Origin of the sequence: Nocardiopsis alborubida (assembly GCF_012396365.1) — a bacterium.
Taxonomy (GTDB): domain Bacteria; phylum Actinomycetota; class Actinomycetes; order Streptosporangiales; family Streptosporangiaceae; genus Nocardiopsis; species Nocardiopsis alborubida.
This window is the reverse complement of sequence record NZ_JAAXPG010000008.1, coordinates 112,944-170,614: the sequence shown is the minus strand read 5'-3', so window position 1 is coordinate 170,614 and position 57,671 is coordinate 112,944. Positions and strand designations below refer to the sequence as shown.

44 protein-coding genes (1 of these 44 only partly in view) are annotated in these 57,671 nt (G+C 71.9%); 23 read left to right on the top strand and 21 right to left on the bottom strand.

Annotated elements, in window-relative coordinates; all coding sequences use genetic code 11:
* A protein-coding gene (locus HGB44_RS10840; protein ID WP_061078892.1) for an ATP-dependent DNA helicase crosses the window boundary here: on the top strand, window positions 1-1,634 show its 3' portion. 508 nt of this gene lie to the left of the window's left edge; the window shows 1,634 of its 2,142 coding nt (coding positions 509-2,142); its start codon lies off the left edge, out of view; its stop codon occupies window positions 1,632-1,634.
* 67 nt (window positions 1,635-1,701) lie between these two features.
* Here HGB44_RS10840 and HGB44_RS10835 read toward each other — a convergent pair whose 3' ends face one another.
* Together HGB44_RS10835 and HGB44_RS10830 are read right to left on the bottom strand one after the other, a co-directional pair.
* On the bottom strand, window positions 1,702-2,229 hold the full coding sequence (locus HGB44_RS10835; RefSeq protein WP_013154357.1) for a DUF6315 family protein: 528 nt from the start codon (window positions 2,227-2,229) through the stop codon (window positions 1,702-1,704).
* Between the two features lie 183 nt (window positions 2,230-2,412).
* Window positions 2,413-2,760, bottom strand: a complete 348-nt coding sequence (locus tag HGB44_RS10830; RefSeq protein ID WP_061078893.1) for a hypothetical protein — start codon at window positions 2,758-2,760, stop codon at window positions 2,413-2,415.
* Between the two features lie 229 nt (window positions 2,761-2,989).
* Here HGB44_RS10830 and HGB44_RS10825 point away from each other — a divergent pair, with 229 nt between their 5' ends.
* On the top strand, window positions 2,990-4,507 hold the full coding sequence (locus HGB44_RS10825) for a hypothetical protein (protein ID WP_061079001.1): 1,518 nt from the start codon (window positions 2,990-2,992) through the stop codon (window positions 4,505-4,507).
* Between the two features lie 174 nt (window positions 4,508-4,681).
* On the opposite strand, the gene HGB44_RS10820 is transcribed toward HGB44_RS10825, so the two are convergent.
* The gene (locus tag HGB44_RS10820) at window positions 4,682-5,467 is read right to left on the bottom strand and encodes a glutamate racemase (RefSeq protein WP_231972263.1); all 786 of its coding nucleotides are present in this window, start codon (window positions 5,465-5,467) and stop codon (window positions 4,682-4,684) included.
* 253 nt (window positions 5,468-5,720) lie between these two features.
* Here HGB44_RS10820 and HGB44_RS10815 point away from each other — a divergent pair, with 253 nt between their 5' ends.
* The 5 genes from HGB44_RS10815 (at window position 5,721) to HGB44_RS10795 (ending at window position 11,703) form a co-directional block, all read left to right on the top strand.
* Complete coding sequence (locus tag HGB44_RS10815; RefSeq protein WP_061078895.1) at window positions 5,721-7,166, top strand: FAD-binding oxidoreductase; 1,446 nt, start codon at window positions 5,721-5,723, stop codon at window positions 7,164-7,166.
* An 85-nt stretch (window positions 7,167-7,251) separates the two neighbouring features.
* On the top strand, window positions 7,252-8,538 hold the full coding sequence (locus tag HGB44_RS10810) for an SAM-dependent methyltransferase (protein WP_061078896.1): 1,287 nt from the start codon (window positions 7,252-7,254) through the stop codon (window positions 8,536-8,538).
* Window positions 8,539-8,720: 182 nt separating this feature from the next.
* The gene (locus HGB44_RS10805; RefSeq protein WP_061078897.1) at window positions 8,721-9,206 is read left to right on the top strand and encodes a hypothetical protein; all 486 of its coding nucleotides are present in this window, start codon (window positions 8,721-8,723) and stop codon (window positions 9,204-9,206) included.
* Between the two features lie 195 nt (window positions 9,207-9,401).
* Window positions 9,402-10,685, top strand: a complete 1,284-nt coding sequence (locus HGB44_RS10800) for a sugar ABC transporter substrate-binding protein (protein WP_061078898.1) — start codon at window positions 9,402-9,404, stop codon at window positions 10,683-10,685.
* A 112-nt stretch (window positions 10,686-10,797) separates the two neighbouring features.
* On the top strand, window positions 10,798-11,703 hold the full coding sequence (locus HGB44_RS10795) for a carbohydrate ABC transporter permease (RefSeq protein WP_168444006.1): 906 nt from the start codon (window positions 10,798-10,800) through the stop codon (window positions 11,701-11,703).
* 23 nt (window positions 11,704-11,726) lie between these two features.
* Here HGB44_RS10795 and HGB44_RS10790 read toward each other — a convergent pair whose 3' ends face one another.
* Window positions 11,727-12,026, bottom strand: a complete 300-nt coding sequence (locus HGB44_RS10790; RefSeq protein WP_061078900.1) for a hypothetical protein — start codon at window positions 12,024-12,026, stop codon at window positions 11,727-11,729.
* 166 nt (window positions 12,027-12,192) lie between these two features.
* Between HGB44_RS10790 and HGB44_RS10785 the strand changes: the two genes are divergently transcribed.
* Entirely contained in the window at window positions 12,193-13,092 is a 900-nt protein-coding gene (locus tag HGB44_RS10785; RefSeq protein WP_061078901.1) for a carbohydrate ABC transporter permease, read from the top strand.
* A 329-nt stretch (window positions 13,093-13,421) separates the two neighbouring features.
* Here the strand turns inward: HGB44_RS10785 and HGB44_RS10780 are convergent, their stop codons facing one another.
* Window positions 13,422-14,981, bottom strand: a complete 1,560-nt coding sequence (locus HGB44_RS10780) for a long-chain-fatty-acid--CoA ligase (protein ID WP_061078902.1) — start codon at window positions 14,979-14,981, stop codon at window positions 13,422-13,424.
* Between the two features lie 364 nt (window positions 14,982-15,345).
* Between HGB44_RS10780 and leuS the strand changes: the two genes are divergently transcribed.
* From leuS to HGB44_RS10765, 3 genes are all read left to right on the top strand, one after another.
* Window positions 15,346-17,841: a leucine--tRNA ligase gene (leuS, locus tag HGB44_RS10775; RefSeq protein ID WP_061078903.1), complete on the top strand. Its 2,496-nt coding sequence runs from the start codon at window positions 15,346-15,348 to the stop codon at window positions 17,839-17,841.
* Window positions 17,842-17,927: 86 nt separating this feature from the next.
* The gene (locus HGB44_RS10770; protein ID WP_061078904.1) at window positions 17,928-18,518 is read left to right on the top strand and encodes a hypothetical protein; all 591 of its coding nucleotides are present in this window, start codon (window positions 17,928-17,930) and stop codon (window positions 18,516-18,518) included.
* A gap of 437 nt (window positions 18,519-18,955) precedes the next feature.
* Window positions 18,956-19,582: a lipase chaperone gene (locus tag HGB44_RS10765; RefSeq protein WP_061078905.1), complete on the top strand. Its 627-nt coding sequence runs from the start codon at window positions 18,956-18,958 to the stop codon at window positions 19,580-19,582.
* Window positions 19,583-19,595: 13 nt separating this feature from the next.
* Here the strand turns inward: HGB44_RS10765 and HGB44_RS10760 are convergent, their stop codons facing one another.
* Window positions 19,596-20,690: an alpha/beta hydrolase family protein gene (locus HGB44_RS10760; protein WP_061078906.1), complete on the bottom strand. Its 1,095-nt coding sequence runs from the start codon at window positions 20,688-20,690 to the stop codon at window positions 19,596-19,598.
* A 107-nt stretch (window positions 20,691-20,797) separates the two neighbouring features.
* Window positions 20,798-21,517 (bottom strand): transcriptional repressor LexA, encoded by a 720-nt coding sequence (gene lexA / locus HGB44_RS10755; protein WP_061078907.1) that lies wholly within the window; start codon window positions 21,515-21,517, stop codon window positions 20,798-20,800.
* A gap of 650 nt (window positions 21,518-22,167) precedes the next feature.
* Between lexA and nrdR the strand changes: the two genes are divergently transcribed.
* Window positions 22,168-22,671, top strand: a complete 504-nt coding sequence (gene nrdR, locus HGB44_RS10750; RefSeq protein WP_061078908.1) for a transcriptional regulator NrdR — start codon at window positions 22,168-22,170, stop codon at window positions 22,669-22,671.
* A gap of 109 nt (window positions 22,672-22,780) precedes the next feature.
* Window positions 22,781-25,624: a vitamin B12-dependent ribonucleotide reductase gene (locus HGB44_RS10745; RefSeq protein WP_061078909.1), complete on the top strand. Its 2,844-nt coding sequence runs from the start codon at window positions 22,781-22,783 to the stop codon at window positions 25,622-25,624.
* Between the two features lie 68 nt (window positions 25,625-25,692).
* Here the strand turns inward: HGB44_RS10745 and HGB44_RS10740 are convergent, their stop codons facing one another.
* Complete coding sequence (locus tag HGB44_RS10740; RefSeq protein WP_061078910.1) at window positions 25,693-25,998, bottom strand: hypothetical protein; 306 nt, start codon at window positions 25,996-25,998, stop codon at window positions 25,693-25,695.
* A 286-nt stretch (window positions 25,999-26,284) separates the two neighbouring features.
* Here HGB44_RS10740 and HGB44_RS10735 point away from each other — a divergent pair, with 286 nt between their 5' ends.
* Entirely contained in the window at window positions 26,285-28,099 is a 1,815-nt protein-coding gene (locus HGB44_RS10735; protein WP_061078911.1) for an SPFH domain-containing protein, read from the top strand.
* Window positions 28,100-29,575 (top strand): SPFH domain-containing protein, encoded by a 1,476-nt coding sequence (locus HGB44_RS10730; RefSeq protein WP_061078912.1) that lies wholly within the window; start codon window positions 28,100-28,102, stop codon window positions 29,573-29,575.
* A 317-nt stretch (window positions 29,576-29,892) separates the two neighbouring features.
* Here the strand turns inward: HGB44_RS10730 and HGB44_RS10725 are convergent, their stop codons facing one another.
* From HGB44_RS10725 to HGB44_RS10715, 3 genes are all read right to left on the bottom strand, one after another.
* The gene (locus HGB44_RS10725) at window positions 29,893-30,084 is read right to left on the bottom strand and encodes a hypothetical protein (RefSeq protein WP_013154335.1); all 192 of its coding nucleotides are present in this window, start codon (window positions 30,082-30,084) and stop codon (window positions 29,893-29,895) included.
* A 196-nt stretch (window positions 30,085-30,280) separates the two neighbouring features.
* On the bottom strand, window positions 30,281-30,937 hold the full coding sequence (locus HGB44_RS10720) for a hypothetical protein (RefSeq protein ID WP_061078913.1): 657 nt from the start codon (window positions 30,935-30,937) through the stop codon (window positions 30,281-30,283).
* 77 nt (window positions 30,938-31,014) lie between these two features.
* Window positions 31,015-31,587 carry a hypothetical protein gene (locus HGB44_RS10715; RefSeq protein ID WP_061078914.1) on the bottom strand — a complete coding sequence of 191 codons (573 nt, stop codon included), beginning with the start codon at window positions 31,585-31,587 and terminating at the stop codon, window positions 31,015-31,017.
* Window positions 31,588-31,886: 299 nt separating this feature from the next.
* Here HGB44_RS10715 and HGB44_RS10710 point away from each other — a divergent pair, with 299 nt between their 5' ends.
* The 4 genes from HGB44_RS10710 to HGB44_RS10695 all read left to right on the top strand — a co-directional run bounded on the left by HGB44_RS10710 (window position 31,887) and on the right by HGB44_RS10695 (window position 36,877).
* Window positions 31,887-32,585: a ribonuclease HII gene (locus HGB44_RS10710; protein WP_061078915.1), complete on the top strand. Its 699-nt coding sequence runs from the start codon at window positions 31,887-31,889 to the stop codon at window positions 32,583-32,585.
* A 192-nt stretch (window positions 32,586-32,777) separates the two neighbouring features.
* Window positions 32,778-35,249 (top strand): AAA family ATPase, encoded by a 2,472-nt coding sequence (locus HGB44_RS10705; RefSeq protein ID WP_061078916.1) that lies wholly within the window; start codon window positions 32,778-32,780, stop codon window positions 35,247-35,249.
* Window positions 35,250-35,291: 42 nt separating this feature from the next.
* Window positions 35,292-36,026, top strand: coding sequence for a nucleotidyltransferase family protein (locus HGB44_RS10700; RefSeq protein WP_061078917.1), 735 nt, complete (start codon window positions 35,292-35,294; stop codon window positions 36,024-36,026).
* A 53-nt stretch (window positions 36,027-36,079) separates the two neighbouring features.
* Window positions 36,080-36,877 (top strand): tyrosine-protein phosphatase, encoded by a 798-nt coding sequence (locus tag HGB44_RS10695; protein WP_061078918.1) that lies wholly within the window; start codon window positions 36,080-36,082, stop codon window positions 36,875-36,877.
* Window positions 36,878-36,932: 55 nt separating this feature from the next.
* On the opposite strand, the gene HGB44_RS10690 is transcribed toward HGB44_RS10695, so the two are convergent.
* A complete protein-coding gene (locus tag HGB44_RS10690) occupies window positions 36,933-38,549 on the bottom strand; it encodes a hypothetical protein (protein ID WP_061079002.1) in 1,617 nt (538 codons plus the stop codon).
* Between the two features lie 198 nt (window positions 38,550-38,747).
* Window positions 38,748-39,035 carry a hypothetical protein gene (locus HGB44_RS10685; protein ID WP_061078919.1) on the bottom strand — a complete coding sequence of 96 codons (288 nt, stop codon included), beginning with the start codon at window positions 39,033-39,035 and terminating at the stop codon, window positions 38,748-38,750.
* 568 nt (window positions 39,036-39,603) lie between these two features.
* Between HGB44_RS10685 and HGB44_RS10680 the strand changes: the two genes are divergently transcribed.
* Together HGB44_RS10680 and HGB44_RS10675 are read left to right on the top strand one after the other, a co-directional pair.
* Complete coding sequence (locus HGB44_RS10680; RefSeq protein ID WP_061078920.1) at window positions 39,604-41,685, top strand: SpoIIE family protein phosphatase; 2,082 nt, start codon at window positions 39,604-39,606, stop codon at window positions 41,683-41,685.
* A gap of 365 nt (window positions 41,686-42,050) precedes the next feature.
* Window positions 42,051-43,751: an RNA polymerase sigma factor gene (locus HGB44_RS10675; protein ID WP_082768213.1), complete on the top strand. Its 1,701-nt coding sequence runs from the start codon at window positions 42,051-42,053 to the stop codon at window positions 43,749-43,751.
* A gap of 451 nt (window positions 43,752-44,202) precedes the next feature.
* Here the strand turns inward: HGB44_RS10675 and yaaA are convergent, their stop codons facing one another.
* On the bottom strand, window positions 44,203-44,943 hold the full coding sequence (gene yaaA, locus HGB44_RS10670) for a peroxide stress protein YaaA (protein ID WP_061078923.1): 741 nt from the start codon (window positions 44,941-44,943) through the stop codon (window positions 44,203-44,205).
* Window positions 44,944-44,988: 45 nt separating this feature from the next.
* Entirely contained in the window at window positions 44,989-45,717 is a 729-nt protein-coding gene (locus HGB44_RS10665) for a hypothetical protein (protein WP_061078924.1), read from the bottom strand.
* A 174-nt stretch (window positions 45,718-45,891) separates the two neighbouring features.
* On the opposite strand from HGB44_RS10665, the gene HGB44_RS10660 reads away from it, so the two are divergent.
* Complete coding sequence (locus HGB44_RS10660; protein ID WP_061078925.1) at window positions 45,892-46,569, top strand: GNAT family N-acetyltransferase; 678 nt, start codon at window positions 45,892-45,894, stop codon at window positions 46,567-46,569.
* A gap of 46 nt (window positions 46,570-46,615) precedes the next feature.
* Here the strand turns inward: HGB44_RS10660 and HGB44_RS10655 are convergent, their stop codons facing one another.
* Window positions 46,616-46,834 carry a DUF7455 domain-containing protein gene (locus HGB44_RS10655; RefSeq protein WP_013154321.1) on the bottom strand — a complete coding sequence of 73 codons (219 nt, stop codon included), beginning with the start codon at window positions 46,832-46,834 and terminating at the stop codon, window positions 46,616-46,618.
* A 353-nt stretch (window positions 46,835-47,187) separates the two neighbouring features.
* Between HGB44_RS10655 and HGB44_RS10650 the strand changes: the two genes are divergently transcribed.
* A complete protein-coding gene (locus tag HGB44_RS10650; protein WP_061078926.1) occupies window positions 47,188-49,293 on the top strand; it encodes a DNA gyrase/topoisomerase IV subunit B in 2,106 nt (701 codons plus the stop codon).
* Between the two features lie 9 nt (window positions 49,294-49,302).
* Here the strand turns inward: HGB44_RS10650 and cds1 are convergent, their stop codons facing one another.
* The 5 genes from cds1 to HGB44_RS10625 all read right to left on the bottom strand — a co-directional run bounded on the left by cds1 (window position 49,303) and on the right by HGB44_RS10625 (window position 57,331).
* Window positions 49,303-50,445 (bottom strand): L-cysteine desulfhydrase Cds1, encoded by a 1,143-nt coding sequence (gene cds1 / locus HGB44_RS10645; protein ID WP_061079003.1) that lies wholly within the window; start codon window positions 50,443-50,445, stop codon window positions 49,303-49,305.
* 154 nt (window positions 50,446-50,599) lie between these two features.
* A complete protein-coding gene (locus HGB44_RS10640; protein WP_017565283.1) occupies window positions 50,600-50,926 on the bottom strand; it encodes a tetratricopeptide repeat protein in 327 nt (108 codons plus the stop codon).
* A gap of 201 nt (window positions 50,927-51,127) precedes the next feature.
* On the bottom strand, window positions 51,128-51,655 hold the full coding sequence (locus HGB44_RS10635; protein WP_061078927.1) for a beta-class carbonic anhydrase: 528 nt from the start codon (window positions 51,653-51,655) through the stop codon (window positions 51,128-51,130).
* A 90-nt stretch (window positions 51,656-51,745) separates the two neighbouring features.
* On the bottom strand, window positions 51,746-54,226 hold the full coding sequence (locus tag HGB44_RS10630) for a DNA gyrase/topoisomerase IV subunit A (protein ID WP_061078928.1): 2,481 nt from the start codon (window positions 54,224-54,226) through the stop codon (window positions 51,746-51,748).
* A 300-nt stretch (window positions 54,227-54,526) separates the two neighbouring features.
* Entirely contained in the window at window positions 54,527-57,331 is a 2,805-nt protein-coding gene (locus tag HGB44_RS10625) for a glycosyl hydrolase (RefSeq protein WP_061078929.1), read from the bottom strand.
* Window positions 57,332-57,671: the final 340 nt, after the last annotated feature.

Genomic DNA, 57,671 nt, shown 5'->3' with positions numbered 1-57,671 from the left:
GCGACCTGGCCTGGCGCCAGGTGTCGGTGGCCGCCAACGAGTGCATGGGCGCCCGCATCTGTCCCTTCGGCCAGGAGTGCTTCGCCGAGTTCGCCCGCGAGGCGACCCAGGGCGTGGACGTGGTGGTCACCAACCACGCCATGCTCTCCATCGACATGTCGCAGGGCTACCACATCCTGCCCGAGCACAACACGATCATGATCGACGAGGCGCACGAACTCGTCGACCGCGCCACCTCCGTGGCCACCGGCGTCCTGGGCGAGCGCACCGTCAACGCCGCGGCCAAGCGCGCCGCCCGCCTGGTCGAACCCGGGATCAGCGAACGCCTGACCGAGTGCGCCGACGGACTCGCCCTGATGTTCACCGAGTCACCCGACGGACGCCTGGACCACATCGACGACGCCCTGGCCAACGCGGTCGCCGCCACCCGCGACGCCGCCTCGGCCTGCGTCACCGCCATCGGTCCCTCACCCGGGGAGCTGGACCCGGACGGCGCCAGCGACCGCCGCCTGGCCCTGGCCGCGCTCGGGGATGTGCACGACACCGCCGTGCGCGTCCTGGAGTCCTTCGAACCCGTCCTGCGCGACCGCACCGAGGTCGTCTGGCTGACCAAGGCCCCCGGGCGCCAACCCGCGCTCCACGTCGCTCCGCTCGGCGTGGGCGGGCTGCTGCGCGAGAAGCTCTTCGGCGACCGCACCGTGGTCCTGACCTCCGCCACCCTCACCCTGGGCGGCTCCTTCACCTCCCTGGCCAACCAGTGGGGGCTGGGCCGGGAGGTGGCCCAGGAGGCCGCCGAACGCGCCGTGGCGGGACGCGGTCCGGAGCCGGACGGGTCCCGGGACGCGGCCGGTTCGGCGAACGCTGCCGGATCCCGGGCCGAGGACGGCCCCGACACCGGCTCCGGAGCCGACGACGACGAGGACGGCCCGCACCGCGCGGCCGGGGAGCCCCGCTGGCGTGCGCTGGACGTCGGCTCGCCCTTCGAGCACTCCCGCCGGGGCATCCTCTACGTGGCCACCCACCTGCCGCCGCCCGGACGCGACGGTCTCGCGCCCGCCTACCTGGACGAGATCAGCGAGCTCATCGAGGCCGCCGACGGCCGTGCGCTGGGTCTGTTCTCCTCCATGCGCGCCGCCCAGCAGGCGGCCGAGGAACTCCGCGAGCGCCTGGACCAGCCGATCCTGTGCCAGGGGGAGGACTCCACCGGTCAGCTGGTGCGCCGCTTCGCCGAGGACGAGCGGTCCTGCCTGTTCGGCACCCTGTCGCTGTGGCAGGGCGTGGACGTGCCCGGCCCCTCGCTGTCCCTGGTGATCGTGGACCGCATCCCCTTCCCCAGGCCCGACGACCCGCTGGCCTCCGCGCGCCAGCGCGCGGTCGCCGCGCACGGGGGCAACGGCTTCCTGTCGGTGGCCGCCACCCACGCCGCTCTGCTGCTCGCCCAGGGCACCGGGCGCCTGCTGCGCTCCACCGAGGACCGGGGGGTCATCGCCGTCCTGGACCCGCGCCTGGCCACGGCCCGCTACGGCGGCTTCCTGCGCGCCTCCCTGCCGCCCTACTGGGGGACCACCGATCCGGCGGTGGCCAGATCGGCACTGCGCCGCCTCGCCGGCCAGCCCGAACCCGCCGCCGGGTAGCGCCGGGGCCGTGCCCTCCCTCCGGCGCCCGCGTCGCGAAAGCGCGGTCCGGGAGCTCGGCCCGGCCTCAGCCGCGGGTGCGGTAGCCGAACAGCCGGACCGCGTACGCGGGGGACCCGTCGTCCTCCGCCTCCTGGATGAACCAGCGGTCGTCGTGCTCGCCCACCAGGAGTTCGTTCCACATCATGTCGATGAGCTTGAGCCGGGAGACCACGGACGCCTCGGGGTCCAGCACGATCGAGTAGGCGCGGTCGGTCAGCCGCTGGGTCACCATGCCCACGGACTGGCCGTCCCAGATGGCCGGGACGGGGGCGTGCCCGACCTCGACCCCGCACAGCCGCAGCTGCTCCACCTCCTCGTCGAGGGCCTCGGCCGCCAGGGCGCCGTCCAGCCGCAGGGCGTCCTCCAGTTCGTCGCGGTCCTCGTCGGCGCGCATGTAGGCGTGGTAGGTGCGGTAGCCACAGGTGCGGCACTTGCGCCAGACGACGCAGCGGGCCAGCCCGTAGGCGGACTGCGCCTCGCCCACACTCTGGTAGTCGCTCACCTCGCGAATCGTGCCGCAGTCGCAGCACAGGGCCGTGAGATCCTGCTTCATCAGAGTCCCCCCTCCGAGGCGAGTATGCGACGGATGAAGCCTGTTAGGGAACCCGTTCGGCGAGGAAGTCGCGGCAAGGACTCGTCATCAATGCCCAAAATGACCCGGTCGCGGGTTTCGGACCATCCCCAACGGCGTGTCGGTGTGGCGAGTCTTACCCTCGCCCAGTACGCCCGCGCGCCCTCACTCGTCCAGCGACAGGCCGCGCTTGTTGCGTGCGCTCCAGTCGCGCATCCGCTGCGGGTAGCCGACGATCTGCACGTCGTAGGCCGGGGCCGCCAGGTTCCTGGCCACCTTGCGGATCACGTCGGGCGAGCCGCACCGGCGGCGGATCCACTCGCCGTCCGTCGCGACCGCGACCGCCGTGGTCTGCGTGGCGAAGGTCTCCGGCTCGACGAAGAACTCCACCCCCACCCGGCTCTTGGCGAAGTCGATCAACGCCTTGATGTCCGAATCCTCGGCTGCCCGGTCGAAACGGGCCTTGCCCTTGCGGTTGGCCTTGCGGAGTCCGAAACGGTCTCGCCATCCCATCGGCGCTCATGTCCCCTTGGTGCAACACGGTGCGGCTCGGCGCGGCTGGATGCTCGGGACCTTGCGGCGGTCCCCGCCGGGCACCACGACCCCCGAGTCTAGCGGGCCGGGACCGCCCCGACAGGACGCGTGATCCCCCGTGCTCCACGGCTTTGCGCGTTTTCCGGACAGCCCTGTCACCGCGCTGCTACGTTCTGTTCTCACGTGGTGCTTACAGGGGGTGCAGACCATGCCGATGTGGACGTGGGCGGGGGAGACCGCACGACGACTCCGGGCGGCCGGGCAGCCGGAGCTGGCCGAGGCGGTCGCGAGCCTGCCCGTGCTCAGCGAGGCCGGGGACCCGGTGCGCGTGGAGGCCGTGGCCCGTTCGGCGCTGCGCACCGCGCGCCGACTGGTCGCGGAGGCGGGCGCGGTCGAGGCCGCGGTCCCGGGGGTCTTCGGACCGCCGACCCTGTTCTTCCTCGCGCACTGGCCCCTGGCCGTGCGTGTGGGGGCCCTGGCCGAGGGCGGGCGCGCGCTCGCCCAGGTGAGCGCGGCGGCCGACGACGAACCCGAGCCCCTGGCCCACGGCCCGCTGCCGGTGTCCCTGCTGGAGACCCTGGTGCGCTGCCACGCCAACGTCGACGCCCGCGGCACCGCCGAGCAGCGCCGCGAACTGCTCTCCACCCGGCGCCTGGTCGGCTGGGAGCGCACCCCCGCCTGGCCCGCCTTCACCCTCGCCCGGGTGAACCTGCTCATCGACGAGGACCTGGCCGACCGGGCCGAGAACGAGCTGCGGCGCTACGAGCACACCGCCACCGGCCCGGCCATGCTCGGTGCCGACGGGGTGTTCGCCCTCGTCAGAGCCCTGCGTCACCAGGACGAGCACGCCCAGGCCCTGGAGGTGCTGGACCGGATGGAGGCGGAGCTGGTCCTGGACGAGGCCAACCCGCGCCGGGCGGCCCTGCACCGCCGCATCCGCTTCGAGCGCGCTCGGCTGCTGTCCTGGCTGGCCCGTCTGGGCCACTGCCCGCCCCAGGAGGCCATCGTCCCGCTGCCCACCGTGGAGGAGGCCGAGGCGTACCCGAGCCTGCGGCCCGCGTGGGTGGAGGCGGTGGAGAACCTGGTGTGCCAGGGCGCGGTGCGCAACGACTGGCGGCTGGGGGTGCGGGTGACCACCTGGTCGCGCTACTTCGAGCGGGTGGGGGCGCCGCGCCGCGGCGCCGAGCTCGCCCTGTCCGCCGCCCGTCTGGCCTCGGTCCGCGGCGCCCGCTGGGTGGCGAGCTGCTCCGCGCAGCGGGCGGAACGGCTCATCGGGGAGCTGGGGCGCACCGGGGAGATCCTGGGCGACCTGGCCGAGGTGCGCGCCATGATCGCGACGATGCCTCCGGTCCGTCCGCTGGCGCCGCCCGAGGACGTGCTGGACTTCCTGCGGGCGCAGCCCGTGGAGGAGGTCGACCCCGAGCAGCAGGCCGAACAGGTCAACGCCGCCCTGGAGAGGATGCCGCACGACACCCCGCTGCTGACCGCGCTCGGCCAGGTCGGCCGGACCCTGATGCTCTCGGACGCGGCGACCGAGCCCCAGTGGCGCCACGTGCGCGAGCAGCCGGGGGACCAGCGCGCGGCGCTGTCGCTGCTGGAGACCCTCCTGCACGACAACGACACCGTCGGGGTGCGCACCCTCGTGAGCACCCTCGCCGCCGGTGCGCTGGACGGTCCCGTGCGGGTCGGACCGGCCGGGCAGGGGACCCTGGCGCCCCACCTCTGACGGGCGGGTCGCGGGCGACTCCGCCAGTGGACGGGCCGGAACCCTTGCCGGTGTGAAGTAGGGGTTCTGACCTGCGATGACCGTGTACCTGTAGTGAGATTCGACGGCCCAGACCCGCCGTAAGTACAAGAACACGGTGCGGGGGAGCGCGCTGGACCACGTCGGGGAGCGCCCTCACACGGTCGCCGCACCCACCCCGGACGCGAGGGAACGTCCCGCCGGGTAGGACAGCGCGGCGGCGGGCAGCCGGGAGGGTCGGCCGCTGGCCAGCACCCGTACCCGTCCCGGCGCGGCGCCCACGGGCGTCTCGCCGATCCGGCGAAGGGCCTGCGCCGCGACCGCTCCGGCGGCGGTGAACAGCTCCGCCCGCCCGCCCAGGGCCGCGGAGATCCGTCCGCCCACCAGGTCGTAGTGCGTGCACCCGAGCACCACGCCGTGCACGTCGCCGGGGGTCAACTCGGCGGCGTAGGCCACCGCGTCGTCGATCAGCCGCGGGTCGGCCGACTCCACCGCCTCGGCCAGCCCCGCGCAGGCCACCGCGGTCACCTCCACGCCGCGGGCGAAGGTCTCGATGAGCTGGCGCTGGTAGCCGCTGCGCGTGGTCGCGGCGGTGGACCACACCGCGATAGGCCCTCCGGCCGCGGCCGCGGGCTTGATGGCGGGTACCGTCCCGATCACCGGGACATCCGGCTCGAACTCGGCGCGCAGCTCGGCCAGCACGTGCACCGAGGCGGTGTTGCACGGCACCACCACGGCGTCCAGCGCCGCGTCCCCGGCGGCCTCCCTGGCGGCCCGGGCCCCGGCCAGGGCGCGCGCGATGATCTCGTCCGGGGTACGCGGACCCCAGGGCATGTGATCGGGGTCCATCGACAGGAACAGGTCGGCGTCCGGCCGTGCCACACGCAGGGCCGCCGCGGTCGAGAGCATGCCGATACCGGAGTCAACGAGAGCGATACGCACGAATCCCGATCCTACGACCACCTCCGCACCGCACCGGCGGGACACCGCCCGGCGGGGTCGTATCCGCCCGTGGCGACCGTGCCCCGGACACAACCCCAGGCAGGACAACTGAGGGGAAGACACGGAACAAATGGGGTGGCACAAGGTCGTTACCGGTAGGTAGAACTGAGTGGATCGGCCGTCCCAGCCGCCCGGCGGCCATGGCCGATCCGGCACGCGAGTGCGTGTCGCCGACACCGGAACGGGAACTGGGATGACTCCTCAACAGCAGGGCACGGGCAGCGCCACCTCCGCACGGACGGGGCTCGCCGAGCACATAGCGGCGGTCCAGAGACTGCGCCGCGACTACCGGGCCCTGCCCCCGGGAGCGCCGGTGCGCCTGGCCAAGCCCACATCCAACCTCTTCCGGTTCCGTGAGCCCACCGGCGCACCGGCCCTGGACGTGTCCGCCTTCACCGGCGTCATCGCCATCGACCCCGTCGAACGGCTCGCCGACGTCGGCGGCATGACCACCTACGAGGACCTCGTCGCCGCCACCCTGCCGCACGGCCTCATGCCGACGGTCGTCCCCCAGCTGCGCACCATCACCCTCGGCGGCGCCGTCACCGGCATGGGCATCGAGTCCTCCTCCTTCCGCAACGGCCTGCCGCACGAGGCCGTCCAGGAGATGGAGATCCTCACCGGAGACGGCGACGTCGTCACCGCCACCAGGGACAACGAGTACAGCGACCTCTTCCACGGCTTCCCCAACTCCTACGGGACCCTGGGCTACAGCCTGCGCCTGCGCGTGGAGCTCGAACCGGTCTCCCCGTACGTGCACCTGCGCCACCTGCGCTTCCACAAGGCCGCCGAGGCCATGGACGCCCTCGCCCTGATCTGCGCCGACCGCGAGCACGGGGGCCAGCCGGTCGACTTCGTGGACGGGGTCGCCTTCGGCCCCGACGAGCTGTACCTGACCCTGGCCCGCTTCACCGACCAGGCCCCCTGGACCAGCGACTACACCGGCCGGGAGGTCTACTACCAGTCCATCCAGCGCTACGCGGGCAGCGGACCCGGCGACTACCTCACCATCGCCGACTACCTGTGGCGCTGGGACACGGACTGGTTCTGGTGCTCCCGTGCCTTCGGCACCCAGCACCCGCTGGTGCGCCCCCTGTGGCCGCGCTCCCTCAAACGCTCCGACGTCTACCGCAGGCTGGTCGCCTGGGACCGGCGCACCGACTTCTCCCGCCTCCTCAACCACTACCGGGGCCGGCGGCCCCAGGAACCCCTCATCCAGGACATCGAGGTGGGCGTCGAACGCGGCGCGGAGTTCCTCGACACCTACCACGCCGAGATCGGCATGACCCCCGTGTGGATGTGCCCCCTCCGGCTCCGCGAGCCCCGGCGGCCCGGTCAGGGCGAGGACGAGCACGTGTGGCCGCTCTACCCCCTGGAGCACGACCGCCTCTACGTGAACTTCGGCTTCTGGGGTCTGGTCGACATGAAGCCGGGGCAGCGCCGGGCCCACCACAACCGCCTCGTCGAGGAGACGGTGGCCGACCTGGGCGGCCACAAGTCCCTGTACTCGGACTCCTTCTACGGCGAGGAGGAGTTCTGGCGCCTGTACAACGGCACCGCCTACGCCGGGCTCAAGGAGGCCTACGACCCCGAGGGACGGCTGCTCGACCTGTACGCCAAGTGCGTACGCAACCGCTGACGGCACGAGACCACCGGGACGCGACCCGAGGGGACGGGCACGCAACCGGCAAGAGGGCAAGAGGGCAAGAGGGAAGGACAGAGCAATGCGGCTCGCTGAGATCTTCGAACGCGTCGTCGGACCCGACGCACCCATCCGGTTCACCGCCTACGACGGCAGCGGCGCGGGGGACCCCGACAGCGACGTGGCCCTGCACGTGCGGACCCCGGTCGCGGTGAACTACCTGGCGCAGTCCCCCAACGCCGTCGGCCTGGCCCGGGCCTACGTCTCCGGCCACCTGGAGCTGGAGGGGGACATGTACACCGCCCTCAGACGCATGGCGGACTTCGTCTTCGCCGACGGGTTCAGGGTCTCGGTGCGCGACGCGGTCGAGATCGCGCGGTCGGTGGGCTGGGTCAAGTTCGTCAACCGGGTCGCCCCGCCCCCGCAGGAGATGCGCCAGGGCCGCCTCAGCGGGCTGGGCTGGCGCCACTCCAAGCAGCGCGACGCCGAGGTCATCCACCACCACTACGACGTCTCCAACGCCTTCTACGAGATGGTCCTGGGCCCGTCGATGACCTACACCTGCGCCGTCTTCGACGACGAGGACGGGGCCCGGGACCGGGTCGGCCGCTCCGACGGGGCCCTGGAGAGCGCCCAGTTCCGCAAGTACGAACTGATCTCGCGCAAGCTCGGTCTGGAACCCGGCATGCGTCTGCTCGACGTGGGCTGCGGCTGGGGCGGCATGGTCATGCACGCCGCCCGCGAACACGGGGTCCGCGCGCTCGGCGTCACCCTGTCCAAGGAGCAGGCCGAGTGGGCGGCCAAGAGGATCGCCCAGGAGGGGCTGTCCGAGCTGGCCGAGGTCCGCCACATGGACTACCGCGACGTCCCCGACGGCAGCTACGACCGGATCAGCTCCATCGGACTGACCGAGCACGTGGGGGCGGACAACCTGGACTCCTACTTCGCCTCGCTCAACGACAAGCTCGTGCCCGGCGGGCGGCTGCTCAACCACTGCATCACCCGGCCGCGCAACGACCTCCCGTCCCTGAACCGTGGGGGCGTCATCAACCGCTACGTCTTCCCCGACGGGGAGTTGGAGGGCCCCGGCCGGATCCAGACCGCCATGAACGACGCCGGTTTCGAGATCCGCCACCAGGAGAACCTGCGCGAGCACTACGCCCTGACCCTGCGCCACTGGGGCGCCAACCTGGACCGCAACTGGGACGAGGCCGTCGCCGAGGTCGGCCGGGGCACCGCCCGGGTCTGGCGGCTCTACATGGCCGGATGCGTGCTCGGCTTCGAGCGCGACGTGGTGCAGCTGCACCAGATCCTGGGCGTCAAATTGGACGGCACCGAGGCGCACGTGCCGCTGCGCCCCTGGTTCTGACCGGTCGACCCACCCCCTCCCTGTTCGCCGGGGGAGGAGCCTCGGCCTGTCAGGGGACCGGCGGGCCCGCTTCGCGGCATCATGGACCCGGGGCGTGTCCGCCGGACGTACGACCCGCCGCTTGATCGGCGGGGTCCAGACGGACACACCCCGGCCGCACACCCACCAGAAGGGACCACGACGTGTCCTCATCCTCCGACGGCAGCACCGACGGGACCACGCCCGCACCCGACGCGTCCGACCACGTCAAGCGGACCGCGATCGACCTGATCGCGGCCTACGCGGACCGCAACCGGCAGGAGCTCGACGCGGTCGTCCCGCGCGCCTCCGACGACGTCGAGGCCGTCACGTCCGAGCTCAAGGTCATCGCCGCCTTCCTCGGCCGCCGCGTGCAGCAGACCGGTGTGGTCTGGAAGCCCGCCGACTCCCGCGAGGCCGTCGCCCGCATGGTCGCCGAGATGCTCCCGCCCGAACTGGAGTTCGCCGTCTCCACCGCGTGGGAGGCCCACTCGGTCGGCGAGGAGGAGACCGCGGAGCGCTTCACCCGGGGCGACCCCATGGTCTACGTGCACATGCTCGCCGCCTTCGGCGCGGCCATCGGCCTGGCCGTGTACAAGCGCGCCGAACTCCTGTCCGTCCTGCGCCAGGTCACCGGACTGTCCGAGTAAGGGCATGTGACCAAGGGACACACGGGCCCGAAGGGGCCCGTGGGACACGCCGTGCCGGCCGCGACACTCCGGACATGCCCTGCCCCCTAACGGCTCAGACACAAAAGGCAGTGGTTTACTTCACTCCACGCGGTTCTTTACGTAGGTTTCCTACCAACCCTCAGGGGACCCTCGAAAGGAACGGGAGGCGTGCCGATGGCCCGCAGACGAACCCACAAGTACGTTCCGCTCCCCGCCGCTGTCACGGCGCTGGTCCTGGCCGCGACGGCGTGCGGGAGCGGAGGAGGCGGGGCCTCCGGCTCCGACGGCCTCCTGGTCTGGATCATGCAGGGCACCAACCCCGACGAGACGGGGTTCTTCGAGGCAGCCAACGCCGCGTTCACCGAGGAGACCGGCATCGAGGTCGACGTCGAGTTCGTGCCCTGGCAGGACGCCCAGAACAAGATCTCCACCGCCATCGCGGGCGGCACCATGCCCGACGTCGCCGAACTCGGCAACACCTTCACGCCCGGGTTCGCCGACGCCGGAGCCCTGCACGACCTGTCCGGCTACGACATCGACACCTCCCAGTACATCCCCGGCCTGATGGAGATGGGCCAACTCGGCGAGGGCGTCTACGGCGTCCCCTGGTACGCCTCCATCCGCTCCGTCGTCTACCGCAGCGACGTCTTCGAGGAGCACGGCCTGGAGGTCCCCGAGAACTGGGAGGAGCTGCGCGAGACCGCCCTGGCCCTGTCCGAGGCCGAGGAGGACATGATCGCCTTCCCCGTCCCGGGCGACGCCCAGTACTCGGTCATGCCGTGGATCTGGGGCGGCGGCGGGGAGATCGCCGTCGAGCAGTCCGACGGCACCTGGGTCTCGGAGATCGACAGCGAGGAGGCCCGCGCCGGGGTCGGCTTCTTCACCGACCTGGCCCTGGAGGACGGCACCTCCACCACCGGCGCCGTCAACTGGAACGAGATCGCCGTCATGGAGGCCGTCGCCGACGAGGAGGCGGCCATGGCCATCCTCGGCAGCGCCAACCCCAAGGCCATCCTGGAGGCCAACCCCGACCTGGAGGGCAGGCTCGGCTCCTTCACCCTGCCCGGCCAGGACGGCGGGTACATGCCCTCCTTCGCGGGCGGCTCCCTGCTGTCGGTCTTCGAGGGCACCGGCCAGGAGGAGGCCGCCTGGCAGTACGTCCAGCACCTGACCGGCGAGGAGTTCGCCATGCGCTGGTCCGAGGAGACCGGCTTCTTCCCGGGCGTGGTCGACCGGGTCGACGCCTTCTCCGCCTCCGCCGACCCCATCCTGGAGCCCTTCGCCGTCCAGCTCAACGAGGCCAGCCGGGGCGTGCCCGTCACCCCCGCGTGGACCCAGGTCGAGGCCGAGAAGGTCCTGGTCGGCATGCAGCAGGACATCCTCAACGGCGAGGCCACCGTGGAGGAGGCCACCGAGAACGCGGCCAACGAGATCGAGCGCATCCTCAACGGGGGGTAGAGACGTGCGAACACCGGTCGGGTTGGGCACCGCCAGCAGCGAGCCGGGGCCGAAGGCCCGCCGCTCCGCCGAGCCGTCACCGCGACGGCCCCGGCCGCGGCGGGCACCGCTCCTGGGCCAGCGCGGACGCAGGGCGCTCCTGCCCTGGGTGCTGCTCGCCCCCGCGCTGACGGTCATCGGGCTGCTGCTGTTGCTCCCGCTCGGCCGGATCGTGTGGCTGTCCTTCCGCGAGTACCAGCTGCGCAACCTCGTCTCGGGCGAGTCCGACTTCATCGGACTCGCCAACTACGCCGCCCTGCTCACCGACCCCTACCTGTGGCGGGTCGCCCTGCTCAACACGGTGGCCTTCGCGGTGGTCGCGGTGGTCACCACCATCGTCGTGGGCACGCTGGTGGCGCTGCTGCTGGCCACACTGCGCCCGGTGCCCCGGATCATCGTGGTCTCCTGCATCATGGTCGCCTGGGCCATGCCCGCGGTCAGCGGCACCTACGTGTGGATCTGGATCTTCGACGTCGACAGCGGCGTCGTCTCCCAGGCCCTGACCTCCCTGGGCCTGCTGGAGCCCTCCGGGTACAACTGGTTCTCCGACCGGCTGTTCTTCTACGCCATCGTCACGCTCAACGTGGTGCACGGGGGCTTCCCGTTCGTGGCGGTCACGGTCCTGGCCGGACTGCTCACGGTCCCCGGCGAGCTGCACGAGGCGGCGCGCATCGACGGCGCGGGCGCCTGGAAGCGCTTCTGGAACGTCACGTTCCCGGTGCTGCGCCCGGTGTTCGCCGTGGTCACCGTGCTCTCCACCATCTGGGACTTCAAGGTGTTCGCGCAGATCTACCTCATGCCCGGCGGTGACGTGGGCGGCTCGGAGATGCTCAACCTGGGCGTGTGGTCCTACGTGCGCTCCTTCGGCCACAACGACTACGGTCTGGGCTCGGCCATCGCCGTGCTGCTCACGCTGCTGCTCCTGGTGATCACCGTGTTCTACCTGCGCGCGCTCTTCCGAGAGGACGAGCTCCGATGAGCACGGCGGCCCTCGCGGTCCGCTCAGCCGGCGGGGCCGTGGACCCCCGCCACCAGCTTGTCGCGGACGCGGCGCCAGTCGACCGAGGCCAGGGAGCGCCGGTCGAGGTCCTCGCGCACCGCGCCCATGGTCCGCAGGTCGTACTCGTCCAGCGGACGCCCGTCGTCGTTGTCCCGGTTGACCAGGTTCTCGACGTAGGCGTGCAGCAGCCGCCCGCTGGAGTCGCGCAGGGCGTGCCGGACGGCGCGGTCGCGGAAGCGCGCGTCATGGGGGATCCAGCTGATGACGACCTCGGTGGGGGAGGGCCCGGCGGAAGAGCGCACGGTGCTACGCCACCGTCTCCGGCGACCCTGTCGACACGGCCATCACTCCTCCTCCGCCGGGGTGCGAAGGACGTCCCGCCCCGGACAGTCGAGCAGTCTAACGGCCCCGCCCGAGCCCGGAACAACCGGATTCGGACCTCCGGTCACCGCTGAGGAAGGAACGCCCGTGGTCACGCGCACAGAGGCACCCGCCGCCGACACCGACTGGGAGGGCCGCGTCCGCGACGCCCGCCGCAGGGGTGACGTCCGGCGGACGGGACGGTTCCTGGCCAAGTCCGCCGGGGTGGCCGTCCTGCTGCTGTTCACGCTCTTCCCCGTCTACTTCATGCTCATCAGCGCGTTCTCGGACCGGGCCACATCGGGGGCCGGGGCACTGCTGCCCGCCGGGCTGTCCCTGGACAACTTCGTCTACGTGCTCACCGAGGCCAGGTTCGGCCAGTACATGCTCAACTCGCTCACGGTCGCCTGCATCACCGTGGCCGGAGCGTGCGTGCTGTCTCTGCTGGCCGCCGTGGCGGTGGCCCGCTTCCGGTTCCGCTTCCGCACCGCGGTGCTGGTGATGATCCTCATCGTGCAGATGGTGCCGCTGGAGGCGCTGGTCATCCCGCTCTTCCTCCAGGTGCGCGACCTCCAGCTGCTCAACACCATGCTCGGCCTCGGCGTGGTCTACGTGGCGCTGTCCCTGCCGTTGGCGGTGTGGATGATGCGCGGCTTCGTGGCCGCCGTGCCCGTGGAGGTGGAGGAGGCCGCCTACATCGACGGGGCCTCCTGGGGCCAGATGTTCTGGAGGGTGCTGTTCCCGCTGGTGGCGCCCGGCCTGGTGGCCACGGCCATCTTCTCGTTCATCGTGGCGTGGAACGAGTTCGTGCTGGCGCTGACCTTCATGACCCAGAGCGAGAACTACACGGTGGCGGTCGGCCTGCGCCAGTTCTTCGGCCAGTACGCCAACGACTGGGGGCACGTGATGGCGGCCTCCACTCTCATCACCATCCCGGTCATGGTCTTCTTCGTCCTCGTGCAGCGCTTCCTGGTCTCCGGGCTCGTCCAGGGAGCCGTCAAGGGGTGAGGGCGGGCCGGTTACCCGGGGGCGGGCGTCCACGGGGTTCTGGATGCGCTGGAGGTGGGACCGCGAGCAGGACCGCTCCGTAGGCGTCGGTTGAGGGCGGCGGGGGCGACGGGTGGGCACGAGCCGTCTCACCGGAGGCACCGCTGTGCTTGCTCCAACCCGATTCCCGCACCGGAGGACGCCCGAACCGGGCGAGTACTGCGCGTAGCGTCCGTTGAGGGTGGTGGCCCGCCCCGTCGCGGAGCGCCCCGGCGGGCGGCGGCGGGCGACGGGCGGGCCGAAGCGGAGCGGAGGCCCCCAGGAACAGGACCGGCCCCGCCGCGCGGGGGTCAGGCGCGCAGCTCGCGCTTGAGGATCTTGCCGGTGGAGGTCATCGGCAGCTCGGTGCGGAACTCCACCTCGCGCGGGTACTTGTACCCGGCCAGGCGCTCCTTTGCCCACGCGACGAGCCCCTCGGGGGTGACCTCGGCGCCCTCCTTGGGGATCACGAACGCCTTGACCTCCTCGCCGTGGGTGTCGTGGGGCACGCCCACGACCGCGGCCAGGCTGACCGCCTCGTGGGTCATCAGGACCTCCTCGACCTCACGCGGGTAGACGTTGTAGCCACCGCGGATGATCATGTCCTTGGACCGGTCGACGATGAAGTAGAAGCCCTCCTCGTCGCGGCGGGCGATGTCCCCGGTGCGGAACCAGCCGTCGCGGATCACCTCCGCGTTGACCTCGGGGCGGTTGTGGTACCCCTTCATCACGCAGTGCCCGCGCACCGCGATCTCGCCCTCCTCCGCGACCTCGTTCCACTCGGGGTCGATGAGCTTCATCTCCACACCCCACACCGGCAGCCCGATGGAGCCGGTCTTGGCCTTGACCTTGGGGTTGTTGAACGACACCACCGGGGAGGTCTCGGACAGGCCGTAGCCCTCCTTGATGCCCACGCCGAAGGTCTTGGTGAAGTCCTCGGCGAGCTGGCCGGGCAGGGCGGCGCCGCCGGAGACCGCGTCCACCACGTTGCCCGCGATCGTCTCCAGGTCGTAGGTACCGGGCTCGGCGGCCTGGACGGCGCCCAGCAGCCCCCAGTACATGGTGGGCACGCCAGCGAAGGCGGTGACGCCCTCCTTCTCCATGAGCCTGAGCGCCTCGGCGCCGTCGAAGCGCGGCATGAGGACCATCGTGCCGTGCCGGTACAGGGCCGCGTTGAGCATGACCGTCTGGCCGAAGATGTGGAACAGCGGCAGGACCACGAGGGCGACGTCGCGGCCGTCGGGGTGGGGTTCGACCAGCCTGGCGGAGCCGACCGCGTTCAGCAGCAGGTTGTGGTGGCTCAGTTCGGCGCCCTTGGGCTTGCCGGTGGTGCCGCTGGTGTAGATGATGACCGCGGTGTCCTCGGAACCGGCCTGCACCGTCTCGAACTCGCCGGGCTGGCCCTCCAGCGCCTTCCAGAAGGTCTCGGCGCCGTCGATGGTCGACTCCGTGGCGCCCGGGGAGGCGGGCAGGTCCACGTAGAACTCGCAGGACTCCACCTGGCCGAAGGCCTCGAAGGCGCGCTCTCCCAGCGGGAGTTCCGGGGTCCCGGTGAAGGCGAAGAGCGCCCTGGCCCCGGAGTCCTCCAGGTGGTAGGCGATCTCGCGCGGGGTCAGCAGCACGTTCAGCGGCACGACCACCGCGCCCGCCTTGAGGGCGCCGAAGTACACGAAGGGGAAGTAGGGCACGTTGGGGCTGGCCAGTGCGATCCGGTCCCCCGGCCTGATTCCGCGCGCGACCAGCAGGTTGGCCACCTGGTTGGCGATCATGTTGGTGATCGCGTAGTTCAGGCGCAGGTCGCCGAAGACCAGGCACTCCTTCTCCGGAGTCGACCGGGCGCCGTCCTCCAGAAGCACGGACAGGTTGAGCATGGGGCCTCCCGCAGCCAGATGGGTCCAGTGAATGCACGCCGAATCAGGATGATGTGACCCGTATCGCGTGTTCTGCGCCACTTTGACGGAAGAGTAACAAACCGGCCGGTCGGTGTGGAGGGGGCGAGAGTCCGTAATCTCACCGATCTTCTCCTCCGCCCTCCGCGAGCCCGCCGCCGGGCGCGGGACGCGGCGGCAGCGGGCCCGTCCGCGCAGGGGAGCGGAGAGTGAGGCGCACCGCTCCGGGCCCGGGTCAGCGCCCCGGACGCACCCTCGCGGGGCGGGGAAAACCCGTCCGCGCCCCGACCCGCCAACCGCTAACCTGAGTCGTGTACACCCCGAACCGGCTAAGGAACACGTGGCGATGACAGCGGTAGACGGCGACCAGACGACGGGCGACACCTACGACGCCCGCGCCCTCCAGGACAAGTGGCAGGCGCGCTGGGCCGCCGAGCTTCCGTTCCAGGCCGACGAGGACCCCGCGGACACCCGTCCGCGCTCCTACATCGTCGACATGTTCGCCTACCCCTCCGGCGACCTGCACATGGGCCACGCGGAGGCCTACGCCATCGGCGACGTCATCAGCCGCTACCGCCTCCAGCGCGGTGACAACGTCCTGCACCCGGTGGGCTGGGACTCCTTCGGCCTGCCCGCCGAGAACGCGGCCATCAAGAACAACTCCCACCCCGCCGAGTGGACCTACGCCAACATCGAGACCCAGGCGGCCTCGTTCCGGCGCTACGGCATCAGCGTGGACTGGTCGCGCCGCCTGCACACCAGCGACCCCGAGTACTACCGCTGGAACCAGTGGCTGTTCACGCGCTTCTTCGAGCGCGGACTGGCCTACCGCAAGGACGGCCACGTCAACTGGTGCCCCCAGGACCAGACCGTGCTGGCCAACGAGCAGGTCGTGCAGGGCAGGTGCGAGCGCTGCGGATCCGACGTCGTGCGGCGCAGCCTGAACCAGTGGTACTTCCGCATCACCGACTACGCCCAGCGCCTGCTGGACGACATGGACCAGCTGGACGACGGCCGCTGGCCGGACGAGATCCTGGCCATGCAGCGCAACTGGATCGGCCGCTCCACCGGAGCCGACGTCCACTTCGCCATCGAGGGCCGCGACGAGCCCGTCACCGTCTTCACCACCCGGCCCGACACCCTCTACGGGGCCACCTTCTTCGTCGTGGCCGCCGACGCCGACCTGGCCGACGAGCTGTGCGCGCCCGAACAGCGCGAGGCCTTCGACGCCTACCGCGCCGACGTCGCCAAGCTCTCCGACATCGAGCGCCAGGCCACCGAGCGCCCCAAGACCGGCGTGTTCCTGGGCCGCTACGCCGTCAACCCCGTCAACGGCGAGCGCATGCCCGTGTGGGCGGCCGACTACGTCCTGGCCGACTACGGCCACGGCGCCATCATGGCCGTGCCCGCGCACGACCAGCGCGACCTGGACTTCGCCCTGGCCTTCGACCTGCCGGTCCGGGTCGTGGTGGAGACCGGCGAGCCCGACCCCGTCGAGACGGGCACGGCCACCGCGGGGGAGGGCGTCCTGCGCGACTCCGGCCCGCTGGACGGCCTGGCCAAGACCGAGGCCATCGCGCGCATCATCGAGATCCTGGCCGAGCGCGGAACCGGACAGGGCACGATCAACTACCGCCTGCGCGACTGGCTGCTCTCCCGCCAGCGCTACTGGGGCACCCCCATCCCGATCATCCACTGCCCCTCCTGCGGCGAGGTGCCCGTCCCCGACGAGCAGCTGCCCGTCACCCTGCCCGAACTCAAGGGCGCCGAGCTGGCCCCCAAGGGCGTCTCGCCCCTGGCCGCGGCCACCGAGTGGGTCAACGTCGACTGCCCCTCCTGCGGCGGCCCCGCCGAGCGCGACACCGACACCATGGACACCTTCGTGGACTCGTCCTGGTACTTCCTGCGCTACTGCTCGCCGCGCCTGGACACCGCCCCCTTCGACACCGAGGCCGTGGAGAAGTGGGGGCCGGTGGACCACTACATCGGCGGCAAGGAGCACGCCACGCTCCACCTGATGTACGCCCGGTTCTTCACCAAGGTCCTGCACGACATGGGCATGGTCTCCTTCACCGAGCCCTTCCGCCGCCTGACCAACCAGGGCCAGGTCATCAACCAGGGCCGCGCCATGTCCAAGTCCCTGGGCAACGGCGTGGACCTGGGCAAGGAGATCGACGCCTACGGCGTGGACGCGGTCCGGCTGACCATGCTCTTCGCCTCCCCGCCCGAGGAGGACGTGGACTGGGCCGACGTCTCCGTCGTCGCCGCGCAGAAGTTCCTCAACCGCGCCTACCGGGTGATGAGCGAGGCGGGCGCGGCCAGCGCGCCGGGCACCGACCCCGCCAAGGGCGACACCGGCCTGCGCCGCACCACCCACCGAACCGTCGACCAGATCACGTCCCTGGTCGAGTCCCGGCGGTTCAACGTGGCCATCGCCCGCACCATGGAGCTGGTCTCGGCCGCCCGCAAGGCCATCGACTCCGGCCCCGGCGCCGCCGACCCCGCGGTCCGCGAGGCCGCCGAGGCCGTGGCCGTCGTCCTGTCCCTGTTCGCGCCCTACGTGGCCGAGGAGGGCTGGGAGAAGCTCGGCCGCACCGGCAGCGTCGCCGTCGGCAACTGGCCCGAGGTCGATCCGGCCCTGCTGGTGCAGGAGTCCGTGACCTGCGTGGTGCAGGTGCAGAGCAAGGTCCGTGACAAGCTGTCCGTGGCGCCCGACATCGACCCGGCGGAGCTGGAGCGGCTGGCCCTGGCCTCGGAGAAGGCTCAGGGCTTCATCGGCGACAAGCAGATCCGCAAGGTGGTCGTGCGCGCGCCCAAGCTGGTGAACATCGTCGTCGGCTGACCAGGCACACCAGAGGCGGCGGCCGCGTGTGGCGGCCGCCGCCCGTGTGCGGTCGGCGCGGTGACCGACAGGGAGGCGGTGGCCGGGTGGGTCCCCTCGTGCGGGTGGCCGTGATCGGCGCGGGCACGGTGGTGCTGTCCGCGGTGGCGGTCGGCGGCGGACTGTGGCTGTCCGGGGACGACCCGGGCGTGCCCGAGAGCGGTGACGCCCACGCCGCCGCGCCCGGGTGCGCGGTGGTCTCGGACGCGCTCGTCACCGGTCTGGTGCCAGGCGCGGTCCTGGAGTCCTCCGAGCAGGGTCCCCTGGCGGACGGCGACAGCACCATGTGCTCGTGGTCCTCCGCCGGTCCGGCCGACGGGCCGCAGGGGGTGCTCCGGCTGGACCTGTCCGCCCGTTTCACCGACACCACGGGAGAGGAGCCGGTCACCGGCGCCCAGCGGGCGCGGGATGCCTACACCGCCCTGGTACCGGCGCGCGGCGAGACCGTGGAACTGGCCACCGGGGAGGGCCGGGTGTGGCGCGGTCAGGTGCCCGGCACCGCGGAACTGGCCTTCCCCACCGACAACCTGCTGGTGCGGGTGTCCTACGCCGGGACCTCCGGCACCGAGCCGGTCGGCTTCGGCGAGGCCCGGGACCTGGCAGTGGAGTTCGCCGTGCGGCTCGGAGAGGCTCTGTGAGCGACCAGCACCCCGATGCGCGGGACCCCGAACAGCCCCAGACACACCAGCCTCCGCAGGCACCTCAGCCTCAGCCCCTGCGGGAGCACGAGGCACCGCAGACGCAGGAGTCACAGGAACCTTCGCAGCCTCAGCAGCTGCAGGAGCACGAGGCACCGCAGCCGCACGAGGAACAGCAGCTGCCCCAGTCGCCCCAGGCGGCACAGTCACACGGGGAACAGCAACCACCGCAGCCTCACGGGGAGCAGCAGACTCCCCATGTGCCGCAGACGCATGAGCAGCCACAGGGGCGCCAGCAGCCTCCGCCACCGCCCCAGGCACCACAGCCCCACGGGCAACAGCAGGCCTATCGCCCCCACCAGACCCCGCGGGGGCAGTATCCGCCGCCGCCCAACCCCCCGTGGCAGCAGCCCCACCCCCAGCAGCCCGCGCCCGAGGTGGTGGCCTCCGTCCAACCGCAGAGCCGGGGATGTGCCACCGTCGCCGTGGTCGCCGCCGCCCTGGTGCTGGTCGTGCTCGCCGCCGGGGCGATCTGGTACGTGGTGGCGCGCGACAACCCGGAGACGGGCGCCTTCGGGGCGGCGCCCGAGTGCTCCGTCGCCGAGACCGGGACCCTGGAGGCGCTGGTGCCCGGCCACGAACTGGAGGTCGAGGAGCCGGTCGGCAGCGCGCAGGAGGCGTTCGGCTCGGGCTGGCAGTGCCGGTGGGCGACCCCCGGCGGCCCGGGCGAGCGGGTTCCGGCCACCGCGACGCTGGTGGCCGTGGCCGCCCCCGACCCGGGCGGTATCACGACGGCCGCCGACAACCTGCGCACCACCACCTCCCGGTACGAGACGCAGGAGCTGGAAGGCGTCGGCGAGGAGGCGGTCTCCTGGGTCCAGGAGGACCCGTACACGGTCGCCTGTGTCGGCGCACGGGTGTCCAACCTGTACCTGGAGACCTGTTACAGCGTGGCGGCCAGCTACGACGCGCAGAATCCGGGGGACCGGGAGCGCATGGCCGCGGGCGCCGAGGAGCTCGCACTGTCCGTGACGGAGGCGCTGCCGGACTCCATTCCCGAGTGAGGCCCCGGCGCGCCTACCAGGCCGTGCCCAGGAACTCCTCCAGCGCGGGCGCGACCTCCTCGGCGAAGGGGCGCTGCTCGTCCAGGACCGTGGCCCCGGGCTCGTCCCGGTATCGGCGGAAGACGTGGTCGGTGTCGGGGACGTCCACCCGCCGGGCGCCGTCCAGACCGGTCATCAGCCGGTCCACGTCCTCCCGGGAGACCTGCGTGTCCTCCTCCCCCCACAGGACCAGTACCGGGGTCCCCCCGGGCAGCTCCTCCGCCAGTTCGACGGGGTCGAAGGCGTCCATGTAGGCCAGGAAGTCCTCGTTGGCGAGTGTGTAGACGCCGAACACGCCCCCGCTGGGCATCTCCACGTCGCTGAGCGCACGCCCGGATCTGATCGCGGCCCGTCCGGCGCGGGCGTCGGAGAGCAGCTGGACCACCTGTCTCTCCTCCGTCTGGCCCGAGGCCTCGACGGTACGCACCTGTTCGGTGAGCTGGCGGTCGATCAGGTCGAGGTAGCGCGTTCCGGGAGGCGCGGCGAGTACGAGCGCGGGGGAGGGGTGCTCCGCACCGATGAGCTCGTGGGCGCGCAGCGCGTACAGGGCGCCCTCGCTGTGCCCGACGACGACCACCCGCCCGGGATCCACCTCGGGCTGGGCGACGAGCTCCTCGTAGGCGGCCGCGACCTGCTCGTCGAAGATCGCGGGGTCCACCGGCGCGACCTCGCCGCCGGGGTCCGGCGCCTCGAAGTCCGGACCGCTGCCGTACTTGTCGTAGCGCAGCGAGGCCACCCCGACGTCGGCGAGCACGCGGGACAGGTTCTGGTTGGTGCCGGCGTTGGGGCGCACGGAGCTGTTGCCGTCGCGGTCGGTGGGACCGCTGCCGGAGACGATGAGCGCGCCCGGGACGGTGCCGGAGACGCCCTCGGGCATCCGGAAGGTGCCCGCCACCTCGTGCCCGCCGCCCTCGAAGGCCACCTCGCGCTCGACGCCGCCGACCCCCGGCGCCTCGGCGGCACCGTCGTCGGCGGGGGCGCAGGCGGCGGTGGACAACAGGGCGGCGCTGACCGCACCGACCAGCGCGGTGCGCCAGCGGGCGGCGGGGGAGGAGGCACGTGTGAACACCTCCTCAGACTAGCGGCCCGCGCCCGTCGGCCCCGCGTCGTCCACAGGGGGAAGCGCCCCCGGTCCCTCCGAGGGGAGAGGGGCCGGGGACGCGGGCACACGGGCTCTCAGACGCGGCGCATGACCGCGACCACCTTGCCGAGGATGGTGGCGTCGTCGCCGTTGATCGGCTCGTAGGCCTCGTTGCGCGGCATCAGCCACACGTGGCCGCCCTCCTCGCGGCGCAGCACCTTGACGGTCGCCTCGTCGTCGAGCAGCGCCGCCACGATGTCGCCGTTGTTGGCGTCCTGCTGCTGGCGCACCACCACCATGTCGCCGTCGGTGATGGCGGCGTCGGTCATCGAGTCACCGACCACGGTGAGCATGAACAGGCGCCCCTCACCCACCAGCTGGCGCGGCAGGGCGAGCACGTCCTCCACCGACTCCTCGGCCAGGATCGGACCGCCGGCGGCGATCCGGCCGACCAGCGGCACGGCCGCGGCGCGGGAGAGGTCGATGTCCTCGGGTACCAGGGTCTGCCCCGAGGCGCGTCCGGGCGTGCGCAGTTCGACCGCGCGCGGCCGGTTCTGGTCGCGGTGCAGGTAGCCCTTGCGCTGGAGGACCTTGAGCTGGTGCGCCACGCTGGACGGGCTGGACAGGCCGACCGCTTCCCCGATTTCCCTTATCGAGGGGGGGAAACCCCGCTCCCGGACATAGCGCTGGATGCAGTTCAGCACGCTCTGCTGGCGTGCGGTGAGTTTGGGGGCTTCGGGCGTGGACCCGCCCGCGTTCTCCGCTGGTGCGAGAACGGTGGCGGTGTCTGCGGTTCCGGGATTCTCCTCCGGCACGGCCGGGCCTCCTCGGCATTCGGTTCGGTCAGGGCCTGCTTGTGTGACTGGCCACCCCCGGTCCGCGACCGTGCCGACCTGGGGGTCCACGTGATGGCGAAACCGGTGTGAAATCAAGGTCAACTTTAGTCGTTGCACACGGTGATATCAAACAAGCGTTCGAGGCCGGGGACAATTGTCGCCGCGCGTATTCGCGGTCAATTTCCGGCCTGCACTTACGTGTGTACACGCGTTCACGCGCTGTTGTCCCCGGAATGTGCGAACGCGTGCCCGCGACAGCGGTTCCGGCCAGGTGTGGGGGTCTTATCCTGGGGCGTCGGCTCGACCGAAAACCCGGTGCCACCGGGATTCCGGCGCCCGCCGTCGGGGCGCGGCGGCTCCGGTCGGCGACGCTATCCTTGACCGCGGTGCCGGGTCCCGGAGCAGTCCGGCCGCGCCGACTCCCCCCGCCCCACCCCGCCGCCGCGGGCCGAGATGCCGCGTGGCCGCTCGGCCGTGTCGGGACACACCCGCGCCAGGGTTGCGGCGGGTCAGGAAGAAGTCTAGGTTCGACCACAACATCTGGTGTTTCGGTAGGAGTGGTTGCCCAGAAGTTGTGGTTTAGTGGTACCTAGGCGTTGTCGTTCGGTGAGAGAAGCAGGTGAACCAGGGTGCACTGTCCGTTCTGTCGCCATCCGGACACCAGGGTGATCGACAGCAGGTCCACCGACGACGGCGCGGCCATCCGGCGCCGCCGGTCCTGCCCCGTCTGCGAGCGCAGGTTCACCACCCAGGAGACCGTCCTGCTGATGGTGGCCAAGCGCTCGGGGGTCACCGAGCCCTTCAGCCGGACCAAGATCATCGCCGGGGTGCGCCGGGCCTGCCAGGGGCGCCCCGTCTCCGAGGACGCCCTGGCCAAGCTCGGCCAGCAGGTCGAGGAGGAGATCCGCGGCCGCGGTGTGGCCGAGGTCCCGGCCCACGAGATCGGCCTGGCCATCCTCGGCCCGATGCGTGACCTGGACGAGGTCGCCTACCTGCACTTCGCCAGCGTCTACCGCGGCTTCGAGAGCCTCTCCGACTTCGAGGCCGAGATCGCCAGCCTGCGCCAGGACCGCGAGGCCGAGACCGGCGAGGGCGCCGGGGCCGGCGACCGGAGCGGCGCCACCACGGGATAGCGCACCCGGGGCCCGCACGCCGACCGCGCGCGGGGCCACACCACTCCCGGGACAGAGGGACGCCGGGCACGGTCGGTGACCGTGCCCACGAGTGAGGGGAGGCCCGGCGATGACGGAAACCGCCAGCGGCCAGGCCGGACGCAAGGGCAAGGGGAACCGCAAGGGGATCAGGGTGAAGCGCGTCTTCACCTCCCCGGGCACGCACCCCTACGACTCCCTGGAGTGGGAGCGCCGCGACGTCGTCATGACCAACTGGCGCGACGGCACGGTCAACTTCGAGCAGCGCGGAGTGGAGTTCCCCGCCTCCTGGTCGATGAACGCCACCCAGATCGTGGCGAGCAAGTACTTCCGCGGCGCGGTCGGCACCCCCGAGCGCGAGTGGAGCCTCAAGCAGCTCATCGACCGCGTCGTCGGCGTCTACACCGAGACCGGCCGCGAGCACGGCTACTTCGCCTCCGCCGAGGACGCCGAGGTCTTCGACCACGAGCTCAAGCACGCCCTCGCCCACCAGCTGTTCAGCTTCAACTCCCCGGTGTGGTTCAACGTCGGCACGAATGCAAAAGCCCAGGTCAGTGCGTGTTTCATCCTCTCCGTGGACGACACCATGGAGTCGATCCTGGACTGGTACAAGGAGGAGGGGATCATCTTCAAGGGCGGGTCCGGCGCGGGTGTGAACCTCTCGCGCATCCGCTCCAGCAAGGAGCTGCTCTCCTCCGGCGGGACCGCCTCCGGGCCCGTCTCCTTCATGCGCGGCGCCGACGCCTCGGCCGGGACCATCAAGTCCGGCGGCGCCACCCGCCGGGCCGCCAAGATGGTCGTGCTGGACGTGGACCACCCCGACATCGAGGACTTCGTCGAGACCAAGGCCCGCGAGGAGCACAAGATCCGTGCCCTGCGCGACGCCGGGTTCGACGTCGACCTCGGCGGCGGCGACATGTTCAGCGTCCAGTACCAGAACGCCAACAACTCCGTGCGGGTCTCCGACGCGTTCATGCGCGCCGTGGAGAGCGGCTCCGACTTCGGCCTGACCTCGCGCACCACCGGCGAGGTCGTCGCCACGGTGGACGCCAAGGAGCTGTTCCAGCGCATGGCCAGGGCCGCCTGGGAGTGCGCGGACCCGGGCATCCAGTACGACGGCACGATCCAGGACTGGCACACCACGCCCGAGAGCGGGCGCATCAGTGCGAGCAACCCGTGCAGTGAGTACCTCCATCTGGACGACTCGTCCTGCAACCTGGCCTCGATCAACCTGCTGAAGTTCCTGCGCGAGGACGACACCTTCGACGTGGAGCGCTTCACCGCGCTCACCGAGCTGGTCATCACGGCGATGGACGTCTCCATCACCTTCGCCGACTTCCCCACGGAGAAGATCGGCGAGACCACCCGCGCCTACCGGCAGCTCGGTATCGGCTACGCCAACCTGGGCGCCCTGCTCATGGCGACCGGCCACGCCTACGACTCCGAGGGCGGGCGCGCCGTCGCCGCCGCCGTGACCTCGCTGATGACCGGCACCGCCTACCGGCGCAGCGCCGAGCTGGCCGGGGTGGTCGGCCCCTACGACGGCTACCGGCGCAACGAGCGGGCCCACAAGAGGGTCATGCGCAAGCACGCCGCCGCCAACGACGACCTGCGCACCGTCGGAACCCTGGAGGAGCCGATCCACGCCGCGGCCACCCGCGAGTGGGCCGAGTGCCTCAGGATCGGCGAGCGCAACGGCTGGCGCAACGCCCAGGCGAGCCTTCTCGCGCCCACTGGGACCATCGGCTTCATGATGGACTGCGACACCACCGGCATCGAGCCGGACTTCTCGCTGGTCAAGTTCAAGAAGCTGGTCGGCGGCGGCTCCATGCAGATCGTCAACCAGGCCATCCCGCGCGCGCTGGGCAACCTCGGCTACCAGGACGAGCAGATCGAGGCCGTCGTCGAGTACGTCTCCGAGAACGGCCACGTCGTGGACGCGCCCGGCCTGCGCGCCGAGCACTACGAGGTGTTCGACTGCGCGATGGGGCTCCGCTACATCCGGCCCATGGGCCACGTGCGGATGATGGCCGCGGTGCAGCCCTTCCTGTCCGGCGCGATCTCCAAGACGGTGAACGTGCCGGAGGAGGCCTCGGTCGAGGACTTCGAGCACATCTACTTCGAGGGCTGGCGGATGGGCCTGAAGGCGCTCGCCGTCTACCGCGACAACTGCAAGGTGGGCCAGCCGCTGTCCACCGGCGGGACGCGGGAGAAGGAGGCCGAGCCCGAGGTGCGGACCGTCGAGGTGCACCGGCCGGTCCGACGCCGCCTGCCCAAGAAGCGCCCGAGCGAGACCACGTCGTTCTCCGTGGGCGGGGCCGAGGGCTACATCACCGCGGGCTCCTATCCTGACGACGGCCTGGGCGAGGTGTTCATGAAGCTCGGCAAGCAGGGGTCCACCCTGGCCGGGGTGATGGACGCCTTCTCCATCGCGATCTCCATCGCCCTCCAGTACGGGGTCCCGCTGGAGACCTACGTGGACAAGTTCACGAACATGCGGTTCGACCCGGCGGGCATGACCGACGACCCGGACATCCGCATGGCCCAGTCGGTGGTGGACTACATCTTCCGCCGCCTGGCCCTGGACCACCTGCCCTACGAGGAGCGCGCCGCGCTGGGGGTGCTGTCGGCCGCCGAGCGCCAGGCGCAGGTGGCGGGGGAGGATCCGGCCCAGGTCGCCGCGCAGGTGGAGTCCTACGCCCAGTCCGCGGCCACCCGCGGGGCGGACGCCGCCGAGGAGACCCCGGCGGCCCCGGTGGAGGAGCCGCACGCGGCGGCGGAGCGGCCGACCCGGGCGCACTCCACCGCGGAGCTGATGGAGGGCAAGGGCTTCGTGGCGGACGCTCCGCTGTGCGTGACCTGCGGTACCAAGATGCGCCCGTCGGGCAGCTGCTACGCCTGCGAGGGCTGCGGAGCCACCAGCGGCTGCAGCTGATCCGCGGCGGACGGACGGCTCGGGGAGGGGGCGGGTCCGCGCCCCCTCCCCGGCGCGCGGGTTCCGTGTCAGCCGCGGCCGCGGTCTCCCGAGACGGCCGCGACCGCGGCGGTCACGGCGGTCACCCCCAGCACGGCGGGCCAGGCGCCGACCCTCCTCGCCAGCGGGTGGGACAGCCCGAACGCGCCCACGTACACGCCGGTGAGCGCGACCGCCGTGCCCACCCCCGAGCGGCGGCGCCAGGTCTCGAATGCCGCGGCGCCGAACGCGGCCAGCACGGCCCCGCCCAGCGGGCGGCTGCCCGTCGCGCGGGCCACCGTGTAGCCGCCGATCAGGCCCGCGGTGGTCAGGACGGAACTGGGTACTGCGGGCATCGGTGGTGTCCCCTCTCGCTGCGGCCGGAGCCGGTGGCTGCGTGCGCCAACGACGTTATCCGCCGCCCGGCGGCGGTGCCGTCCGGCCCGCGCGGGCCGGACCCGCGGGGTGCGTTCCCGTCACGCTCCGGTACGCGGCTCTGGGTTCTGGACGCGTCCCATGACAGGCTTGGTGCTGTCCGCTACGGCCCCTCCGGTCACGAAACAGGCTCCCACCTGGAACCGGACCGCGATACGCGACGTCGTAGCCGATAGTTCCCGACCTCCGACCAAGGAGCCCATGCCTATGTCGTTCGCGCAGACCGTGCGCGGCGCGGCCGGTGCCGTCGCCCAGGGGGGCGATCCGCGCCAGGCGGTGTCCGACGCGCTGCAACAGGCCACCGAGGGCGGTGGCCTCGACCCCCGGGACTTCGTCGCCGCCCGTGAACAGGGTGACTCCGTCGGCACCCGCATCGAGCAGAAGAGCACGTCCCTCAACAACGCGGGCGAGGCGATCAACCGCAGCTACTACGAGCGCGGCGACGGCGGACCGATCCACGTCATCTGTCCCATGGTCATCCCCCGCGGGCGCACCTTCGTGACGATGCTCCCGGCCATCGCGCTGGTGGCCCTCGGTGTGGTGGGCGCCGTCCTCGTCCTGGCCCCCCAGGCCGTCAGCGGTGGAAACCCCCTGGTCAACCCCGTCTTCGGCATCCACTACTGGTTGATCACCATCGCGGTGGCCGTGTTCATGTGGTGGCGCCAGGGCATGGTGATGGTGCCGGAGGGCTGCGAGGCCATCGTCACCCGCTTCGGCAAGATGGAGAACGTCTTCAAGGCCGGGCGGGTCACGCTCTTCAACCCCTGGAAGCGCGTCTCCTACATCGTCAACACCACCCGCGAGTACCCCTTCAACGCGCCGATCCGCTCGGCGCCCACCAAGAGCGGTGTGCAGGCCTCCATAGACCTGTTCGTGCAGTTCCGGATCGTCAACGCCACCGACTTCGTCTACACGCTGGGCGGCGTGAACGGCTTCCAGGAGAAGCTGAACAACGCGATCAGCGAGACCACCCGCAGCCTCATCTACGAGCAGCAGGCCTCCGCCATCTACGACATGGTCGGCGACAACACCCAGAGCCTGGTGGAGCAGCTCAACCGCCAGTTCAGCGGGATCGTGGAGCTGACCAGCGCCAACATCACCCACGCCGAGCCCTCCAACCAGGAGTACCGGATGGACCTGGCGGCGCCGGAGATGGTCCGCGTCGCCAAGGACGCCTACACCTTCGAGTACGAGCTCCAGCTGCGCAAGGAGCAGAACGAGGGTGACCTGAACAAGGAGCTGGCGACCCTCAACGAGACCCTGTCCGCGATCCAGGCCGACATCGCCCAGTACCAGGCGCAGATGGACACCGCCCTGGAACGCGAGACCAACCGGGCCCGCTCCCTGGCCCACCAGCGCTTCGTCGAGGCCGAGTCCGAGGCCAACGCCAACGCGGCCCTGTTGCAGGCCCAGGCCCTGGACATCCGCGCGGTCAGCGCCGCCGACGCCCCCGAGATCCTCAACTACCGCTTCCGCGAGACCCTTCTGGACAAGCTGGAGGGTGTCGCCGACAGCCTCCCGCAGGTCCTGCGGATCGGGTCGGGCGACTCCGCCAGCGTCGACTACCTGCGCATCGCGCAGGAGATCATCGGTCAGGCCGACACCGCCCTGTTCTCGCAGGAGGACATGGAGGCCATCCGCTCCCGCCTCGGGGCCATCCGGGGCCGTATCGCCGAGCGCGAGCAGGAGATCAGCGCGCTGGTCCGGGACGCCGACGACCCCAGGGCCGAACGGGGCCGGGGCGAGGACCCGGGGGAGGAGCTGGTGGAGGAGATCCGCCAGTCCGTCTCCGAGCAGGCCATCGACGAGCGCATGTCCGAGGCGCCCAAGGGGCCTCAGGCAACACAAGAGTCCCAGGAGACGCACGGTCGGCACGAGGCCCCGCGGGAGCAGGACTCCGCCCGGCCGTCGGCCGACGCGCCGCCCTCCTCGGACGCACCCCGGCGGTTCCCCGAGGACCCGCCCCCGCCGCCGTGGTCGCGCGGCACCCAGGGCTTCGGCCCCGACGAGGGAGGTCAGTAGATGAGCCAGTCAGTGAACGCCGGCGGCGGCTCCAGCATCAAGGAGTCCCTCGCCTCCTGGGGCGACCTGGCGGGTCTGCTGCGCGGCGGCGACCAGGGCGCGATCGTTCCCGTGGTCATCCCGCGCGACAACCGCGGCCTGCGGTGGACCGTTCTGGTCTGGTTCGGCCTGTTCGCCCTGTGCTCGGCGCTGATGATGGCCCTCAACGCCTCGGCGGGCGGGTTCGGCTTCGGGGTCGCCTACGTCGTGCTGGCCGTGCCGACCCTGATCGTCGGCCTCCTCAGCATCGTCGTGGCGGGTCTGTGGTGGTGGCGCAGCTCGATCGTCGAGATCGAGGAGGGCACGCACGGCATCCTCACCAAGTACGGCGCGATCGTGAAGCCGATCGGCCCGGGCCGCCACTACCTGTGGCACCCGTGGTCGCGGGTGGACTTCGTGGTGGACACCCGCACGGAGATCCCCTACACGGCGCCGGTCCTGGCCTGCCCCACGCGGGAGAACGTGCCGCTGAAGTCGATCGAGTTCTTCCTCAAGTTCCAGATCACCGACCCGATCCGGTTCGTGACGATCATCGGCGCGAGCAACTTCGACCTCGTGCTCTCCAGCGCGGTGCAGGACGCCATCCGTCAGCGCAGCCGCCTGGTCAACACCGAGTCCGCCTACGACCTGCGCGGTTCCAACGTCGAGGACATGCGCCGCCTGCTCAACGGGCAGCTGGAGAAGTACGGCGTGCGGATCACCGGCTGCAACATCCCCGACGTGCAGCTGCCCAGCCAGTACCAGCAGCACCTGTCCACCCGGGAGCGGGTGGCCAAGGAGCTGGTGGCCTACGAGCAGGAGTGGGAGCTGACGCGCAAGCGCCGGATCGACACCCTGCTGATGGACATCGAGCGCTCCAAGAAGACCCGTGACGCCAAGATCGTCGAGGTCAACGCCTCCCTCAACAAGGCGCGCAAGGACGTGGCGCAGATGTTGGAGGAGCAGGAGACCGAGGCGCAGCGGGTGCGCTACGAGATCGAGACGCGCGGGCGCGCCGACCTGGTGGCCGCCGAGAACGAGGCGAAGGCGCAGGAGCGCCTGGCCACGGCCTACCGGGACAACCGGGCGGTGCTGGAGTACGAGCTGGCCCGCCGCCGCCTGGACGTGGGCGCCACCCTGGCCGGGCGCGCCCCGCGCCCGGTGGTGGTGCAGACCGAGGCCGGTGCGGGGGACGCCTCGGCGCTGTCGACGCTGCTGACCGCGCAGTTGCTGCCCCAGGTGATGGACGGCCGGGGTTCGCGGGCACCGCTGGGCGGAGCGGGCGGCTCCGGCGGCTCGGGTGGGGCCAGGGAGGTCCTGGACTCCGCGCAGGGCGCGCTCTCCGCGGCCGCCGAGCGCCAGCAGCAGATGGCCGACGAGTACCAGCGCCAGCAGGGCGCCGCGATGCGCGAGCAGTTCGAGCGCGGTGAGGGGTACGGCGGGCAGAGGCGCCGCTAGGTCGTGTTCCTCGGATCGTTTCGGTCCCGCCCGTCGCCCTCCACCACCCCCAAGGGAGAGCCTGCGGCTCCAGCTTCGCCGCGGGCACCGGGCTGCCTCTCGCCGCGCCGGTTTCGCCTGAAAAGCCGACCAGGCTGATCTGCGCGAACCGTGTTGCGAGAGGTCGCCCGGACGGCCGCTCGCTGATCCGGAAGCCTTCGCGGAACACTCCCCAGCCCCGACGGCTCAGCCCCGCGGCCGGGCCGCTGGGCGGGGCCGGAGACGGGGTGAGGGCCCGCGACCGGGAGCGGTCGCGGGCCCTTCCTCGTGTCCCGGGCTCAGGCGACGGGGGAGAGGGAGGAGTAGCCCCCGGCGATGTCGATCCCGTTCCGCGCGGCGATCTCGACCAGGTCCTCGACCTCGCCCGCCTGCGCGCTGGCCAGGTCGTCGTCGCCGAGCGCGTGGGCGCGGCGCAGCGCGGTGATCGAGTCGTGGATGCGCACGTGGAGGGTGAGCGCGAACTCGCGCATGGGGCCTCTTCTCAGGGTTGGCGGCGCTGCCGGAGGGGGGAGGGCCTGCGGCTCTCCCCTGGGGGGCGTGTCCCTGTGTACCCGGCGAGGTTGAGAGCGGGGTTGGAGGGGGACAAGGACCGGCAAGGTGAGGGTGAAAACGCGGCCGCCCGCCGCGCGGTGGCGCGGCGGGCGGGACACGGGTGCGTGGGCGCGGTCAGTGGTTGACCCAGACGTACCAGTCGCCCGACACGTGCTCGTAGATCCTGGAGCCCTGCCCGGGGACGAAGACGCCCTCGGGGATCTGCTCGGTGCTGTGGGCCAGGCCGGAGGGGCTGAACAGTCCCGATCCCTCCACCGCGTAGTGGGTGACGCCCTCGTACGCCGAGACGCTGCGCAGCGAGTACAGCCCCACCCGTTCGCCGTTGAGCGGGATGGAGGTGCGGCCGTCGGTGTCCTCGCTCAGCGAGAGCAGCTGGTCGGCGGAGGCGCTGATCCGGCTCTGGAGCGGGACGTCGGCCACTGCCAGGCCGATCGCGACGGCGGCGATCACCGGAGCGGACACCCAGCGCAGCCAGTAGTGGCGGATCATCGGGCGGGCCACCGCCAGGGCGATGCCCAGGCGCAGCGCACCCATCCCGGCGAGCAGCAGGCCGCCCACCAGAGCGGCGAAGAACGTGATCAGGTGTCCGCCGGGGACGCTGTCCTCGAAGAGCAGGACCAGACCGACCACGCCGCAGGCGGGGATGTAGAGCCGGCCGGGCGGACGGGAGGCCCAGCTGATCAGGCGCTGGCCGAGCGTCGGCTTCTCCGCGATCTCGATCAGCTTGGCCAGGGACCTGTCAGGGGCCGGGCCGGAAGCTGCGGCGGACATGGCGTTCCCCCCACCGAATCCGTGTCATGGGGACGCGGACCCGGAGCGAACGGGAAGAGGAGCCGCAGGGGGCCGCGTCACAGTCGATACGGCCGTCGAAGCACGGCCTGCTCCACAGGATAGAGCAGTGGCGGAGCGTGTTCGGGGAGACGCGGGGAAACGCCGCCGTCTTTCCCGCGGGTTCCGGACGGCTGTCGGCGGTGTTTCCGGTGCCGCACGTTGACGCGCGGCGAGAGGACGAGGTGGTCCCAGGACCAGCGGCCGCCGCTCACCGCCATCAGCACGCACACCGCCGTGACCAGTGACGTCGTGCCCCACGAGGAGAAGGGCGCCAGGTCGGGCGCGCCCGCCGTGAGGGCGCCGAGCACGGCCGCGGCGGCGAGCAGGGGGCCCGTCAGCCATGTGAGCAGGCCCACGGCGAAGGCGATCGAGAGCGCGACGAGCAGGGCGGGCAGCGCCCCCGCGGTCGGGGAGAGCGCGCCCAGGCCGGTCGCGGTGAGGTGATCGGCCACCGCGGTCTCCCGGTCGCGCAGCGCGAGCCCGTACTCGGTGAACATCCATCCGACGCCCACCCGGACGAGGGCGGCGGCGACGTCGTAGAGGCGTCCCCGGGAGATCCGCGGCCGCGGATACGGCCTGGCACGCTGCATGTCCATTCCTCCCGGGCGACCGGCGGTCCTGACAAGCGGAAACTACACAAGGTCATGGCCGTTAACCTCTTGTGGTGGTCGGCGAGTCGCGCAAAAGGGTGCGTTCGAGGTCCTCTCGTCCGGGTCGGCTCCGTGTGCGCGGGTTCCGGGGCCGCGGTCCGCGCCCTTCGCGTGCCGGGCCGTGTGCGGGTGCGCGGGCGGCCCCGACGGCGGCCCGGGCGGTCTGAGGCCTTCCCGGCGATGCCCCCGGTTCCCGGGCCCCGCACGGCGTCCGCGCGCCACGCCCTAAGGTGGATACTGTGCCGACCACATCCACGCCCGCCCCGCCGCCCGCCGCACCGACCTACGAGTTGGAGGACGAACTCCGCTCCTCCGGCGCGCGGGTGGTCGCCGGAGTGGACGAGGTGGGCCGCGGCGCCTGGGCCGGGCCGCTCCTGGTCTGCGCCGCCGTCCCCGGCGAGGGCGCCCCGCCCTCCGGGCTGACCGACTCCAAGCGCCTGACCCCCAAACGCCGCCGGGAGATCGCCGACCAGCTGCGCCCCTGGGTCGCCGACCACGCCTTCGGCTGGTCCTCCCCCGAGGAGATCGACGAGGTCGGTATGACCGAGGCACTGCACCGGGCCTCCCGACGCGCCCTGGACGCGCTCTCCCCGCGGCCCGACGCCGTCATCCTCGACGGCAGGCACGACTTCATCGGCCGCCCCTGGCGGGTGCGCACCTGCGTCAAGGGCGATCTGGCCTGCGTCAGCGTCGCCGCCGCCGCGATCCTGGCCAAGGTCCACCGCGACGCCCTCATGGCCGACCTGGCCGCCGACCATCCGGGCTACGGGTTCGAGCGGGCCGCCGGGTACCCCTCGCCCGCGCACCGAGCCGCCCTGGCCGAGTCCGGACCCACCCCGCACCACCGGATGAGCTGGGCCTACCTCGACGACCTGCCCCGATGGAAGCACCTGCGCAGGGTCCGCCCCGCTCCCGGCGGGCAGCTCCCCCTGCTGTGAGGACCGGACCCGCGGACCCCGGGCGGCCCCCGGCCAGGGGCCACGACACGCGGTCCCGTACTGGACATCCGCCCCACTTGGGGCAAGGCTGTGGCTGTGGACGTCGGCCCCCCGACGCCCCCCGCCCCCGACCCGACCCCCGCCGGTCAGGAGAGCCGACCGCCACGGACCCCCACGCAGGAAGGTGCATGGATGACGCGTGAGATGCGCTCCACCGCCGCCGCGGAGCCGGTACGCGCCTCGGGACTCGACCGCCTGCGCGCCCTCTACCACCGCGTCCCCCTCGGCCGACGGCTCGTGTCCGCCCTGGTCCTGCTGACCGTGGTCGCCGTCGTCGCGCTCGTCACGGGCGCGTCCGCCTTCGGCGCGGTCACCGCGGCCCTGGTCCTGCTGATGGTCCTGGCCGCCCTCATGCGCTCCGTCGACGCCTTCGCCACCGTCATGGTGTGCGTGCTCTGGCTCGCGGTGTCCGTCCCCCTCTTCCAGATCCCCCTCGCGGGCGAGCCCGTCACGCTGCTGGTCCTGCCCCTGCCTCTGCTCGTGGTCCTGGCCGCCGGGCGGGCGCGCGAGTTCCCCGTCTGGCACACCATCGTGCTCTCGTTGACCGCCGGGCTCATCGCCGGGTTCTCCCTGGCCCTGGTCGGACTGGTCGTCGAGCCCTTCCCCGCCTCCTGGGGGATCATCCTGCTCTACGCCGCCGCGGGCGCCTGCCTGCTGTGGCGGCTGTCGGCCTCCCGCCAGATCCACCGGGAGAGCGAGGCCAACCGGCGTGAGACCGCCAAGTCCATGCCCGTCTCGCGCCGCAACGGCGGCTCGGGCCCCGCGAACGCGTCCGGGGGCCAGGACGGCTCCGAGGGCCGCACCCGGCCGCTGCGAGGGCGCACCGGTACCGGCTCCCGCGGGGCCGCCGCCGCGGACTCCGACGACGAGCCCGTCCCCGTCGACCAGGCCCTGGCCGAACTGGAGGACATGGTCGGCCTCGACCCGGTCAAACAGCAGGTGCGCGGGATCGCCGCCTCCATCGAGGCGGCCCGCCTGCGCGCCGACGCGGGCTTCCCCGTGGAGCGGCCCCTGCGCCACCTGGTCTTCTCCGGTCCGCCCGGCACCGGCAAGACCAGCGTCGCCCGCACCCTGGCCACCATCTTCCACTCCTTCGGGCTGCTGCCCACCTCCCGTGTGGTCGAGGCCCAGCGCGCCGACCTCGTGGGGGAGTACCTGGGCGCGACCGCCATCAGGACCAACGAGCTCATCGACCGGGCGCTGGGCGGCGTGCTGTTCGTGGACGAGGCCTACTCCCTGGTCAACGAGGGCGACGGCCAGGCCGACCGGTTCGGCAACGAGGCGGTGCAGACCCTGCTCAAGCGCGCCGAGGACGACCGCGACCAGCTCGTCGTGGTCCTGGCCGGGTACGAGAAGGAGATGGACGCCTTCCTGGCCTCCAACCCTGGTCTGGCCTCGCGCTTCGCCACCCGCATCAGCTTTCCCAGCTACAGCGCCGACGAGTTGTTCCGCATCGCCGAGTCCCTCGTCCACCAGCGCGGCGACATCCTCGACGACGGAGCCGCCCAGGCGCTGCGGCGAAGGTTCGACCAGGTGGTCCAGCGCGAGGTGGTCGACGAGCTCGGCAACGGCCGCTTCGCCCGCTCGGTGGTCGAGAAGGCCGCCCAGGCCCGCGACGTGCGCGTGGTCACCGCCGGAGTGGACGGCGCGGAGCCCGCGCCCCGCCCCGAGGCCGAGGACCTCATCACCGTCCGGGCCTCGGACGTGGAGGCCGCCCACCGGGAGCTGACCTCCCGCCTGCCCGGTTTCGGCGAGGCGCCCGGCATCGGGGAGGCGCTGGCCGAACTGGACTCCATGATCGGTCTGGAGCCGGTCAAGGAGCAGGTCCGCTCCATCGTGGCCCAGCTGCGGGTGGCCAAGCTCCGTGAGGAGCAGGGGCTGCTCAACCAGGCGCCCATGCGGCACTTCGTGTTCTCCGGTCCGCCCGGCACCGGCAAGACCACCGTCGCCCGGGTGCTCGGCCGGGTCTTCGCGGCGCTGGGCCTGCTCGGCCGCGCCGACGTGGTCGAGGCCCAGCGCGCCGACCTGGTCGGCGAGCACCTGGGCGCCACGGCGGTCAAGACCAACCGGCTCGTGGACCGGGCGCTGGGCGGCGTGCTGTTCGTGGACGAGGCCTACTCCCTGGTCAACCCCGGCTACAGCGGCGGTGACGCCTTCGGCTCCGAGGCCATCCAGACCCTGCTCAAGCGGGCCGAGGACGACCGGTCCCGGCTCGTGGTCGTGCTCGCGGGCTACCCGGCGGAGATGGAGCGCTTCCTGGCCTCCAACGCGGGACTGTCCTCGCGGTTCAACGTGCGGGTGCGCTTCCCCTCCTACACCGCCGACGAGCTCACCGAGATCGCCGAGGCGGTGGCCGCCCGTACCGGCGACGCCTTCGACGACACCGCGCGCGAGGACCTGCGCAGCATCTTCGCGCACGTGTGCGAGGCCGGGTGGATCGACGAGCTCGGCAACGGCCGCTTCGCCCGCTCCCTGTTCGAGAAGGCGTGCTCCCACCGCGACCTGCGCGTGTCCCAGGAGCTGGGCGAGGCCGCGACCGCCGCCGAACTCACCGTGCTGACCAGCGTCGACGTCCGCAAGGCCTACGCCGAGGCGACGCAGTAGACCCGAGGGGACGCGCACAGGCGTGCTGCTAGTGTCCGGATCATGACCGCTGCACCCACTTCCTCCTCCGCGCCCCGCGTCACCCAGGCGCTCATCCTCGCCGGCGGCCAGGCCACCCGGCTGCGGCCCTACACCGACACCCGACCCAAGGCGATGGTGGAGGTGGCCGGACGGCCCATCATCGACTACCAGCTGGAGTGGCTCACGGGCCACGGCGTCGAACACGTCGTCGTCTCCTGCGGCTACAAGGCCGAGGTCCTGCGCGAGTACCTGGAGGGCCGCGAGGGCGGCCCGCGGGTCACGCTCCTGGTCGAGGACGAGCCGCTCGGCCGCGGCGGAGCCCTGCGCTTCGCCTCCACCGGTCTGCACGACCCGGACGCGCCCTACTTCGCGCTCAACGGCGACGTGCTCACCTGGTTCCCCCTGGACGAGATGACCGCCCACCACCGGGAGCGGGGCGGCCTGGCCACCCTGGCCCTGGCCCGGTTCCGCACGACCTGGGGCATCGTGGACGTGGACGACCAGGACCGGATCGAGGGGTTCACCCAGAGCCCGCTGCTGCCGGTGTGGATCAACGCCGGGGTGTACCTGTTCGAGCCGGGCATCACCCCGCTGCTGCCGACCAAGGGCGACCACGAGTCCTCCACCTTCCCCGACCTGGCCAAGGAGGGCCGCCTGGCCGCCTACCGCATCGACGGCTTCTGGCGCGGCGTGGACACCGCCAAGGACGTCAAGGAGGCGGGGGAGCAGATCACCGCCATGCGCGGGGGCGCCTGACCCCGGTTCCGGCCGGGGGAGGGCGGACGCCGACTGACGGGGCGCCGGGGCGGATGGGTATCGTCACCAAGGTGACGAACGACGGTTTCCTCCTCTCCAGCGCCCCCAACTTCCGCGACCTCGGCGGGCACCGCACGGCCTCGGGCCGCACGGTCCGCCGCGGACTCGTGTACCGCTCCGACGCCCTGCACGCGATCGCCGCGGACGAGCTGCCGGTCTACAACGGCCTGGGCATCCGCCAGCTCGTCGACCTGCGCACTCCGCACGAGCGCGAGACCCTGCCCGACGTCGTCCCCGAGGGCGCCGAGTACGCGGTCGTGGCCGTGCAGGACCCCGAGGCGGCCGGGGCCAACTTCTCCCTGGCCCTCGCCGACCCCGAGAAGGCCCGCCTCATGTTCGCCGACGGCGCCGCCGAGCGCTTCATGCACGGCGTCTACCGTGAGCTCGTGACCGACGCCGAGGCGCTCACCGGGTACCGCGAGCTGGTCGAGCGGGTGGCCCGGGGGCCGGCCTCCCTGGTCTTCCACTGCAGCGCGGGCAAGGACCGCACCGGCTGGGGCGCCGCCCTGCTGCTCGGCCTGCTGGGTGTGGACCGCGAGGCCGTGGTCGCCGACTACCTGGCCAGCAACGAGCGCCAGGCCAACACCGACGAGTGGATGCGCAGGCTCGCCCGGCACAGCGCCCTGACCTGGGAGGAGGTCGTCCCCATGACGCGGGTGCGCGCCGAGTACCTGGAGACCGCCTTCGCCCACGTGGACGAGGTCCACGGCTCCTTCGACGCCTACGTCACCGAGGGCCTCAAGCTCTCCGACGCCACCGTCGAGCAGTTGCGCGAGCGCATGCTGGAGTAGGGCGGTTCGGGAGTCGGGCGGCACAGGCGGCGCGCGGCCCCGGGACGGGCGCCGCCTACAGCGCGTCCAGGCGGCGGCGCAGGTCGCTCTCGCCCGAGGCGGAGTCCAGCACCTCGCCCAGCGCGGCCAGCACGCCGGGCCGGTCCACGCCCCGGTCCAGCATCCGGCGCGCCGCCGCCCACAGGTTCGCGGGCCTGCCGTGCCACAACCGCCGCGCCAGGCGCTCGTGCCGGTCCAGCTCCCGCTCCCGCTCGGGGTCGTCGCCGGTCACCGGCCGGTACCACCGGTCCTGCCCGCTGGAGTGGCGGCCGCTGTGCGGCGTGGCCGCCTCGTACTCGCCGTAGTGGTCCAACCGCAGCAGCGCCCTTCGGCCCCGCGCCGTGTCCGGGTCGAACTCCTCCGGAGCCCACGTCACCAGCTCGCTCGCCAGCAGCGGGAACGCGAACATCCGCCGCGCCAGCGACGCGAAGTCGCCGTCCGGCATCAGCCGCCGCACCGCCTCCTGGCGCAGCCCCAGCGGGCGCGCCGGATCGCGGTAGGTGCGGGTGAACTCCGAGGTGGACTCCCATACCGCGTCCAGCGCCGCGCCCACCGCCACCTCCGGCAGCCCGCCGCGTCCGCCGGCCCAGCGCACCCACGCCGCCAGCACGTGCGGCATGGCCTCCTGCTCCTCGGGCAGCAGCACCACCCGGCCGGGCAGCCAGTGCAGCAGGAAGGACTCCACCTTGCGCGGGCTGACGCGCATCGGCCGACCGCCGTCCACGTCGCAGCCGTGCGCGATGATGTGGTCGGCGCAGCGGCTCGCCGCGTAGGAGTCGGAGAGCTCGGCGGCCTCGTCCGAGGCCAGGAAGCGCGCGGCCAGCACCGCTCGCCGGTCGCGCCGCCACACCGGGGCCGGGAAGGGGTCCACCCCCGCGGGAGGCACGGGCAGGGACCGCACCCGCGCGTTGGCCAGCGCGAAGTGCGCGGCCAGCGACCCTCCGGTCAGGTCGGAGACCTTCAGGCCCACCGGCTCCACGAGCGCCCCCGAGGTGCGGTCGGCCGACGCGCCGGCCACCACCTGTTCGGTGCGCTCCAGGGCCCGCGTCAGCAGGGCGCGCGCCTCGGTCAGCTCCACCTGCGTGAACCGGGCGAACTCGTCCGTCTCGGCCCTGGCGCGGCAGCCCTCCAGCAGTTGCTCGACCTTGGTGGTCACCCAGGCGTCCCGCAGCACGCCGCCGCCGTTGTGGTCCAGGACCAGGATCAGCGCGTGTTCGGGCGGCAGCGACCCCGGGTGGCCGGGGTGGTCGTCGTCGCGGCTGAACACGCACACGAAGTCCTCGGTGTCGCCGAACTGGTCGGTGCTGACGTAGACGGCCACCGGTGTGACCACGCCGAGCTGGGAGGCCCACACCGGCACCTGGAGGCCGCGCTCGCGGAGCGCGATCATCCCCTGTTCGGCCAGGCTCCGCTGCTCGGACGAGGTGCCCAGGGCGGTGATCGCCGCGAGTACGCCCAGCCCCGCGGGCTTGCCGGAGGCGGTGGCGTGTGCGACCAGGCCCTCGCCGAGCAGCCTCTCCACGTCCACGCCGGGGACCCGCTCCCCCCACCACGTGCCGAGCAGCTCACTGAAGGCCAGCTCGGCGTCGAGGGGGTGGCGCATGGCCAGCAGCGCTCTGGCGGCGCGCAGCATCTCGTCGAAGACGGCGCGGGGAACCGGTTCGGAACCTGGGGACGGAGACATCGGGGAGGGCACCACCCGAGCGTATGCCAGCCCCGGGTGTGCGCTCTTCCGTTCCCGCGAACCGGCGGCAGCGCCCATGCGACGGCGGGCGCGACCGGGGCGCGGCTCCCGTCGGGGAGGCCGCGCGACTCTCGGCGACTGTCGGGTTCAGCGCGGTTTCGGTAGGCCCCGGTGGCCGCCGAACAGGCCCGCGGCCGACCTGCGCGCCGACTTCCTGGCCGGCGGGGAGGGCGGCACGGAGTTCACCATCGCCTCCAGGTGCTCGCGGGCGACCCGCTCGACCAGGTGTGGCGTGACCGTGATGCCCAGGTGTTCGACGCAGTTCCAGGTGTCGCTGACGCAGCGTTCGACGCATCGGTGGGACAGGGCACTGAACTCGTCGTGGAGCCGTGCCGAGATCCGACTGAGATCCTGGACCGGGAAGGTCTGGAGCATTCTCGCTCACACCCCTAGCTGAAGATGGCCTGGACGGTGACCTCCACCCATTTCACTTGTTCTGGACGGAGTGTCAACCCCTCTCCCGGCGCGCTGTTGATAAAACCTCTGGGAAGCATTGTTTACTCGAACACCACCATCACCGCAGCTCAACAAGGCGAAAAGGGTGTTCGGGCACATAACGTCCCTGGCCCCGAGTGGTGAACGCAAACCTCCCGCGAACGCCCATCGCCGGGAATTGGCGGAAAACACGCAGCCGAAACCCCTCGTCCGCTGTGACGCGGCTGTCGGGTGGCTTATTGTTTACCTTCCACGTCCGCGGGCGGCGTCCCTCCACGACGGCCGTTGCGTGTGGACGGCTGTGTCTTATGCTTGAGCCGTGACAGCGGCCGAGAGGAGTCATCGAGCGTGACTCCCGGGAGCCGCGGAGCCCCCCGATCCCCTTCGGCGCCGCGCGACTTCCGGCTTTCACGCCATGGGCAGCCGGTCGACAGGGGCCGCGCGGCCCAGGCAGCACCCCCCAACGAAACACGGCTGGGGAATCGACGGTTCCGGAGGTGTCGAGCAGTTGAGCGCCGAGACGTCCATTCCGCCACCCCGGGTCAGCAGGGCGGAACTCCCCGACGCGGTCAGGTCCCTCCTCGCCGACTCCCCGATCGGGTTCGCGCTGCTCGGTCCCGACGACCTCCTCGGCACGATCAACCAGCGCCTGGCCGCCGACGTCCTGGGACGCGCCCCCGCCGAGTGCCTGGGCCGCGACCCCGGCGACCTGCTGGAGGAGAGCGGTGACCGCGACGCGGCCGCCGACCACCGGACCCGCCTGGCCCAGGTACGCGAGAGGGGGCAGACCGTCCGCGGACGCCACCGCACCCCCGCGGGGCAGATGTGGGACCTGACCTGGTTCCCCGTCACCGAACCGGGCACGGACGAGGAGTACGTCGCCCTCATCGCGGTCCCCGGCGGTGACGGGGCCGAACCCGTCGACGACGGCGCCGCCGTGCGCCGCGACGAGCAGCGGCTGCGCGCCCTGCTCCAGGCGGGCAACCAGATCGTCTGGGCCGCCGGACCCGGCGGCGAGATCCGCGAGGACTGCCCCCAGTGGCGGGCCGTCACCGGCCAGGAACTGGAGCACTACCTGGGCCGGGGCTGGCTCGACGCCCTCCACCCCGAGGACCGTCCCCGCGTCGAGCGCGCCTGGGAGGACTCCGTCCTCGACGTCACCCCCTTCGACGCCATGTTCCGCGTGCGCACCCGCTCGGGCGGCTACGGCCACTACCGGGCCAGGGCCCACCCGGTCATGGAGGGGAAGCGGACCGCCGAGTGGGTCGGCACCCTCGCCGACATCACCAACGAGCGCGAGGCCGACGAACTCCGCCAGCGCCTCAACCAGCAGCTCAGCGAGGCGGCCATGCGCACCGCCCGCCTCCAGAAGGCCACCTCCGACCTGGCCGAGGCGCTCACCGCAGACGAGGTCGTCAACGCCATGTCCGAGATCGGCCGCTCCGGGGTGGGGGCCGACCACACCTGCGTCGTGCTGCTGGACCGCGACCGCCTGCGGCTGCGCACCATCGCCGCCGCGCACGCCCACCAGCTGCCCCGATCCTCCTTCCCCGCGGACCACCCCGACATCGCCGCCCTGGCGGTCGCCGACCGGCTGCCCCGCCTGGCCGCCAACCCGGCCGAGCTGGGCGCGCTGTTCGACGGAGCGCCCGAGGTCGACGAACTCGTCGGATCCACACCCGAGCGGGCCTGGATCGCGCTGCCGATGATGGCCGCGGGGCGCCCCATCGGCGCGCTGCGCTTCGCCTTCTCCACCCCGCGCGAGGTCTCCGACGACGAGCGCGTGTTCCTGGAGGCCCTGGCCGGGCAGTGCGCGCTGGCCATCGGCCGCGCGACCCTCTACGAGCAGGAGCACAGCACCGCCGAGGAGCTCCAGCGCAGCCTGCTGCCCGAGGAACTGCCCGAGGTGCGCGGCGTGCGCCTGGCCGCCTACTACCGGTCCGGGTCGCAGAACGTGCAGGTCGGCGGCGACTGGTACGACGCCTTCCCGCTGCCCGACGGACGCGTCGCGGGGGTGCTCGGCGACGTCATGGGCAAGGGCATCCCGGCCGCGGCCGGGATGAGCCGCATCCGCAACGCGCTGCGAGCCCTGGCCTTCTCCATGCCCGAACCCGCCGACGTCCTGGCCGGCCTGGACCGCATGTTCTCGGCCACGGAGGGTATGGACCAGGTCACCACGCTGGTCTACTTCGTGCTCGACCCGGTCACCGGGCAACTCGACCTCAGCAACGCGGGACACCTCCCGCCGCTGGTCGTGGCGGGCGGCGCGCGGCCGTCACTGCTCGACACCGAACCCGACACGCCGCTCGGGGTCAGCTCCCCGAGGGGCCACCACAAATTCTTCGTCCAACCCGGTAACACTGTCGCCCTGTACTCCGATGGACTGGTTGAGAACCGCAAACGGTCCGTCGACTCCGGACTCGACGAGCTCGTCCACGTGGCGTCCTCGGCCCCTTCGGAGGTGGTGGGCGATCCACAGCAGATGCTGGAGTACCTTGTTGAGAGCATGCTCGATGGGTATGAGCAGGACGATGACGTCACTCTGCTCGCCGTCCAGCTTCCGGTGATCGACTCCGTGTCGGAGCGATAGTGCCGGTTCGAGGCGAACTGGTGGACACCGGTCTGTGGCGGACCGGTGCGCACCGGTCCGCGCCGTGCCGGTGGACCGGCGGTAGACCGATGACAGACCGTACGAACAAGTCCATTGCCTTGCCTACAGTGAAGAAGCCGTTCCGCCCCGCGATGCGGGGGTGATCCCTGCGGGGGTGACCTCCAGGAGCGCATACGCTGGACGGGGACGACCCTGGAGAGCGCATACGCTTGAAAGACCAACGGCTTCCCCGCCCCAGTGGGGACGATCCCAGGCCGCAGGTGGGAGAGGGCGCAGTGCCCGGTCCCGGCCAGGCGGACCACCGGGTCCGACAATCTCGCCACACGTCCGTTCGAGAGGTGTTTGTGTCATCTGCCAGTTCGACTCGCTCGAAGCAGTCCGAGTCACTGCAAGAGCCCGTCATTCAGCAGCTGATCGAGCGTGGGCGGTCCCAGGGCTTCCTTGAGCCCGAGGACGTGCGCCGTGCCTTCGAAGAGGCCGAAATCCCGATGTCGCAGGCGCAGTCCGTGCTCCGCAGCCTCGCGAAGGAGGGCGTGACCGTACTCGTTCCCGAGTCGGCCTCCTCCCGGCGCAAGGCACCGCGGCGCAAGGCGGCGGCCACGCGGTCCACCTCGACCAGGTCCACCACGACCACCGCGACGAGCAGGGCCGCCAAGCCCGTGCGCGCGGCGGCGGCCCAGGAGCAGACCGAGACGGTCACCGCCGTGGTCGGCTCCGCCGAGGACGCCGGGGGCGACGCCGGCAAGGCGGAGAAGAAGCCCGCGGCCAAGAAGCCCGCCAGGAAGGCGGCGCCCAAGAAGGCGGCGACCAAGGCCGCCAAGACCACCGCGGCCAAGGGTCCGGCCAAGGCCACCGGCCTCAAGGCCGCCGCCACCAAGAAGACGGCGGCCAAGGAGATCGGACTCGCGGCGGACGGCGAGTTCGACGAGGACGAGGACGGCCTGGACGACCTCGAACACACCGGCGCCGAGCTGGAGCTGGTCGAGGACACCCCGGACCCGGCGGACAAGGACCTCAAGCCCGCCAAGCCCGAGGCCGTGGGCGCCCCGGCCAAGCCCGCCAACGAGGACGAGTCCTTCGTCCTCTACGACGACGATGACGACGCCCCCGCGGCGCAGGTCGTGGCCGCGGGTGCGACGGCGGACCCGGTCAAGGACTACCTCAAGCAGATCGGCAAGGTCCCGCTGCTCAACGCCGAGCAGGAGGTCGAGCTCGCCAAGCGGATCGAGGCCGGTCTCTTCGCCGAGGAGAAGCTGGCCGAGGAGGCCGAACTCCTCACCGTCGAGCTGCGCGACGAGCTGGAGTGGATCGCCGAGGACGGCGGCCGCGCCAAGAAGCACCTGCTGGAGGCCAACCTCCGGCTCGTGGTCTCGCTCGCCAAGCGCTACACCGGCCGCGGCATGCTCTTCCTGGACCTGATCCAGGAGGGCAACCTCGGTCTGATCCGCGCGGTGGAGAAGTTCGACTACACCAAGGGCTTCAAGTTCTCGACCTACGCCACGTGGTGGATCCGCCAGGCGATCACCCGGGCCATGGCCGACCAGGCGCGCACCATCCGCATCCCGGTGCACATGGTCGAGGTCATCAACAAGCTGGCCCGCGTCCAGCGCCAGATGCTCCAGGACCTGGGCCGCGAGCCCACCCCGGAGGAGCTGGCCAGGGAACTCGACATGACCCCCGAGAAGGTCGTCGAGGTGCAGAAGTACGGCCGCGAGCCGATCTCCCTGCACACCCCGCTGGGCGAGGACGGCGACAGCGAGTTCGGTGACCTCATCGAGGACTCCGAGGCGATCCAGCCGGGCGAGGCGGTCAGCTTCACCCTGCTCCAGGAGCAGCTGCACTCGGTGCTGGACACGCTGTCCGAGCGCGAGGCGGGCGTGGTGTCCATGCGCTTCGGTCTCACCGACGGCCAGCCGAAGACTTTAGACGAGATCGGCAAGGTCTACGGGGTCACCCGTGAGCGCATCCGGCAGATCGAGAGCAAGACGATGTCGAAGCTCCGCCACCCGTCGCGTTCGCAGGTGCTCCGCGACTACCTGGACTAGGCCCACCCAGGTGGTCGGCCGGTCGGCGGTTGCGACCGCTGACCCGCGGCCGAGGAGAACCGGGCCGGTCCCGGGTCCGCGCCCCTGCCCGAAGGCGGGGCGCTGACCCGGGACCGGTGCCCCCAGGTCCGCGCGGCTGTGGCGACGTCCGCGTGTGCCGGAGCAGCCCCCGTTGGTGCTCCGGGGTGCCCGTCGCGCTCGGGAGCGTCCTTGTCCTCCCGGGCGCTGTGTCATCCATCCGACGGTTTCCATCGTGCCGCACGTACTGTAGGTGCGGCATAAAGTCGCGATACCGAGTCGTTATGTGACGGGGAGTGGCCTCTGGCTGCTCCCCGTTTCCGTGTGCCGAGGGATCCGTCCGGGCGCACGCGAACGGACGCGGCCCCGCCGCCGCGGTCCGGGTCCGTTCTTCCCCAGCGCCGTCCCCCAGTGCCGACCCCGGTGCCCTCCCTCAGTCGCGGACGACGACGTTCAGGACGCGCTGGTCGGGCAGTTCCACGGTGTGCCCGAGGTCGCGCAGGGCCGACACCAGCTCCTCGGGGGTGGCGGCGTCCACGCCCTCCAACAGCAGGGATCGGGCGATGTCGCCACGGGTGGCCTTGGCCATGTGGCTGACCACCGTGCGCCTGGCGACCCCGTCCACCGTGCGTTCGCGCAGCACCTTGACGGCCACGCCGGTGCCCGGAGCGTAGGCGGCGGCGTAGGTGGACGAGCGGCAGTCGACCAGGAGCTGTCCCCCGGTGAGCTCGTCCAGGGGAGCGGCCGCCGCGCGGCGCCAGTAGGCGCCCAGGCCGCCCAGGGGCGGTAGTTTCACGCCCATGGACAGGCGGTACGGGGGCAGCCGGTCGGCGGGTCCGACCACGCCCAACAGGCCGGAGAAGATCAGGACCCGGGCGTCGGGGATGTCGGGGAGGCCGAGCCGGTCGTAGAGCACGCCTGTGTACAGGTCGGCCGCCCGCAGGGTCGGCGCGGTGGCCAGGTCCAGGTTGCGTTTGAGCGCGTCGGCCTGCCTGGCGCTGATCCCCAGGGTGCCCAGTGCGGTCTCCTCGGGACCCGAGCACAGGTCCGCCAGCGCCGCCATGACCCGCTCGCGGGCCCCGGTCAGCTCCGGAAGGGTCAGCGTCCCGAGGTCGAGACGGGGTCCCTCGCCGGAGGCGGCCTTGCCCTCGGACGGCGGCAGCAGGATGAGCATGGTGGGACTTCCCAGGTGGAGGAGGTGGTCGGGTACCCGCCCATGCTAGGGCGTGGGAGGGGCCGGCGTCCGGCGCCGGAGGACCTGGACGGCGAGGGTGACGAAGGCGACGCACAGCAGGACGTCCAGGGCGGTGCCCGCGAGGCTGAAGCCCTTGAGGATGCCGTTGGCGTGCAGCGCCATCGACAGGACGCACAGGAAGCGGACCGGGCCCACGCAGCGGGTCGCGAGCAGCCCCGCGGCCAGGAGCACCCAGCCCAGGTTGGGGGCCCACACCAGCGCGTACACCACGTGCGCCCGGGGATAGAGGTACTCGACGAACGCGGTGGCCAGCTCCGGGGAACGGGCGCCGGCGAGCTGGAGGGCGACGAAGTTGGCGCCCTCGAAGAAGGCCGCCGCCATCAGGCCGAGCAGGCACACGATCCCCGCAGCGGCGCCGAGCGCGGGCCGGGTCCTGGCGATCGCGGTGGCCAGTCCGGCGAAGGCGGGCACCAGGAACAGCAGCCCGGCGAACCAGAGCCCGTACCCCCAGGCCATCCGGCCGGGGTCGCTGGAGTACGCCGCGATCTGGTCCGGGAAGAAGAAGTGGTGCGGCGCCTTGGCCAGCTCGCCCGCCAGGAGCAGCAGCGGCGCCGCCGCCAGTGAGACGGCGGTCGGCCAGCGGCCGGGGAGGGGGCCGGGCACAGGGGCCTCGGCCCGTCCCGGCAGGTCGCGGAGCAGGGCCGTCCTCAGGGAAGCGGACGCGAAAGGGCCCTTTCGGTAGGTGGAGCGCATGCCGTCATCCTCGGTACCGGGAGGACACCGTGTCAGGAACGCTGCCACGACGGTCCGCCGGGTGTTCGCACCCCAGGGAGCCCGTACCGGGGGCGCGCCTCCGGGAGCCGCGGATCCGGCGGATAGCATCGGCGGCTTCGGCTTCGGCTTCGGCTTCGGGAGAGGGGAGCGGGCGTGCACGAGTGGGCGCGGAGGGTGACACGGGACTGGCCGCCGTTCGAGGTGGAGGAGCGCGGCGGCTGGCGGTTCGGTTTCGCCGAGGGGATCACCAAGCGCGCCAACTGCGCGCTCGTGCTGGACCCGGACGCGCAGGTCGCGGAGGTCACCGCCTACTACACCGGGCGCGGGTTGAGGCCCTGCGTGCAGGTGTGGCCGGGTGAGGAGGAGGTCGACCGGAGGCTGGCCGAGCACGGCTACGCGGTGGTGGAGCCCTCACTGGTCCTGGCCCGCGACCTCGGCGGGCGCCCCGAGGCTCCGGGCACGTCCTCTGTGTCCACCTCGCCCGGGCCAGGGTGGCCCGCTCCCGAGGTCGCGCGCATCCTCGGCCGGGTCGACGCCGCCTACGGGGTGGCCGAACGGGGCCTGGGCCGGGGCGCGGCGGTGCTGGACGGGGAGTCGGTGGCGGTCTGCGCCATGTTCACCGACCCCGCGGCGCGCGGACGCGGTGTGGCCGCCGGACTGCTGGCCGACCTGCTCCGCTGGGGGTACGACCGCGGCGCGCGGCGGGCCTACCTGTGCGTGGTCGCCGACAACGCTGCGGCCCTGCGGCTGTACGGGCGCGCGGGGTTCGCCGAGGTGTCCCGTTACCACAGCCGTGTGTGGGAGGGCGCACACGAGGGCGGCGGCTCCTGAGAGGAGCCGCCGCCGGTGTTCAGGCCTGTTCTGTTGTGCTCTGTGGCTAACGCTCGTCCGTCTTGCTCTCGGTGAGCTTGTCGGTCTCGTCCTGGATGTCCGAGGCGATCTTGCGGAGAGAGTCGTCGTGCTTGCGCATGTGGTGGGCGCAGAACAGCAGCTCGCCGCCGGAGTTCAGCAGCACCCGGACGTAAGCCTGCGCACCACAGCGGTCGCAACGGTCAGCAGCCGTCAGCGGCTGGGTGGGGGCAAGGGTTCCAGTCACTTCGCCATCCTCAATACTCGGCGTTAGTCACCTCTGACAACATTTAACCCGACCAGGACGTTCCCAACCTGGTCCCGTGTACGCCGACAGCGGAATCTGCCTGGTTGATGCCTGGATGTCGTCTCATGTCCTTGTTGTACCCGCCTCTTGGCCTGGCATCCCAGGAAAAGGGGAGCATCCGGGTCGCATCCACCGGAGGTGGTAGTCTCGCGCGGGGCAGGCCCCCGTCCTCCCGCCGTGTCCCGGCGGTAGCAAGCGACCGGCACGCCGCCCCCTAATCGTCAGTGCGGCGCGGTACAAAGGGCACGCACCGCACACGCCCTGATGGCCCTGAAGACGCAGGAGATGTCCGAGTGACCGCCTTGACCGCAGCCGTCCACGACCCCGAGGATTACTCCGCCCGACACCTGTCGGTCCTCGAAGGTCTTGAGGCGGTGCGCAAACGGCCGGGCATGTACATCGGGTCCACCGACAGCCGCGGCCTCACCCACTGCATGTGGGAGATCATCGACAACTCCGTGGACGAGGCCCTGGGCGGCTTCTGTCTCCGGATCGACGTCACACTGCACTCCGACGGGTCCGTGTCGGTGAGCGACGACGGACGCGGCATCCCCGTGGACGCCGAACCCAAGTCCGGTCTGTCCGGTGTGGAACTGGTCATGACCAAGCTCCACGCGGGAGGCAAGTTCGGCTCCGGCTCCTACACCGCCTCCGGCGGCCTGCACGGCGTCGGCGCCTCGGTGGTCAACGCCCTGTCGGCCCGCGTGGACGTCGAGGTCGACCGCCAGGGCCGCACCCACGCGATCAGCTTCCGCCGGGGCATCCCCGGCCGCTTCGCCGGTTCCGGCCCCGACGCCGAGTTCACGCCCGTCTCGGGCCTGGAACAGGTCCGCAAGGTGGCCCAGAAGATCACCGGTACCCGCATCCGCTTCTGGCCGGACATGCAGATCTTCCTCAAGGACGCCGACATCGCCCGCGAGGCGCTCCTGGACCGGGCCCGCCAGACCGCGTTCCTGGTGCCGGGGCTGACCATCTCCGTGCGCGACGAGCGGGTGGAGGGGGAGCCCGCCTACGAGGAGGAGTTCCGCTTCGACGGCGGCATCGGTGAGTTCTGCACCTTCCTGGCCCCCGACGAGCCGGTCAGCGACGTGCTGCGCATCCAGGGCAGCGGCAACTTCACCGAGACCGTCCCGGTCCTGGACGACGCCGGGCACATGGTGCCCGCCGACGTCGAGCGCCGCCTGGACGTGGACGTCGCCCTGCGCTGGGGCACGGGCTACGACACCACCGTGCGCTCCTTCGTCAACGTCATCGCCACCCCCAAGGGCGGCACCCACATCAACGGCTTCGAGCGGGCCCTGGTGCGGGTGATCAACGAGCAGCTGCGCACCACCAAGCTGCTGAGGAACAGCGACGACCCCGTCACCAAGGACGACACCCAGGAGGGGCTCACCGCGGTCATCACCGTCCGCCTGCCCGAGCCCCAGTTCGAGGGCCAGACCAAGGAGATCCTCGGGACCTCCGCGGCGACCAGGATCGTCTCCCAGGTGGTCGGCAAGGAGCTGCGCGAGTTCCTGACCTCCACCAAGAAGGTGGAGAAGGCCAGGGCGCGCAGCGTCCTGGAGAAGGTGGTCGGCGCCGCCAAGGCCCGCCTGGCCGCGCGCCAGCAGCGCGAGACCCAGCGGCGCAAGACCGCCCTGGAGAACTCGGCGCTGCCCGCCAAGCTCGTGGACTGCCGCAGCGAGGGCCTGGAGCACAGCGAGCTGTTCATCGTCGAGGGCGACTCGGCGCTGGGCACCGCCAAGCTGGCCCGGGACTCGGAGTTCCAGGCGCTGCTGCCGATCCGGGGAAAGATCCTCAACGTGCAGAAGTCCTCGGTCACCGACATGCTCAAGAACGCCGAGTGCGCGGCCATCCTCCAGGTGGTCGGCGCCGGTTCGGGGCGCACCTTCGACATCGACGCGGCCCGCTACGGCCGCATCATCCTCATGGCCGACGCCGACGTGGACGGCGCGCACATCCGCTGCCTGCTGCTCACGCTCATCTACCGCTACATGCGGCCGATGCTGGAGGCCGGGCGGGTGTACGCGGCCGTGCCGCCGCTGCACCGCATCGAGCTGACCAACACCCGGCGCAAGCGCGGCAGCAAGCCCGAGGACCGCTACATCTACACCTACTCCGACGCCGAGCTCTCCCGCACGCTGCTGGACCTGGAGAAGCGCAAGATCTCCTGGAAGGAGCCGGTGCAGCGCTACAAGGGCCTGGGCGAGATGGACGCCGACCAGCTGGCCGAGACCACCATGGACCCGCGCCACCGCACCCTGCGCCGGATCCGGGTGGAGCAGGGCGAGGAGGCCTCGGCCGTGTTCAACCTGCTGATGGGCAACGAGGTCGCCCCGCGCCGACGCTTCATCCAGCAGGGCGCCCAGGAGCTGGACGTGGCCCGCATCGACGCCTGACCGGGCCCCTCAGGGGGTCTGGGGCGGTTCCCAGACCCCCTCGGTGAGGAACCGGTCGATGGTCGCGCGGTAGGGCGTCGGGTCCAGGCCCCGCTCCGTCACCCACGCGTCGTTGTAGTAGCTGTGCTGGTAGCGTTCGCCGCCGTCGCAGATCAGGGTGACCACACTGCCCCTGCGTCCCTCACGGAGCATCCTGGCCACCAGGTGCCACACCCCCCACAGGTTGGTGCCCGTGGAGCCTCCGGCGGACAGCCCGGTGCGGTCGTGCAGGTGGCGCATCGCGGCGATGCTCGCGGCGTCGGGCACCGGCATCATCAGGTCGATCACCGACGGCACGAAGCTCGGCTCCATGCGGGGGCGGCCGATTCCCTCGATCCGGGAGGGCATGCCCGTGGCGTAGTCGGACGCGCCGGTGACCCAGCCGGGGAAGAACGCCGAGTTCTCCGGGTCCACCACCGCCAGCCGGGTGCGGAGGCGGCGGTAGCGCAGGTAGCGGCCGATGGTGGCGGAGGTGCCGCCGGTGCCCGCGCCCACCACGACCCACTCCGGGCACGGGTGGCGCTCCATGGCCAGCTGCTCGAAGATCGACTCGGCGATGTTGTTGTTGCCGCGCCAGTCCGTGGCCCGCTCGGCGTAGGTGAACTGGTCCATGTAGTGCCCGCCGGTCTCGGCGGCCAGCCGCTCGGCCTCGGCGTACATCGCGGGCGGGGCGTCCACGAAGTGGCACCTGCCGCCGTAGCGCTCGATCAGGGCGATCTTCTCCGGGCTGGTCCTGCGCGGGATGACCGTGATGAAGTCCAGGCCGACCAGTTGGGCGAAGTAGGCCTCCGACACCGCGGTGGAGCCCGAACTGGCCTCCACGATGGTGGTGCCCTCCCGGATCCACCCGTTGGCCAGCCCGTACAGGAACAGCGAGCGGGCCAGCCGGTGCTTGAGGCTGCCCGTGGGGTGCACGGACTCGTCCTTGAGGTACAGGTCGATGCCCCACTCCGGCGGAAGGGGGAACACGTGCAGGTGGGTGTCGGCCGAGCGGTTGGCGTCGGCGACGACCCTGCGTACCGCCTCGTCCGCCCAGGAGCGGGCGCTGTCGTCGCACCGGTCCACCCACGGGGTGTCGTCGCCGGGCCGCGGACCTGTCGGTGAGGATGCCATGCCCAGCAGCGTAGCCCGCACACGGGAGAGACCGGGCCCCCCGGGGCCCGGTCCCGCCTCCGCTTCGGTCGGGGATCTCCGGCTGGTCGGGCCGCGGGAGAGCGGTCCGGGACGAGGGGTCTTCCGGCCGGGTGCGCCGGCCGGGGGAGGCCGCTCAGTCCAGCGAGCCGCCGGACATCACCGCGTGCATGCGCCGGTAGGTGGCCGCCTCCTCATGGCGGCTCTGGCGCTCCAGCGTGCGCGCGAGGGCGATGTGCGCCCAGTTGTCCACCGGGTCCAGCTCGATGATCCTGCGGAAGGTCCGCTCGGCCTTGTTGAGCTGTGCGGAGTGGAAGTAGGCGCGGCCCAGCAGCTCCAGCAGGGAACGGCTGTCGGGTTCGTCCTCGACGATCGGTTCGAGGGTGCGGGCGGCGTAGATGGGGTCGCCCAGTTCCATGAACATACGGGCGCGGTTGAAGGTGTCGTAGGTGTTCTCTTCCACGGTGCTCCTTCCGACGGCGCGGGGCCGTCCCGGATCACAACGGCCGGTGTACCGGTCGCATTCCCTGGTGGGGCGTGTGGGGCGGAGGCGCGGGGAGAAGCCCGCCGGACCCTCCCGCGTCTCCAGCCCCGTTGAAGAGATCCCCGCGCACGCGCGGCGCACACGCGGCCGACCGCGGTCACCGCCTCCGGGCGGAAGGGGTCACAGGTCCGTCAGGGTGATCCGGCCGGTGTCCACGTCGTACAGCGCGCCCGCGACCGGCAGGTCATCGGGCAGCAGCGGGTGGTGGCGGATGCGCTCCAGATCGTGCCGGAGGGCGCCCAGCTGGTCGTTGTCGGTGTGGAACTCCAGGCTGCGCGTGTCCACCCCGTACTCCTGCTCGATGAGGTCGTGGACGACGTCGTCGCCCTCCACGGAGGCCATCTTGCACCGGGTGTGCGGCATGACCAGGACGCGGTCCACGCCGAGCAGATACACCGCCAGCACCAGGGTGCGCAGGGTGTCGTCGGTCACGCGGGCGCCGGCGTTGCGCAGGATCTTTGCGTCACCGGGCTTCAAACCGAGCAGGTCCAGGGGTTCGATCCTGGAGTCCATACAGGTCACCAGGCCCAGGCCGCGCGCGGCGACGGGTTCGAGCCCGGCGAGGGAGAAGGACTTGGCGTAGTCCTCGTTGGCGGCTAGGAAGTCGTCGAAGACGCCGGAGGGGGTGGTACCGCTGTTGTCGCTCACGTGGAGGCGCTCCCTTGTCCCGTGGTCGCGGACGCGCCGCGCGCACCGGGCGGATCCGGTGCGCGCGGCGCTCTCCGAGACGCGTCAAGCTTACGCTCCGGGAACGGTGATCCCGGAGTCGGTCTGTCCGCTACCTACAGTAACGATCGCGCGGGGCAGCGCGTCACCCGACCCGTCCCGACGGTCGATCGGGTCGGGCAGGCGGACCGGCTTGCCGTCCGCGCGCGCGGCGCGGGCGGGGGAGCGGCCGATCCATCCGAACAGCAGGGTGTCCTCGCCCTTGAGGTAGCGGTGGCAGCGCACGCCGCCGGTGGCGCGGCCCTTGGCCGGATAGGCCTCGAAGGGCGTGACCTTGGCCGAACCGGCCTGGGTGCCGTCCAGGGCGCCGGAGGAGCCCGAGACGGTGACCACCACCGAGTCCTGCGGGCTGGGCACGGCGCCGAACCACAGCACCCGCGCCTCCTCCGACAGGCGCACGCCCGCCACGCCGCCCGCGGGCCGCCCCTGGGGCCGCACGGTGCTCGCGGAGAAGCGCAGCAGCTGGGCCTCGGAGGTGATGAAGGCCAGGTCCTCCTCGCCCGTGGACAGCTGGGTGACGCCCACGATGCGGTCGTCGTCCTTGAGCGCCATGACCTCGAAGTCGTCCTTGTTGGGCGGGTAGTCGGGGGAGACCCGCTTGACCACGCCGCTGCGCGTGCCCAGGGCGAAGCCGGGGCCCGAGGCGTCCATGGACACCACCGACACCACCCGTTCGTCCCCGTCGAGCTGGACGAACTCGGACACGTCCAGCCCCGAGGCCAGCGGCGGGCTGTCCCCGCCCTCGTCGGGCAGTTCCGGCAGCTCCACCACCGGCACGCGGATCATCCGCCCCAGGTCGGTGACCAGGCCGACGGCGGAGCGCGAGGTGGTGGGAACGGACACGTGGACCGCGTCGTGCCGGGTGCGCAGACCCTCGTACACGCGCGGCACGGCGGCACCCTTGCTGCGGCCGATCGCGCCGTCCACGCCCATCAGCACGTGGCAGGGCTTGTCGGCCATCTCCAGCGGGATCACCGCGCTGCGGGCCACGCCGTCGCTCTCGCGCAGCTGCGTGCGGCGCGGGGTGGCGAACTCCTTGGCGACGTCGCCCAGCTCCTTGGAGACCAGGCGGCGCAGCTTCTTGTCCGACTCCAGGACCGCGGTGAGGGCGTCGACCTCCTTGTTGAGCTTGTCCCGCTCGGTCTCCAGCTCCATCCGGTCGAAGCGGGTCAGGCGCCGCAGCGGCGTCTCCAGGATGTAGCGGGCCTGGATCTCCGACAGGTCGTAGGCGCCCATGAGCGACTCGCGTGCGGCGGCGGTGTCCTCGGCCTCGCGGATCAGGGAGATGACCCGGTCGATGTCCAGCAGGGCCACGAGCAGGCCGTCCACCAGGTGCAGGCGTTCCTGGCGCTTGGCGCGGCGGAACTCGCTGCGGCGGCGCACCACGTCGATGCGGTGGTTGACGTAGACGTCGAGGAGCTCGCGCAGGCCCAGCGTCTGGGGCTGGCCGTCCACGAGGGCCACGTTGTTGATGCCGAAGGACTCCTCCATCGGCGTGAGCCGGTACAGCTCCTCCAGGACCGCCTCGGGGTTGAAGCCGTTCTTGAGCTCGATGACCAGGCGCAGGCCCTGGGTGCGGTCGGTGAGGTCCTTCAGGTCCGAGATGCCCTGGAGCTTCTTGGACTGCACCAGCTCCTTGATCCGGCTGATGACCTTCTCCGGGCCCACGCTGTAGGGCAGCTCGGTGACCACCAGGCCCGTGCGGCGGGCGGACACCTTCTCGATGGCGACGGTGGCGCGGGTCTTGAAGGTGCCCCGACCGTTGCGGTAGGCGTCGCGGATGCCGTCCAGGCCGACGATGGTGCCGCCGGTGGGCAGGTCCGGGCCCGGTACGAACTCGGTGAGCTCCTCCAGGGTGGCCTCGGGGTTGGCGATCAGGTGGCGGGCGGCAGCGACGACCTCGCCCAGGTTGTGGGGGGCCATGTTGGTGGCCATGCCCACCGCGATGCCGGAGGCGCCGTTGACCAGCAGGTTCGGGAAGGCGGCGGGCAGGACCTCGGGCTCGGTCTCCTGGCCGTCGTAGTTGGGCCGGAAGTCGACGACGTTCTCGTCGATGGAGGCGACCAGCTGCTCGGCGGCGCGGTCCAGGCGCGCCTCGGTGTAGCGCATGGCGGCGGGTGCGTCGTCGCCGCCCAGGGAGCCGAAGTTGCCGTGGCCGTCCACCAGGGGCACGCGCATGGCGAAGGACTGGCTCAGGCGCACGAGCGCGTCGTAGATGGCGGTGTCGCCGTGGGGGTGGAGGCGGCCCATCACGTCCCCGACGACGCGGGCGCACTTGACGTGGCCGCGGTCGTGCCGCAGCCCCATCTCGTTCATCTGGTAGAGGATGCGCCGTTGCACCGGTTTCATACCGTCGCGCGCGTCCGGTAGCGCGCGTTGGTAGATGACCGAGTAGGCGTACTCCAGGAAGCTGCCGCGCATCTCCTCGGAGACGTCGATGTCGATGATCTTCTCGGCGAGATCCTCGGGGGGACGGGAAGTAGTACGGGCCATGTCCGTAATTCTGGCCTGTGCCAGAGACTGAAACGTACACGGACGCGTCGCCGGACGAGTGTGAGTCTCGTGACGCGGTGTCGCGCGTACCCGTGCGACGTGCGGGTTGTGTCGCGGTGGGCGGGTCCGCGATGTTTCTGTGCTTCGGTGCCGGACGGTCGCACAACACACCGATCGTGCCCAGAACTCACGAAACGGAGCCGCGGACGCGGTCCGTTTCGGTTCGCGCGTCCCGGGCCGGGCCGGGACGGGGCGGCCGGCGCCCCCGGCGCCCGAGGGGGCGCCGGGGGGCCGGGGTCGTCAGTCGGTGAAGGGGATCGTGACCGAGGCGCCGCCGTCGGGGCCGACCAGGACCCTTGAGGAGGCGTTGCCCAGGGCGCTCCACAGCTCGACGCGGACGGAGCCGCCCTCCAGGTCGCCGAGGGAGCCGTCGGCGCTCGCCGCTCCCTGGCCCTGCGTGTACTCCTCCCAGCCGTTCAGGTCGTTGGTGGCGAAGTAGCGGTAGGTCTCCGTGCGGTCGTCGGTGCCGTCGCCGTCCAGGTCGTAGACCACGCGGACCTGGACCGCGTTGCCGACCGCGTTCCCCGAGTCCACGGGCAGTGAGAACGCGGTGGCGCCGCCGGTGTGGGTGCCGGTCAGGTCGTCGGCGCGCAGCACCACTCGGTCGCCCGGCGGCAGGCCGTCCTGGTTGCGTCCCCCGGCGGAGGCCACGGTGATCTCGCCGGCGGAGCCGTGCGGGGCGTCCGAGAGCGCGGAGGGCGTCAGGTGCAGGCCGCCGTCGCCGACGTTGCCCTCACCCGGGCCGCCCGGGTCTCCCGGATCGCCGGGGTCGCCCGGGTCTCCGGGGTCACCGCCGCCGCCCTCGCCCGTGGTGGAGGCCAGCGAGCGCGGCCCCACCTCCAGTTCGACGCCGTCGGAGAAGGTGACGGTCAGCGGGGAACCGGAGGGGTTGAAGGCGACGTGGGTGCGCTCCCCGCCGTCGGTGAAGACGGCGTAGTGCGCGGTGTCCGCGGTGACGGAGGTGTCCACGGTGCCGACCTCGGCGAGCGTCGAGACCCACTGGTAGGTGTGCGGCTTGGACTCGCCCGCCTCCGGCTCGTAGGTGCTCCACTGCTCCTCGAACATGCGCAGGGCGTCGTCGCCGTCGGAGAGGGCGCGGTGCTCCCAGTGGATGTCGCGCCAGATCTGCGGCTCGCGGCCCAGCCGGTCCACCAGCGACTCGTACATCGCCCCGGCGTGCTCGGGGTCGTGCCCCAGGTACAGCGAGCTCGCCGTGATGGGCAGGTAGTTGATGCCGTAGTGCTCCTCGGCACCGCCGTCCCACCAGATGCGGTAGTCGCCGCCGTCGCCCCACACCATGCCGACGACGTCGTGCTCGAACCCCTCGGGGAAGGTGTCGCCGCCGTGGTTCTGCCAGTAGCGGGTGATGGCGGAGGCCTGCGTGGTGTGCAGGTACACGCCCAGGTCGCGCAGCTCCTCGTCGCCGGTCAGGGCGCCGAACAGCGCGGTGGCGGCGGCGAAGTGCATGCCCTCGGAGGAGGACTCCTGGTTGTTCCCTGCGGCGAACCCCGCGTGCCCGGAGGCCCACCCGTGTCCCGCGTAGGGCGAGAAGGACCGCAGGCGCGGGAACATGTCGCTGTTGGGGTCGGTCTCGGCCACGTCGCGGATCAGCAGGCGGACCATGCCGCCCCAGGCGTCCTCGGCGGCCCAGGCGCTGTCGTAGCGGGCGACGACGGCGGCCGCGGAGACGAAGTAGCCGTAGTGGAAGTCGTGGTCGTTGACCTCGGTGGCGGCGCCGAAGCTGTCCGGGTAGCCGAGCATGGTGCCCCAGTCCGCCTCGTAGGCGAACTGGCGGGTCCCTCCGGCCGTGAACCAGTCCTCCAGACGGCCCCTGACCAGGTCCAGCAGCGCGTCGCGGCCCTCGGTGTGGCCGATGGAGTCGGCGATGGGCACCAGCTGGGCCAGCCTGCCCAGCGCCTTGCCGTCCCAGTAGGTGTCGCCGGGCTCGGGGAAGTGCTCCTGCTCGGCCAGGACCTCGTCGATGAGCTGGCGCATGCGGTCGTGGTCGGCGCTGTCCACGGTCGGCAGGCTGGGCAGGATTCCCTGGGCGGCCAGCTCGGTGGTGAAGCTCGCGCCCTCCGCCACGCGCATCTCACCCCGGGGGGAGGAGTAGGACAGGTCGGTGACGGGGGTGGAGGCCTCCTGCCAGTGGTGCGGGTAGAGGGCCATGAGCGTGCCCTCCCCGCTCCCCTCGCGCGGCTCGGTCTCCACCCGGTAGGTGCTGGTCAGGGTGGCGGCGGCCTCGTCGTAGTCGTACTCCACGCGGGAGCCGGTGACGAAGGAGTGGGCGTAGGGGGCGAACGCGTCCAGGTCCTCGGGGGAGGGCAGGACCGCCACGGAGTAGTGGCCCTCGGCGCCGGTCGGGGCGGTGAAGGTGTCTCCCGAGCGCGTCCAGGGGGCGTCGGAGGGGGCGAACAGCGCGTAGTGGCGGCCGCCCACGCTGGCGCCGACCACGGAACCGTCCTGGTGCCAGATCTCGGGGGTGCCGGAGAAGGTCACCTGGGCGTCGCCGCCCGCGGTGTCGGCGTAGGCGAAGGGCAGGCCCTGGCCGATGGTCACGCGCAGGGTCCGGCCGGAGCCCTCCCAGTGCGCGGTGACGGTCCAGTCGCCGTGGTCGGCGACCCGGGTGTCGGGGGAGGACAGCCCCTGCACCCCCAGGGACAGGTCGGCGGTGTGGGGGTGCTCGTACTTGAGGCCGTCGGCGACGAGCTGGGGGTCCTGCGGGTAGCCCATCTCCAGTCCGCCCTCGTGGGGGTGGAAGCTGGCGGGGTGGGCGAAGAGGTTCTCACCGTGGGGGCTGTCGGGGTAGCGCTGGAAGATGAGCGACGACCACCACTCGTTGGTGGGGGCGTGCCCCTCGAAGTCGTCGGTCACCTTGGGGTCGACCGGGGCGCCGTTGAGGTCGGAGGGTCCGGGGGCTCCGGCGGGGAGGGTGTCGCTGTAGCCGCCGGAACCGACGGGGACCTCGGCGGCCACGGCGGCCGGAGGGGCGGAGGCCACGCCCGCGGCGCAGACCAGGGCCGTGGCCGCGGCCAGGACGCCCATGCGCGGGGACCGCGCGCGCCGTGCGGTCGTCGGTCCGTTGGGGGGATGGTGGGGGGACGGTCGACTCCAAGGGTGCCGCATACTGCGCCTTTCGCTCGCTTCCGCGGGAGAGCGTCCGCCCTCTGCGGGCGGGAGCGCTCCCAGGCCTGAGCCTTGGTAAATGAGTGTTCAGTCCCGGTCGGACGAGCGCAATGCCGGGAAAGTGGAAAGTATCCTTTCTGTTACCGGGAGTGCCCGTGAGGAACGCGGGGGACCCCGTCCCAGGTAGGCCGCGTGGCCGCTCCGGGGCGTACCGAAGCCGGGCGGAGCGGAGCGGGACGGGCCGGGCGCACGGGCCGGG

Bases quoted from the DNA above. Each gene is read 5' to 3' on its own strand.
- HGB44_RS10835 (WP_013154357.1), bottom strand. From the start codon at position 2,229: ATGAAGCAGGATCTCACGGCCCTGTGCTGCGACTGCGGCACGATTCGC.
- HGB44_RS10830 (WP_061078893.1), bottom strand. From the start codon at position 2,760: ATGGGATGGCGAGACCGTTTCGGACTCCGCAAGGCCAACCGCAAGGGC.
- HGB44_RS10825 (WP_061079001.1), top strand. From the start codon at position 2,990: ATGCCGATGTGGACGTGGGCGGGGGAGACCGCACGACGACTCCGGGCG.
- HGB44_RS10815 (WP_061078895.1), top strand. From the start codon at position 5,721: ATGACTCCTCAACAGCAGGGCACGGGCAGCGCCACCTCCGCACGGACG.
- HGB44_RS10810 (WP_061078896.1), top strand. From the start codon at position 7,252: ATGCGGCTCGCTGAGATCTTCGAACGCGTCGTCGGACCCGACGCACCC.
- HGB44_RS10800 (WP_061078898.1), top strand. From the start codon at position 9,402: ATGGCCCGCAGACGAACCCACAAGTACGTTCCGCTCCCCGCCGCTGTC.
- HGB44_RS10780 (WP_061078902.1), bottom strand. From the start codon at position 14,981: ATGCTCAACCTGTCCGTGCTTCTGGAGGACGGCGCCCGGTCGACTCCG.
- leuS (WP_061078903.1), top strand. From the start codon at position 15,346: ATGACAGCGGTAGACGGCGACCAGACGACGGGCGACACCTACGACGCC.
- HGB44_RS10745 (WP_061078909.1), top strand. From the start codon at position 22,781: ATGACGGAAACCGCCAGCGGCCAGGCCGGACGCAAGGGCAAGGGGAAC.
- HGB44_RS10740 (WP_061078910.1), bottom strand. From the start codon at position 25,998: ATGCCCGCAGTACCCAGTTCCGTCCTGACCACCGCGGGCCTGATCGGC.
- HGB44_RS10735 (WP_061078911.1), top strand. From the start codon at position 26,285: ATGTCGTTCGCGCAGACCGTGCGCGGCGCGGCCGGTGCCGTCGCCCAG.
- HGB44_RS10730 (WP_061078912.1), top strand. From the start codon at position 28,100: ATGAGCCAGTCAGTGAACGCCGGCGGCGGCTCCAGCATCAAGGAGTCC.
- HGB44_RS10725 (WP_013154335.1), bottom strand. From the start codon at position 30,084: ATGCGCGAGTTCGCGCTCACCCTCCACGTGCGCATCCACGACTCGATC.
- HGB44_RS10720 (WP_061078913.1), bottom strand. From the start codon at position 30,937: ATGTCCGCCGCAGCTTCCGGCCCGGCCCCTGACAGGTCCCTGGCCAAG.
- HGB44_RS10715 (WP_061078914.1), bottom strand. From the start codon at position 31,587: ATGCAGCGTGCCAGGCCGTATCCGCGGCCGCGGATCTCCCGGGGACGC.
- HGB44_RS10705 (WP_061078916.1), top strand. From the start codon at position 32,778: ATGACGCGTGAGATGCGCTCCACCGCCGCCGCGGAGCCGGTACGCGCC.
- HGB44_RS10700 (WP_061078917.1), top strand. From the start codon at position 35,292: ATGACCGCTGCACCCACTTCCTCCTCCGCGCCCCGCGTCACCCAGGCG.
- HGB44_RS10695 (WP_061078918.1), top strand. From the start codon at position 36,080: ATGGGTATCGTCACCAAGGTGACGAACGACGGTTTCCTCCTCTCCAGC.
- HGB44_RS10690 (WP_061079002.1), bottom strand. From the start codon at position 38,549: ATGCTGCGCGCCGCCAGAGCGCTGCTGGCCATGCGCCACCCCCTCGAC.
- HGB44_RS10685 (WP_061078919.1), bottom strand. From the start codon at position 39,035: ATGCTCCAGACCTTCCCGGTCCAGGATCTCAGTCGGATCTCGGCACGG.
- yaaA (WP_061078923.1), bottom strand. From the start codon at position 44,943: ATGCTCATCCTGCTGCCGCCGTCCGAGGGCAAGGCCGCCTCCGGCGAG.
- HGB44_RS10665 (WP_061078924.1), bottom strand. From the start codon at position 45,717: ATGCGCTCCACCTACCGAAAGGGCCCTTTCGCGTCCGCTTCCCTGAGG.
- cds1 (WP_061079003.1), bottom strand. From the start codon at position 50,445: ATGGCATCCTCACCGACAGGTCCGCGGCCCGGCGACGACACCCCGTGG.
- HGB44_RS10630 (WP_061078928.1), bottom strand. From the start codon at position 54,226: ATGGCCCGTACTACTTCCCGTCCCCCCGAGGATCTCGCCGAGAAGATC.
- HGB44_RS10625 (WP_061078929.1), bottom strand. From the start codon at position 57,331: ATGGGCGTCCTGGCCGCGGCCACGGCCCTGGTCTGCGCCGCGGGCGTG.